56 protein-coding genes (2 of these 56 only partly in view) are annotated in these 55,536 nt (G+C 58.2%); 30 read left to right on the plus strand and 26 right to left on the minus strand.

The genetic code is table 11. The features are described 5' to 3' along the window. Together ASQ50_RS09330 and ASQ50_RS09335 are read left to right on the plus strand one after the other, a co-directional pair. Window positions 1-589, plus strand: the 3' portion of a protein-coding gene (locus ASQ50_RS09330; protein ID WP_058092988.1) for a PilT/PilU family type 4a pilus ATPase. The gene continues 515 nt to the left of window position 1, outside the view; the window shows 589 of its 1,104 coding nt (coding positions 516-1,104); its start codon lies beyond the left edge, outside the window; its stop codon occupies window positions 587-589. A gap of 98 nt (window positions 590-687) precedes the next feature. Continuing rightward, entirely contained in the window at window positions 688-1,140 is a 453-nt protein-coding gene (locus tag ASQ50_RS09335) for a hypothetical protein (RefSeq protein WP_156509994.1), read from the plus strand. Between the two features lie 45 nt (window positions 1,141-1,185). Here the strand turns inward: ASQ50_RS09335 and ASQ50_RS09340 are convergent, their stop codons facing one another. After that, window positions 1,186-1,731 carry a rhodanese-like domain-containing protein gene (locus ASQ50_RS09340; protein WP_058092989.1) on the minus strand — a complete coding sequence of 182 codons (546 nt, stop codon included), beginning with the start codon at window positions 1,729-1,731 and terminating at the stop codon, window positions 1,186-1,188. Between the two features lie 247 nt (window positions 1,732-1,978). Here ASQ50_RS09340 and ASQ50_RS09345 point away from each other — a divergent pair, with 247 nt between their 5' ends. The 6 genes from ASQ50_RS09345 to ASQ50_RS09370 all read left to right on the plus strand — a co-directional run bounded on the left by ASQ50_RS09345 (window position 1,979) and on the right by ASQ50_RS09370 (window position 8,388). After that, complete coding sequence (locus tag ASQ50_RS09345; protein ID WP_058092990.1) at window positions 1,979-3,028, plus strand: cytochrome-c peroxidase; 1,050 nt, start codon at window positions 1,979-1,981, stop codon at window positions 3,026-3,028. A 154-nt stretch (window positions 3,029-3,182) separates the two neighbouring features. Further along, the gene (nfsA, locus tag ASQ50_RS09350) at window positions 3,183-3,920 is read left to right on the plus strand and encodes an oxygen-insensitive NADPH nitroreductase (RefSeq protein ID WP_058092991.1); all 738 of its coding nucleotides are present in this window, start codon (window positions 3,183-3,185) and stop codon (window positions 3,918-3,920) included. Between the two features lie 106 nt (window positions 3,921-4,026). Then, window positions 4,027-5,544: a malate dehydrogenase (quinone) gene (mqo, locus tag ASQ50_RS09355; RefSeq protein ID WP_058092992.1), complete on the plus strand. Its 1,518-nt coding sequence runs from the start codon at window positions 4,027-4,029 to the stop codon at window positions 5,542-5,544. Next, the gene (locus ASQ50_RS09360) at window positions 5,541-6,701 is read left to right on the plus strand and encodes a Re/Si-specific NAD(P)(+) transhydrogenase subunit alpha (RefSeq protein ID WP_058092993.1); all 1,161 of its coding nucleotides are present in this window, start codon (window positions 5,541-5,543) and stop codon (window positions 6,699-6,701) included. Before mqo ends, ASQ50_RS09360 begins: the two co-directional genes overlap by 4 nt. Continuing rightward, window positions 6,701-6,988 (plus strand): NAD(P) transhydrogenase subunit alpha, encoded by a 288-nt coding sequence (locus ASQ50_RS09365; protein ID WP_058092994.1) that lies wholly within the window; start codon window positions 6,701-6,703, stop codon window positions 6,986-6,988. Before ASQ50_RS09360 ends, ASQ50_RS09365 begins: the two co-directional genes overlap by 1 nt. Before the next feature lie 2 nt (window positions 6,989-6,990). Next, entirely contained in the window at window positions 6,991-8,388 is a 1,398-nt protein-coding gene (locus ASQ50_RS09370; protein WP_058092995.1) for an NAD(P)(+) transhydrogenase (Re/Si-specific) subunit beta, read from the plus strand. Here the strand turns inward: ASQ50_RS09370 and ASQ50_RS09375 are convergent, their stop codons facing one another. The 4 genes from ASQ50_RS09375 to ASQ50_RS09390 are packed head-to-tail and all read right to left on the minus strand — an operon-like array spanning window position 8,389 to window position 13,077. Continuing rightward, window positions 8,389-9,060, minus strand: a complete 672-nt coding sequence (locus tag ASQ50_RS09375; RefSeq protein WP_058092996.1) for a LutC/YkgG family protein — start codon at window positions 9,058-9,060, stop codon at window positions 8,389-8,391. Continuing rightward, entirely contained in the window at window positions 9,060-10,502 is a 1,443-nt protein-coding gene (locus ASQ50_RS09380; RefSeq protein WP_058092997.1) for a LutB/LldF family L-lactate oxidation iron-sulfur protein, read from the minus strand. The genes ASQ50_RS09375 and ASQ50_RS09380 overlap by 1 nt, the downstream gene beginning before the upstream one ends. Then, window positions 10,499-11,326: a (Fe-S)-binding protein gene (locus ASQ50_RS09385; protein WP_058092998.1), complete on the minus strand. Its 828-nt coding sequence runs from the start codon at window positions 11,324-11,326 to the stop codon at window positions 10,499-10,501. The genes ASQ50_RS09380 and ASQ50_RS09385 overlap by 4 nt, the downstream gene beginning before the upstream one ends. Before the next feature lie 56 nt (window positions 11,327-11,382). Further along, window positions 11,383-13,077: an L-lactate permease gene (locus ASQ50_RS09390; protein WP_058092999.1), complete on the minus strand. Its 1,695-nt coding sequence runs from the start codon at window positions 13,075-13,077 to the stop codon at window positions 11,383-11,385. A 218-nt stretch (window positions 13,078-13,295) separates the two neighbouring features. Here ASQ50_RS09390 and ASQ50_RS09395 point away from each other — a divergent pair, with 218 nt between their 5' ends. After that, the gene (locus ASQ50_RS09395) at window positions 13,296-14,081 is read left to right on the plus strand and encodes a GntR family transcriptional regulator (RefSeq protein ID WP_058093000.1); all 786 of its coding nucleotides are present in this window, start codon (window positions 13,296-13,298) and stop codon (window positions 14,079-14,081) included. Window positions 14,082-14,197: 116 nt separating this feature from the next. Here the strand turns inward: ASQ50_RS09395 and ASQ50_RS09400 are convergent, their stop codons facing one another. After that, window positions 14,198-14,956 (minus strand): putative 4-mercaptohistidine N1-methyltransferase, encoded by a 759-nt coding sequence (locus tag ASQ50_RS09400; RefSeq protein ID WP_058093001.1) that lies wholly within the window; start codon window positions 14,954-14,956, stop codon window positions 14,198-14,200. Between the two features lie 28 nt (window positions 14,957-14,984). Beyond that, window positions 14,985-16,130, minus strand: a complete 1,146-nt coding sequence (locus ASQ50_RS09405; RefSeq protein WP_058093002.1) for a mechanosensitive ion channel family protein — start codon at window positions 16,128-16,130, stop codon at window positions 14,985-14,987. Window positions 16,131-16,346: 216 nt separating this feature from the next. On the opposite strand from ASQ50_RS09405, the gene ASQ50_RS09410 reads away from it, so the two are divergent. Then, on the plus strand, window positions 16,347-17,366 hold the full coding sequence (locus ASQ50_RS09410; protein ID WP_058093003.1) for an LLM class flavin-dependent oxidoreductase: 1,020 nt from the start codon (window positions 16,347-16,349) through the stop codon (window positions 17,364-17,366). Here the strand turns inward: ASQ50_RS09410 and ASQ50_RS09415 are convergent. Further along, window positions 17,333-17,872: a glutathione peroxidase gene (locus ASQ50_RS09415; RefSeq protein ID WP_058093048.1), complete on the minus strand. Its 540-nt coding sequence runs from the start codon at window positions 17,870-17,872 to the stop codon at window positions 17,333-17,335. The genes ASQ50_RS09410 and ASQ50_RS09415 overlap by 34 nt on opposite strands. Window positions 17,873-17,984: 112 nt before the next feature. Between ASQ50_RS09415 and ASQ50_RS09420 the strand changes: the two genes are divergently transcribed. The 7 genes from ASQ50_RS09420 (at window position 17,985) to ASQ50_RS09450 (ending at window position 24,333) form a co-directional block, all read left to right on the plus strand. Next, entirely contained in the window at window positions 17,985-18,524 is a 540-nt protein-coding gene (locus ASQ50_RS09420; protein ID WP_058093004.1) for a YqiA/YcfP family alpha/beta fold hydrolase, read from the plus strand. A 127-nt stretch (window positions 18,525-18,651) separates the two neighbouring features. Further along, a complete protein-coding gene (locus tag ASQ50_RS09425) occupies window positions 18,652-18,975 on the plus strand; it encodes a high-potential iron-sulfur protein (protein ID WP_058093005.1) in 324 nt (107 codons plus the stop codon). 247 nt (window positions 18,976-19,222) lie between these two features. Continuing rightward, window positions 19,223-20,251: a TRAP transporter substrate-binding protein DctP gene (gene dctP / locus ASQ50_RS09430; RefSeq protein WP_058093006.1), complete on the plus strand. Its 1,029-nt coding sequence runs from the start codon at window positions 19,223-19,225 to the stop codon at window positions 20,249-20,251. Window positions 20,252-20,366: 115 nt separating this feature from the next. Next, entirely contained in the window at window positions 20,367-20,963 is a 597-nt protein-coding gene (locus tag ASQ50_RS09435) for a TRAP transporter small permease (protein ID WP_058093007.1), read from the plus strand. Window positions 20,964-21,000: 37 nt separating this feature from the next. After that, on the plus strand, window positions 21,001-22,287 hold the full coding sequence (locus tag ASQ50_RS09440) for a TRAP transporter large permease (protein ID WP_058093008.1): 1,287 nt from the start codon (window positions 21,001-21,003) through the stop codon (window positions 22,285-22,287). A 33-nt stretch (window positions 22,288-22,320) separates the two neighbouring features. Then, complete coding sequence (locus tag ASQ50_RS09445; protein WP_058093009.1) at window positions 22,321-22,764, plus strand: universal stress protein; 444 nt, start codon at window positions 22,321-22,323, stop codon at window positions 22,762-22,764. Window positions 22,765-22,920: 156 nt separating this feature from the next. Then, complete coding sequence (locus ASQ50_RS09450) at window positions 22,921-24,333, plus strand: alanine/glycine:cation symporter family protein (RefSeq protein ID WP_058093010.1); 1,413 nt, start codon at window positions 22,921-22,923, stop codon at window positions 24,331-24,333. Window positions 24,334-24,335: 2 nt separating this feature from the next. On the opposite strand, the gene ASQ50_RS09455 is transcribed toward ASQ50_RS09450, so the two are convergent. From ASQ50_RS09455 to ASQ50_RS09485, 7 genes are all read right to left on the minus strand, one after another. Next, the gene (locus tag ASQ50_RS09455) at window positions 24,336-26,492 is read right to left on the minus strand and encodes a GGDEF domain-containing protein (RefSeq protein WP_082888467.1); all 2,157 of its coding nucleotides are present in this window, start codon (window positions 26,490-26,492) and stop codon (window positions 24,336-24,338) included. 197 nt (window positions 26,493-26,689) lie between these two features. Further along, window positions 26,690-27,727, minus strand: coding sequence for an extracellular solute-binding protein (locus ASQ50_RS09460; RefSeq protein WP_058093012.1), 1,038 nt, complete (start codon window positions 27,725-27,727; stop codon window positions 26,690-26,692). Continuing rightward, window positions 27,724-28,494, minus strand: coding sequence for a spermidine/putrescine ABC transporter permease PotC (gene potC / locus ASQ50_RS09465; protein ID WP_058093013.1), 771 nt, complete (start codon window positions 28,492-28,494; stop codon window positions 27,724-27,726). Before potC ends, ASQ50_RS09460 begins: the two co-directional genes overlap by 4 nt. Further along, the gene (gene potB, locus ASQ50_RS09470) at window positions 28,491-29,348 is read right to left on the minus strand and encodes a spermidine/putrescine ABC transporter permease PotB (RefSeq protein WP_058093014.1); all 858 of its coding nucleotides are present in this window, start codon (window positions 29,346-29,348) and stop codon (window positions 28,491-28,493) included. Before potB ends, potC begins: the two co-directional genes overlap by 4 nt. After that, window positions 29,341-30,462, minus strand: a complete 1,122-nt coding sequence (potA, locus tag ASQ50_RS09475; protein WP_058093015.1) for a spermidine/putrescine ABC transporter ATP-binding protein PotA — start codon at window positions 30,460-30,462, stop codon at window positions 29,341-29,343. Before potA ends, potB begins: the two co-directional genes overlap by 8 nt. A 130-nt stretch (window positions 30,463-30,592) precedes the next feature. After that, window positions 30,593-31,657, minus strand: coding sequence for a TRAP transporter substrate-binding protein (locus ASQ50_RS09480; RefSeq protein ID WP_058093049.1), 1,065 nt, complete (start codon window positions 31,655-31,657; stop codon window positions 30,593-30,595). A 116-nt stretch (window positions 31,658-31,773) separates the two neighbouring features. Beyond that, entirely contained in the window at window positions 31,774-33,450 is a 1,677-nt protein-coding gene (locus ASQ50_RS09485) for a methyl-accepting chemotaxis protein (RefSeq protein WP_058093016.1), read from the minus strand. A 233-nt stretch (window positions 33,451-33,683) separates the two neighbouring features. Between ASQ50_RS09485 and ASQ50_RS09490 the strand changes: the two genes are divergently transcribed. Continuing rightward, the gene (locus tag ASQ50_RS09490) at window positions 33,684-35,033 is read left to right on the plus strand and encodes a CHAD domain-containing protein (protein ID WP_058093017.1); all 1,350 of its coding nucleotides are present in this window, start codon (window positions 33,684-33,686) and stop codon (window positions 35,031-35,033) included. Between the two features lie 16 nt (window positions 35,034-35,049). On the opposite strand, the gene ASQ50_RS09495 is transcribed toward ASQ50_RS09490, so the two are convergent. Continuing rightward, on the minus strand, window positions 35,050-35,823 hold the full coding sequence (locus ASQ50_RS09495; protein ID WP_058093018.1) for a cation diffusion facilitator family transporter: 774 nt from the start codon (window positions 35,821-35,823) through the stop codon (window positions 35,050-35,052). Window positions 35,824-35,916: 93 nt separating this feature from the next. Between ASQ50_RS09495 and ASQ50_RS09500 the strand changes: the two genes are divergently transcribed. Then, window positions 35,917-36,798, plus strand: coding sequence for a LysR family transcriptional regulator (locus tag ASQ50_RS09500; RefSeq protein WP_058093019.1), 882 nt, complete (start codon window positions 35,917-35,919; stop codon window positions 36,796-36,798). On the opposite strand, the gene ASQ50_RS09505 is transcribed toward ASQ50_RS09500, so the two are convergent. Beyond that, window positions 36,777-37,010 (minus strand): DUF3565 domain-containing protein, encoded by a 234-nt coding sequence (locus ASQ50_RS09505; protein ID WP_058093020.1) that lies wholly within the window; start codon window positions 37,008-37,010, stop codon window positions 36,777-36,779. The two genes, ASQ50_RS09500 and ASQ50_RS09505, sit on opposite strands and share 22 nt — an antisense overlap. Next, window positions 37,007-37,903 (minus strand): EamA family transporter RarD, encoded by an 897-nt coding sequence (gene rarD, locus ASQ50_RS09510; protein ID WP_058093021.1) that lies wholly within the window; start codon window positions 37,901-37,903, stop codon window positions 37,007-37,009. Before rarD ends, ASQ50_RS09505 begins: the two co-directional genes overlap by 4 nt. Window positions 37,904-38,006: 103 nt before the next feature. Between rarD and ASQ50_RS09515 the strand changes: the two genes are divergently transcribed. After that, window positions 38,007-38,387 (plus strand): rhodanese-like domain-containing protein, encoded by a 381-nt coding sequence (locus ASQ50_RS09515; RefSeq protein WP_058093022.1) that lies wholly within the window; start codon window positions 38,007-38,009, stop codon window positions 38,385-38,387. Here ASQ50_RS09515 and ASQ50_RS09520 read toward each other — a convergent pair whose 3' ends face one another. Both ASQ50_RS09520 and ASQ50_RS09525 read right to left on the minus strand, forming a co-directional pair. Next, the gene (locus ASQ50_RS09520; RefSeq protein WP_227513291.1) at window positions 38,388-38,852 is read right to left on the minus strand and encodes a YchJ family protein; all 465 of its coding nucleotides are present in this window, start codon (window positions 38,850-38,852) and stop codon (window positions 38,388-38,390) included. Window positions 38,853-38,921: 69 nt separating this feature from the next. Then, window positions 38,922-39,596, minus strand: a complete 675-nt coding sequence (locus tag ASQ50_RS09525) for a hypothetical protein (protein ID WP_058093024.1) — start codon at window positions 39,594-39,596, stop codon at window positions 38,922-38,924. Between the two features lie 165 nt (window positions 39,597-39,761). Between ASQ50_RS09525 and ASQ50_RS09530 the strand changes: the two genes are divergently transcribed. Continuing rightward, a complete protein-coding gene (locus tag ASQ50_RS09530) occupies window positions 39,762-40,721 on the plus strand; it encodes a GGDEF domain-containing protein (RefSeq protein ID WP_058093025.1) in 960 nt (319 codons plus the stop codon). Here the strand turns inward: ASQ50_RS09530 and ASQ50_RS09535 are convergent. Beyond that, on the minus strand, window positions 40,716-41,552 hold the full coding sequence (locus tag ASQ50_RS09535; protein WP_227513292.1) for a substrate-binding periplasmic protein: 837 nt from the start codon (window positions 41,550-41,552) through the stop codon (window positions 40,716-40,718). The two genes, ASQ50_RS09530 and ASQ50_RS09535, sit on opposite strands and share 6 nt — an antisense overlap. 235 nt (window positions 41,553-41,787) lie before the next feature. Between ASQ50_RS09535 and ASQ50_RS20480 the strand changes: the two genes are divergently transcribed. The 5 genes from ASQ50_RS20480 to ASQ50_RS09560 all read left to right on the plus strand — a co-directional run bounded on the left by ASQ50_RS20480 (window position 41,788) and on the right by ASQ50_RS09560 (window position 46,637). Then, window positions 41,788-42,426 (plus strand): DUF1826 domain-containing protein, encoded by a 639-nt coding sequence (locus tag ASQ50_RS20480; RefSeq protein ID WP_076657198.1) that lies wholly within the window; start codon window positions 41,788-41,790, stop codon window positions 42,424-42,426. Window positions 42,427-42,471: 45 nt separating this feature from the next. After that, a complete protein-coding gene (locus tag ASQ50_RS09545) occupies window positions 42,472-43,770 on the plus strand; it encodes a hypothetical protein (protein WP_227513293.1) in 1,299 nt (432 codons plus the stop codon). Window positions 43,771-43,854: 84 nt separating this feature from the next. Beyond that, window positions 43,855-44,970, plus strand: a complete 1,116-nt coding sequence (locus ASQ50_RS09550) for a hypothetical protein (RefSeq protein WP_082888468.1) — start codon at window positions 43,855-43,857, stop codon at window positions 44,968-44,970. After that, window positions 44,960-45,886: a metal ABC transporter solute-binding protein, Zn/Mn family gene (locus ASQ50_RS09555; protein ID WP_058093053.1), complete on the plus strand. Its 927-nt coding sequence runs from the start codon at window positions 44,960-44,962 to the stop codon at window positions 45,884-45,886. The genes ASQ50_RS09550 and ASQ50_RS09555 overlap by 11 nt, the downstream gene beginning before the upstream one ends. Beyond that, window positions 45,876-46,637, plus strand: coding sequence for a hypothetical protein (locus tag ASQ50_RS09560; protein WP_058093027.1), 762 nt, complete (start codon window positions 45,876-45,878; stop codon window positions 46,635-46,637). Before ASQ50_RS09555 ends, ASQ50_RS09560 begins: the two co-directional genes overlap by 11 nt. A gap of 27 nt (window positions 46,638-46,664) precedes the next feature. Here ASQ50_RS09560 and ASQ50_RS09565 read toward each other — a convergent pair whose 3' ends face one another. The 4 genes from ASQ50_RS09565 to ASQ50_RS09580 form a co-directional block, all read right to left on the minus strand. Beyond that, on the minus strand, window positions 46,665-47,540 hold the full coding sequence (locus ASQ50_RS09565; protein WP_068351459.1) for a substrate-binding periplasmic protein: 876 nt from the start codon (window positions 47,538-47,540) through the stop codon (window positions 46,665-46,667). Between the two features lie 71 nt (window positions 47,541-47,611). Then, window positions 47,612-48,043 carry a hotdog fold thioesterase gene (locus ASQ50_RS09570; RefSeq protein WP_058093028.1) on the minus strand — a complete coding sequence of 144 codons (432 nt, stop codon included), beginning with the start codon at window positions 48,041-48,043 and terminating at the stop codon, window positions 47,612-47,614. A 295-nt stretch (window positions 48,044-48,338) separates the two neighbouring features. Continuing rightward, complete coding sequence (locus ASQ50_RS09575; RefSeq protein WP_058093029.1) at window positions 48,339-49,721, minus strand: ribonuclease J; 1,383 nt, start codon at window positions 49,719-49,721, stop codon at window positions 48,339-48,341. After that, window positions 49,718-50,485 (minus strand): substrate-binding periplasmic protein, encoded by a 768-nt coding sequence (locus ASQ50_RS09580; RefSeq protein WP_058093030.1) that lies wholly within the window; start codon window positions 50,483-50,485, stop codon window positions 49,718-49,720. The genes ASQ50_RS09575 and ASQ50_RS09580 overlap by 4 nt, the downstream gene beginning before the upstream one ends. Before the next feature lie 174 nt (window positions 50,486-50,659). On the opposite strand from ASQ50_RS09580, the gene ASQ50_RS09585 reads away from it, so the two are divergent. Continuing rightward, window positions 50,660-51,343, plus strand: coding sequence for a type 1 glutamine amidotransferase domain-containing protein (locus ASQ50_RS09585; RefSeq protein WP_058093031.1), 684 nt, complete (start codon window positions 50,660-50,662; stop codon window positions 51,341-51,343). Window positions 51,344-51,423: 80 nt separating this feature from the next. Here the strand turns inward: ASQ50_RS09585 and ASQ50_RS09590 are convergent, their stop codons facing one another. After that, a complete protein-coding gene (locus ASQ50_RS09590; RefSeq protein ID WP_058093032.1) occupies window positions 51,424-52,536 on the minus strand; it encodes an S-(hydroxymethyl)glutathione dehydrogenase/class III alcohol dehydrogenase in 1,113 nt (370 codons plus the stop codon). A gap of 151 nt (window positions 52,537-52,687) precedes the next feature. On the opposite strand from ASQ50_RS09590, the gene ASQ50_RS09595 reads away from it, so the two are divergent. The 3 genes in view from ASQ50_RS09595 to ASQ50_RS09605 are tightly spaced (each overlapping or abutting the next) and all read left to right on the plus strand, a layout consistent with a single transcriptional unit that may run on beyond the window. Then, window positions 52,688-54,013 carry a DASH family cryptochrome gene (locus ASQ50_RS09595; RefSeq protein ID WP_058093033.1) on the plus strand — a complete coding sequence of 442 codons (1,326 nt, stop codon included), beginning with the start codon at window positions 52,688-52,690 and terminating at the stop codon, window positions 54,011-54,013. Then, the gene (locus tag ASQ50_RS09600; RefSeq protein ID WP_058093034.1) at window positions 54,010-54,498 is read left to right on the plus strand and encodes a DUF6231 family protein; all 489 of its coding nucleotides are present in this window, start codon (window positions 54,010-54,012) and stop codon (window positions 54,496-54,498) included. The genes ASQ50_RS09595 and ASQ50_RS09600 overlap by 4 nt, the downstream gene beginning before the upstream one ends. Then, window positions 54,492-55,536 carry the 5' portion of a phytoene desaturase family protein gene (locus ASQ50_RS09605; protein ID WP_227513294.1) on the plus strand. Its footprint extends 599 nt past the window's final position, so the window shows 1,045 of its 1,644 coding nt (coding positions 1-1,045); its start codon is at window positions 54,492-54,494; its stop codon lies off the right edge, out of view. The genes ASQ50_RS09600 and ASQ50_RS09605 overlap by 7 nt, the downstream gene beginning before the upstream one ends.

Consider the following 55,536-nt stretch of genomic DNA (forward strand, 5'->3'; position numbering starts at 1 on the left):
GGTCAATCAGCGGGAGGTGGGGGTGGACACCCGCTCCTACAACGAAGCCCTGCGCCGGGCCATGCGGGAAGCGCCCGATGTGATCATGATCGGTGAGATCCGCGACCGGGACACCATGAAGCATGCGCTCACCTATGCGGAAACCGGCCACCTGTGCATCTCCACCCTGCACGCCAGCAACGTGGACCACACCATGCGGCGGATTGTGAATTTCTTCCCCGAACACGCCCACAAGGAGCTGTTCATGGATATGAGCATGCACCTGAAAGCGGTGGTGGCCCAGCGTCTGCTGAGGGGCAAAGACGGCAAACGGGTGGTGGCCGTGGAAGTGATGCTTGCCAGCCCCTACATTCGGGATTTGATCTCCAAGGGTGAGATAGATGGGATTGCCGACATCATGACCCGGGGCGGCGAACAGGGCATGAAGACCTTCGACCAAGCCATTCTCGAACTTTACGATCAGGGCAAGATTACCCGGGAAGAAGCCCTCAGCAATGCCAACTCCAGGCACAATCTTGAGGTGAAGATCCGCCTCGCCAGCGGTGGCTTGCAATCGCCCAGCGACCTGCTGAGCATTGACGAAAGCTGAACCCTGGTTGAGTCGGCAGGACAGTGACAATGTCACTGACCCCATTCCCACGGAGCTCTATATTGAGCGGTGACAACCTCAGTCAAGGAGCTCAACCAATGACCAATATTCTCAAGCTTTTCACCCTGGCCGTTCTGGTTACACTGGCACCGATGCACGCGATGGCCACTAGCCACGGCAACAAAAGCAGCGCCGTAGAAGAAGTTCTGGTGATTCTGTCCAGCGACGCCCGCCAAACCCAGGGCATGGCCATGGTGCTGGCCAATACCATGGCGGAAAAAGGCGCCAAGGTGAACTTGCTGCTGTGTGATGAGGCCGGAGACCTGGCCCTGAAATCCTATGAGGGTGAAGCTCTGGCGCCGCGCGGCGTAACGCCCGGCCAAATGCTGCGTGGATTGCTGAAAGCGGGTGGTACCGCCAGTGTTTGCGCTCTCTACTTGCCGAACAGCGACAACAGCAAAGACGACCTGATTGACGGTGTTGGTGTCGCCATGCCGCCGCAGATGGCCGACCAGATGCTGGATCGCAAAATGCGTGTCTTCACGTTCTGAAATGACAAGGACTTCGGGTGCCTTCCTCGGCAGGCACCCGAATAATCAAGGACGATAGATTTTTTCGGGGTTTGCCTTGGTGGTCCAGGGCATACCGGAGTTCTGCCAACCGTTCTGCAGCCGCATGCCCTTCTGGGGGCCTTCTTTCAGAGAGTCACCCTGGAAGCCGTGGTCCACGTACTTCACGTTGCTGAATCCACGCTCCATCAGATACTCGGCACTGGGCTTTCCTCGCGCAGAGCCAGAACGACACATGGTGATGATTAACGCATTCCGGTCCAGCCCCTTTTCAGCCAGCGCGGCATCCACCTCGGCAACAAAATTTTCGTTGATATCCATGGCGAAGACGGCCTTGTCTTCATTGAACCGGGTGCGGTCCACCAACTGAAACGGAATGTTCAGGTCCACCGCATCGGTAAAGCCGATGAACATGATTTCCACCGGGTCTCGCACGTCAATGAACAACACCTGATCGCCCTGCTCCTGGACCATTTCGTGGGTTTCCTGTGGCGTGACTGACAGCGCTTCCTCTGCCTGGGAAGTGGTCACCAGGCCAAAACCGAACAGCAACATCACGAGTAACGATTTCATGGCAATCTCCTGTTTTAGGTCTAGGATTTCTCTTCGAGCATAACGATATAACCGACCATTTGACACCCGCCAAACCGCTTCGTTCAGCGGCGAAATGTCGCAGCTAACCCTGAATATCCCGACAAAAAGTGAAAATTGACAGACATCAATTATGACGCCAACTCTGACCAGTTTTCCGTGATGTTCCCGGTGCGTTTGTTAACTTTGGTTCAGAGAGACCAGACCTATCTCATAAGGAGAGTGAACCATGATGAAACGTCCGTTAACCAAAGCCCTGATTCTGAGTCTGGGCGTAATGGCGGGTTCTGCCGCCGCAGATGACCTGCTGGACCGGGCCAGAAGCACCTTCGAGCCGATTCCCAAATACCCACCTGTGATCGACGGCAACGAGCTGACCCAATCCAAGGTGGAACTGGGCAAGATGCTGTTCTTCGAACCGCGCCTGTCTTCCAGCCATCTGATCAGCTGTAACACTTGCCACAACGTCGGTTTAGGCGGAGATGATTACCTGCCGGTGTCCATTGGTCACGGCTGGCAGAAAGGCCCCCGTAACTCCCCGACGGTATTCAACGCGGTGTTCAACGCAGCACAGTTCTGGGATGGCCGGGCAGCAGACCTTGCCGAGCAGGCCAAGGGCCCGGTTCAGGCTGGCGTGGAAATGAGCAGTACGCCGGAGCGCGTGGTTTCCACACTCAAGAGCATGCCGGAGTATGTTGAGCGCTTCGGCGATGCCTTTCCGGGGCAGGATGGTCCGGTGACATTCGACAACATGGCCGTAGCCATCGAAGCTTTCGAGGCAACGTTGATCACTCCAGACTCTGAATTCGACAAGTACCTGCGTGGCAACACGGCCGCTCTGAATGACAAAGAAAAGGAAGGCCTGGCCCTGTTCATGGACAGAGGCTGCGCCGCTTGTCACAGCGGCGTGAACCTCGGTGGCCAGGAATACTACCCGTTCGGTTTGGTCGAGCGTCCGGGCGGTGCCATTCTGCCTGAGGGCGACCGCGGCCGCTTTGAGGTCACCCAGACAGCCTCCGATGAATATGTATTCCGTGCCTCTCCGCTGCGGAACATTGAGCTGACAGCCCCCTACTTCCACTCTGGCGCCGTCTGGAGCCTTGAGGAAGCGGTTGCGGTTATGGGTACTGCGCAGCTGGGTACAGAGCTGAACGACAGCGAAGTCCAGTCCATTGTTGCCTTCCTCAAGACCCTGACTGGCAACATTCCGGAAATCCGCTACCCGATTATGCCGCCGAGCACAGCCACCACACCTCGCCCCACCGACATGGTGCCTTGATCACCTGACCGGCAGGTGTCTCTAGCAGCGCGCCTCAGGGCGCGCTGTTTCGTTGAGCACCAGGACCATACGAACAAATCCCCACCTTTGTCCTGTTGTGCCAATCCTGATAAGCAAGCTATCGTCTGTTTTTACCTGCAGCAGACGAGGCCCTATGAATCCGACCATCGAACTCCTGAAATCCCATCGCTCCATCCGGAAATTCAAGGATCAGAAGATTCCGCGGGAACTGTTTGAAGACCTGATCCGTGCCGGCCAATGCGCAGCTACCTCCAACCACGTCCAGGCCTACACCATTATTCATGTGGTCAATCCGGAAAGCCGTCGGAAACTGGCAGAACTGGCCGGGGGCCAGACCTATGTGGAAAGCTGCTCGGATTTCCTGGTGTTCTGCGCCGATATGAAGCGGGCGACCGAATCGGCAGCGAAAGCCGGTGCGGAGGTGATTCGAGGCATGACTGAGCAACTTCTGGTGGCCAGCATTGATACCGCCCTGATTGCGCAGAATGTGGTGGTGGCGGCTGAATCGGAAGGACTGGGCATCTGCTACATTGGCGGTATTCGCAACAACCCGCAGGAAGTGAGCAATCTGCTCAAATTACCGGAACATGTGTACCCGGTGTTTGGCCTGTGCCTTGGCTATCCGGACCAGCAACCGGAAGTGAAGCCGCGCCTGCCCCTGGCAGCCATTCTCAAGGAAGACAGCTACGACGACTCAACTGACGAGCGGCTGGTCGCCAGCTTCGACGATACAATGGCCCGCTATTACCGCGAGCGCACCGGCGGCAACAAAGACACCAGCTGGTCCGAACAGCTCAAGCCGCTGTTTACCAGCAAGCTCCGGCCGCACATGAAGGAGTTCCTGAATAAAAGAGGCTTCGGCCTGAAATAGGTCGGTTTTTTCGATCCTTTAATACCAAGAAACACGATTTTTACGAACCGGACGTTCGACTAAAGTATGCACCCTTTTATTCGTTTGCTACCGAAAGGGTCATACTATGGCGAGCTTCGATACAGATGTACTTCTGATTGGCGGCGGCGTAATGAGCATTACGCTGGCGTCTCTTATTTCACAGCTGGACAGCTCGCGCTCGATGACACTGGTCGAGCAGGGCCGGCAATTGGCCGGCGAAAGCTCCGACGCCTGGAACAATGCCGGAACCGGTCACGCCGGCTACTGCGAGCTCAACTATACCCCGGCACAGGGTGATGGTAGCGTCGCCATTGACCGGGCTCTGGCCATCAATGAACGGTTTGAAATATCCCTTCAATTCTGGAGTTCACTCGTCGAAAAAGGCCTGCTGCCGGGGCCTGACGACTTTATCCGCAGCGTTCCTCACCTCAGCTGGGTGCAAGGCCAGGACGACTGCCGGTTCCTGCGCGCCAGGCACCGCGCATTGCAGGCTCACCCACTTTTCCAGGGTATGGAATTCACCGATCAGGATTCGACACTCTCAGACTGGCTGCCTCTGATCCACGGAGCGCAGCAAACATTCCCACCCTCGGCAGCCACCCGCGTACCGCATGGCAGTGATGTCAATTTCGGCTCGCTGACCCGCCTGCTGGGGCGTTCACTCACCCAGTCCGGGGCCTGCGATATCCGCCTTCAGCGCCGGGTGACGGGACTTCAACGTCACAACCGCGGATGGCGGGTGACGCTTGCCAATCATGAGAGTGGCGAACAACAGGTTCTCACGGCCCGCTTTGTCTTTATCGGCGCCGGTGGCGCCGCGCTGCCCCTGTTGCAAAAAGCGGGGGTTCAGGAAGCCCGCGGGTATGGCGGCTTCCCCGTTTCCGGACTATGGCTGGCTTGCAATGACCAGAGCCTGGCGCTCCAGCACAACGCCAAAGTCTACAGTCAGGCCCCGGTGGGTGCTCCGCCCATGTCTGTTCCGCACCTCGATACCCGTTTTATCAACGGTAAGGCTGCTCTGCTGTTCGGTCCCTTCGCCGGTTTCACAACACGCTTTCTCAAAGAAGGTGGCGTGATGGATCTGGTTCGGTCAGTAAGACACCACAACCTGAAGCCGCTGCTTGATGTGGCTATCCACAACTGGCCACTGACCCGCTATCTGATCAAGGAGTCGCTCAGCCCGAAATCATCGCGCCTTGAGCAACTGCAGCGTTTTATCCCGGACATTGATCCCGACGCCTGGGAGCTGGTGAAAGCCGGGCAACGGGTGCAGATCATTAAACCCGATAGCCAAGGCCGCGGTTCACTGGAGTTCGGCACGGAAGTCCTGAGCACCAGCGATGGCAGTCTGGCAGCGCTGCTGGGCGCCTCCCCCGGCGCGTCCACCTGCGTCGCCGCCATGCTCGATGTGATAGAGCGCTGCCTGCCCGAACTGGTTCAGGGCGCCTCCCTACAAACCCTTCAGGCACTGATCCCCAGCTACGGCCAGTCGCTGCAGCAGGATCACCAGCTTCTGGCAGACATCCGCAAGCACACCCTCAGTACCCTGGCATTGGGTAATGGCATGGAAAACACTCAAACTGAACGGAGCCTTTACGCATGATGATTGGCATACCCCGAGAGCGAGTCCCGAATGAGAACAGGGTCGCTATCATACCCACCGGTGTTTCGACGCTGCTCGAAGCTGGCTACGAAGTCATCGTCGAGAGCGGCGCTGGATTGGCCGCACACTTTACCGATGACGATTATCGCCATGCCGGCGCAATCATCGCTGACGATGCCAGTGCCCTGTATCGGCAAGCATCCGTCATTCTGAAAGTGCTGGCCCCCACCCTCGAGGAAGCCGATCTTATTCAGGAAGAGAGTACGATCATCAGCTTGCTGAACCCATGGTTCAACAAGCCACTTCTGGAGCGGTTTGCGTCCAGAAAAGTACAGGCATTTGCGCTAGACCTCGTGCCCAGAACAACCCGGGCGCAGCCGATGGATGTGCTGAGTGCCATGGCCGGCATCAGTGGCTATCGAGCCGTGCTCAGCGGCGCCATGGCACTGCCACGATACTTCCCGATGCTGATGACCGCCGCCGGCACCATTCACCCGGCCCGGGTGCTTGTCATCGGTGCCGGCGTCGCCGGATTGATGGCCATCGCTACCGCGCGGCGCCTGGGCGCCGTCGTCGAGGCTTACGATCTGCGACCAGAAGTAAAAGAGCAGGTTCAGAGCCTGGGAGCCGATTTTATCGAAATTCAGGTGCCATCATCGGAGACCTCCGGCGACAGCGGCTATGCAAAAGCCCAGAGCGAAGCCTTCTATACAGCACAGCGCCAGCAACTGGCAGATTGTGTTGCACGGGCGGATATGGTGGTCACGACCGCGGCGGTTCCAGGCAAACAGGCACCGAAACTGATTAACAGCGACATGATTCATCGCATGAAGAGTGGCTCGGTGATTGTCGACCTGGTGGCCGATAAAGGTGGCAACGTAGAGGGCACCGTGCTGAATAAAAAAATCGTGGTGGATGGGGTAACACTTGTCGGGCACGCCAACCACCCTTCCCGGGTGCCGGTTCATGCCTCTCAACTGCTGACCAGGAACATAACCGCCTTCCTTCTCAACATGACCAAAGCCGGGCAGCTTGTCCCCAACTTTGACGACGACATTGTGTCCGCAACCCTGGTCACCCAGGGCGGACAGGTGCTTCACGGCGCTGAGCCTTCCGCCCCAAAAAACGAACCCACCGAAAGCAAGGAAACCGCCTGATGGAACTGTTTGTTCTCAGCTTCACCATTTTCATTCTGGCACTGTTTGTTGGCATTGAACTGATCAACAAGGTGCCACCAACACTCCACACGCCATTGATGAGTGGCACCAACGCCATTTCCGGGATCGTCATCGTGGGCGCCATCATCAGCGCTGGCAGCTCGGACCTCTCTCCCAATGTTGCCGGCGTACTCGGCTTTATCGCCGTGACTCTGGCAAGCATCAACATTGTAGCCGGCTTTATGGTTACAGATCGCATGCTGAATATGTTTAAGCGAAAGGGATAATCATGTTTGCACTAATCAACCTGTCTTACCTGGCTGCGGCGGTTTGCTTCATTCTTGGCATTAAAGGCATGACCCGCCCGAAAACCGCGGTTCGCGGCAACCAGATCGCCGCCATCGGTATGCTGATCGCCGTTGTTTCCGCCCTCCTGCACCAGGGAATCATCAACTACACCGCTATCCTCGCCGGTATGATTCTAGGCGGCAGTATCGGTATCTGGCTGGCCCGGCGCACCGCCACCACCGAAATGCCTGAACTGGTGGCCAGCCTGAACGGTATTGGCGGGGGCGCGTCGGTCGCGGTGGCCGCCAGCACCTGGATTCAAACGGTTGCCTCGTCCGGTGCGGGCAGCAATGGCTGGACGGCAGCGATTCTTGTCTCAATCATTATTGGTTCCGTGACATTGACCGGCTCAGTGGTGGCCGTGTTGAAACTGAAAGGCAACATTGGGGACAGCCGCAATAACCGCCTGTGGCACAGCGTCACACTGATCACACTGGTCGCAGCTCTGATTGGTGCCGTTCTGTTCACGACCGAAGCCAGCACCAGCCCGCTTGCACTGGCTGCACTTATCGGCCTTTGCCTGCTGCTCGGGGTTGGGCTGGTCCAGCCGATTGGCGGTGCCGATATGCCGGTGGTGGTGGCACTTTTGAACGCCTACTCGGGGCTCGCCGGCGCCGCAACCGGTTTTGTGCTGGGTAACCAGGGGCTGATCATCACCGGTTCTCTGGTGGGTGCATCGGGGCTGATCCTGACGGCCATCATGTGCAAAGCCATGAACCGTTCCCTGCCCAACGTACTATTCGGTGGCGTCTTCGGCGCCACTGGCAACAGCGCCAACAAGCAGGACGAAGGCGAGTTCTACGATGGCAAGGTGAAATACGCCACGCCTGACGATCTGGCCCTGCTGCTGGACGGCGCCCGCAATGTGGTCATGGTGCCGGGTTATGGCCTGGCGGTGGCGCAGGCCCAGCACGCGGTCAAGGAACTGGCCAACCAACTTGAGGGCCGTGGTGCGAAAGTCAGCTACGCCATTCACCCGGTTGCCGGGCGCATGCCGGGGCACATGAATGTGCTGCTGGCGGAAGCTGAGATTCCCTATGATCAGCTGAAGGATATGGAGGCGATCAATCCGGAACTGCCTCAGGCCGATGTGGCCATCGTGCTGGGGGCCAATGACGTGGTGAACCCGGCCGCCGCCGAAGATCCGAACTCGCCCATCTTCGGCATGCCGATCCTGGATGTTCACAAGGCAAAAACCGTGGTGGTGGTCAAGCGAAGCCTGTCCGCTGGCTTCGCGGGCATTCCCAACGGCCTGTTCATTCGGGACAACAGCCTGATGGTGAAAGGTGATGCCAAGGAAGTACTTCAGTCAACCACCACCGCAATCAAAGATCTCTGATCAGGCGTCCTCAAGGATGAGGACAACCAGTTCCTTCGGGCCATGGGCCCCGTACGCCAGCACCTGCTCAATATCTGCGGTTTTGGACGGGCCGGAGACCAGCAACAGGTTCGTCGGTAAACCGGCGGACCAGCTGTGCCTCTGCATCATGCCGTACAAGTTGTCTTCCACCTCACTGGCCTTAAGCAAGGCTATGTGCAGCGGCGGCAGCAGGCTCATCAAGCGAGGTTCGTGGCGATCCGGCCAGAGCACCAGAGAACCGGTGGCTGCAATGCCCCCCACAGTGCCGGTTATGCTGGCATCCACCTTCCAGAACAGCTCATCTTTCCATTCCTCGATGGGCCGGTCATAGACCATCAACTGAACTTTCGCACTGCTTCTCTGCCAGTGCACCGCCAGCTGTCTGCCATGGGCGGTGCCTGGGGCGTATAGCAGATTGCCCAAACCTCGGCTCTCCAGCAATTCCTGCACTTTGGCAGGCCACTGGGCACTGGTGACCTGATGAACCTCGGTGTGTACCGCTTCCATCAAAGAGCGCAGGCGGGTAATCCGGTCTTCCGGGGCATACTGCCAGGGGTTGGTAACCAGACCCTCGTCGAAATCATCAGGCCGGGGCGTGGTGCCGGCCAGGCCGGCACGAAGTTTGTTCAGAATATTGCTGCGGGCGCTCATCACCGATCCCCCTGATTCAGATGGGCTTTGGCCAGATCGTGCAACGACCGGCGGGCCGGCACCGGTGCTGAGTGGTTCTCGGTCCACGGGCCGACGTTTTTCGGTGCCAGCTTGCGCAAGCGGGTCGCGCCCCACAGGAACAACCGGTAGAACATCGGCGAAGTGTTCAGTCTGGCCCAGAAGCGCCAAATCACACGCTCTTTGCGGGAGTATTTGGCACCGCCGTCTTTCACTTTCGGCTGCTCCGCCGGGCTTTTCACGTTCTCCTGCCGCAATCGCTGTAGCATCTCCGGAATCGGAATCTTCACCGGGCACACTTCGCCACAGGCACCACACAATGACGACGCGCTGGGATGATCCGGCACCTTGTGCAGGCCCACCATGTGCGGCGTAATGATCTTGCCGATCGGCCCCGGATACACCTCGCCATAGGTATGGCCGCCCACCCGGGTATACACCGGGCAATGGTTCATGCAGGCGCCGCAGCGGATACAGTTCAGGGTCTGGCGCAGCTGGGCATCGGCAAAGGCGCCGCTGCGGCCGTTGTCGAGCAGCACCAGGTGGACTTCTTCCGGGCCATCCAGCTCATCCGCCTTGCGGGGGCCGGAGATCATGTTCACGTAGGTGGTGATCGGCTGGCCCAACGCGGAACGGGTCAGCAGCGACAACAGGGGCACCACGTCCCGCAGGTTTTCCACCACCTTTTCAATGCCGGTGACGGCAATGTGCACCGGCGGCGCGGTGGTACTCATGCGGCCATTGCCTTCATTTTCCACCAGCAGCAGAGTGCCGGTTTCGGCGATGGCGAAGTTAACACCAGACACCCCAACGTCCGCTTCCAGAAATTTCTGGCGCAGGGTGCGCCGGCCGATCTGGATCAGCTCGTTCACATCCTCGGTTTCATCCACCCCCAGTTTGTCATGGAACAGTCTGGAGACCTGGAAACGGTTCTTGTGAATGGCCGGCATGATGATGTGAGAGGGCTTTTCGCCATCCAGCTGGACGATGTATTCGCCCATATCGGACTCCAGGCACTCGATGTTGCGCTCGGCCAGGTAGTCGTTCATCTCCATTTCTTCGCTGACCATGGATTTGCCTTTCACCACCTGAGAGCCTTTCTTGGCCTCGATGATGGAGTGGACAATCCGGTTGGCTTCTTCGGTGGTTTCCGCCCAGTGGACCTTCACGCCATTGTCGGTCAGTTTGGCTTCCAGCTGCTCCAGCAAGTCGGGCAATCGGGACAGGGCCCGGGCTTTGATGTGGTTGCCCAGCTCCCGCAAGCCTTCGCGCTCGTCTTCATCCGGGAAAGCATCGGCACGCTTTTTCATCAGCGAATCCATGGCCACCCGGAAGTTGGTGCGCAGCTGGTCGTCCGCCAGGGCACCCACGGCGCGGCCACGGAAGCTGTCGGTCAGCTCTTTGATCGGTATGCGCTGGCTCATGGCGTCACCTCGCCGCTGACCCGCTCCCACAGGAAGCTGGCCAGATGCCGGCCCCGGAAGGCCTGTTGCTGCTTTTCCAGCGAACCGTTGATGTTGAGCAAGCAGCCACCATCGGCGGTGACCATTTCCGTCGCGCCGGATTCCCGCAGCGAACGGGTTTTATCCAGCACCATGGCGCCGGAGACTTCCGGCATGCGCACGGAGAAAGTCCCGCCGAAACCGCAACATTCGCTTTCATGGTCGTGGTCCAGGCGCTCTACGTTGGCCAGTTTACCCAGCAGTTCCCGGGCATGTAGATGGGTGTTCATTTCCCGGCGGGCGGAGCAGGAGGTGTGCAGGGCAATTTTCGTGGGCTGGCCCAGGTCCTGCCAGTCCACCCTGCACACGTGCAGCAGAAATTCCGTCAGCTCGAACGTTCGCTCGGCCAGGTCTTCCACCCGTTTCAGAGTATCTGGCTCGTCAGCAAATACTTCCTGATAATGCTGCCGGAACATACCGGCACAGGAGCCCGAAGGCACCACTACCGGATGGCCGTTGTCCAAAAGATCAAGCTGTGCCCGCGCCACCTCCCGGGCCTCATTCACGTAACCCGAAGTCCAGGCGGGCTGGCCGCAGCAGGATTGCGCCTGAGGAAAGTGCACGCGAATGCCTTCCCGTTCTAGTAGGCGGATGGCATCCAGCCCGGCTTCGGGGAAGAACAAGTCCACAACGCAGGTACCAAACAGCGTAACTTCCGTTGGCTTGGCCGGGTAGCTCCGGGGCTTGGGGCGCTCCGGGGCCACACGGGTAGCGTTCGGGGCAGCATCGTAGAACAGCTCACTCATCAGTCATTGCCTCCGGGCGATACGGCCACCGCCCGCCCGTCATCGTTGTATCAGCGTTACCGCCCCATTAACGGGTCCATTACACCCAGACCATAGGCCGCCAGCAATGCAATCAAACCGGTCGCCAAGAGGTAGTATAGGGTCGGCCACACAGTCTTGCGCAGGGTCTGGCCTTCACGGCCCAACAGCCCCACCGTGGCTGAGGCGGCCACCACGTTATGAATGGCCACCATATTACCGGCGGCCGCACCCACGGCCTGCACCGCCACCATCAGGGCGGTGGACAGGCCGAGGCTTTCAGCGACACCAAACTGGAACTGACTGAACATCATGTTGGATACGGTGTTGGAACCCGCCAGGAAAGCACCCAGCGCACCCACAGTCGGTGCCAGCAGCGGATAGATACCGCCAACGGCATCGGCGGCCCAGGTGGCCATGGCCAAAGGCATACTGGGCAAATCGGACATGTTAACGCCCGAATTGATCAGGATCCGCACCATCGGCACCGTAAACAGAAGAACAAAGCCTGCGCTCAGCAGCACCCCGCTGGATTCCTTGACGGCATTCCCGAGGGCACGAGCGCTCATGCGATGAATGAAGAAGGTTGCCAGAACAACCATCACTAGAATACCGCCCGGCAGATACAACGGCTGCACGCCGGCACTGATGCCTGATTCGCCGAGAATATTCGAGAAAGACATCCCCACTCCGGTGAACAGCTGTTTTACCGGCTCAACCGTCCGGCTGATCACCAGAATAATACCCACCAGCACATAGGGCACCCAGGCGCGGAAACCGCTCATGGGCTTGGCCGCGATGTCTTCGAGCTTCATCTCGATACTGCCCAGCCACTCGGAGGGCCAGTCCTTGCGATCGGCAAAATCCCAGGCTTGTTTGGGCATCAGAAAGCCCTTCTTCGCCGCCATGGTCACGATCGCCAGGCCAATCAGGCCACCCAGCAAGGACGGAAATTCCGGCCCCAGAATCACACCGGTCAGCGCGTAGGGAACCACAAAGGCAACACCGGCAAACAGGGCAAACGGCAGCACCTCCAACCCTTCTTTCCAGCTTTTGTTCCTGCCGAAGAAACGAGTCATCATGGTCACCATCAGCAATGGCATAACCACACCGACAATGGCGTGGGTAATGGCGACTTCCGAGGTAATCAACTGCAGGTAGGCCTCCCAGTTGGAGCCCACGGCCTCCAGTCGTTCGGTAATCGTGGCACGGTCGAGACCCGTGGTTACCCCAACCACCACGGGGGTGCCCACGGCACCAAAGGACACCGGCGTGCTCTGCACCATCATGCCCAGCATCACCGCTGCCATGGCCGGGAAGCCCACAGCCACCAGCAAGGGCGCGGCAATAGCCGCCGGTGTGCCGAAGCCGGAGGCGCCTTCGATGAAGCTACCGAACAGCCAGACAATGATAATCGCCTGAATACGGCGGTCCGGAGTGATGTTGGTAAAGCCTGCCCGAATGGTGGTGATGGCCCCCGAATGTTTCAGCGTGTTCAGCAGCAAAATAGCGCCGAAGATAATCCACAGCAGGCCAATGGTGATCACGAGCCCCTGCAGGGTGGAGGCCAGAATGCGGTTCAGGGTCATATCCCAGGCGCTGTAACCGATCAGCGCAGTGACCAGGAACACCACGGGCATGGCGCGGCGTGCAGGCCAACGCAGGCCAATCAGAAGGATTCCGGCCAGCAGAATCGGGGCAAATGCCAACAGGGCGAGCAATCCGGATGACATGGTTTTCTCCAGAGTATTGTTGTTGGATACTATTTTTGGATAATTGGTAATACCAATTTACAAGTCTGTCCAAGTACGTTATTTCAACACCCTTTGGGCTGTCAAAAGCATGGTGCTCGACATTCGTCTAATTGCCTATGGGTTTTACTGGGAAAACAAGAACAAAGAAGGCTAATATTTATTGGTAAGACCAATTTATTTATCAACCGGAGCCGTACATGGCCATCAATCAGGTGGCGCCCAGGCGCCTCGCCGACACCATCGTTGAGCAATTGGAATCCATGATTCTGGAAGGCACATTGCAACCGGGCCAGCGGTTACCTCCGGAGCGGGTGCTGGCAGAGCAATTCGGTGTGTCCCGGCCTTCGTTGAGAGAAGCAATCCAGAAACTGGCCGCCAAAGGCCTGCTCCACAGCCGCCAGGGAGGGGGCAACTTTGTTACCGAAACGCTGGGTGCGAGTTTCAGTGACCCACTGATCAAGTTGCTGGAGACGCACCCGGAAGCCCATCGCGACCTGCTGGAATTTCGCCGCACGCTGGAAGCAGACTGCGCCTTTTACGCAGCGCAAAGAGCCACCGAAGTTGACCGCCAGTACCTGACTCAAGCCTGGACCGCCCTGGATGCCTGTTACCGCGACAGCTCCGGCAACAACCTGGAAGCCGAAGGCGCCGCGGACGCCCGCTTCCACATGGCCATCGCCGAGGCCAGCCATAATGTGGTGCTGATGCACACCATGCGTAACCTGTTCAACATGCTCAAGAACAACATCGTGACCAACATCGGCGGCATGTATGCCAGAGCCGCCAAAACCCGGCAGGGCCTGGTAGACCAGCATTCCCGGCTGTTTCAGGCAATCATGGAAGGAAGGGCCGAGGATGCCCGGGCGATTGCCGGCCACCACATCGAGTTTGTCCAGCAGACCATCTCGGAACACTCGGAAAACGAACGGCGCAAGCAGCGGGCCTTGCGCCGGGAACGGCACAACGCTGACGAGCAGGCATAAAAAAGCCGGGGGAGTTCCCCGGCCAAAGTATTCACACGATGCACCAACACAATGCGTGTCGTCCTGATGAGTCTTTAAATTAACACCCGAACATGACCGTTCAGTGACAGCGCTCGTCAGGCCGGCAACTTTTCCCAGATGGTCAGTTCGGAAAAGCTGTGCTGGAACTTGTTACGGGTTTCCCGGATCACGAACGGCAGGCTTCTGGGCTCGCCCAGCAGCCTGAAATGCGGCGCCAGCATGTCTTTCAGGCCATCGAGCGTGGTGAAAGGCTCACCATCTTTCAGGTAACCACCCACCCACTCGGATTGCGGCGTGTAGTCTTCCAGCCAGGTATACGGGGAGGCGATCACCAGCAAACCCAGATCATTGATCCGCTCGTGGATGGTTTCAAGAAACAGGGACGGCTTGTATAACCGGTCGATCAGGTTACCCGCCAGCACCAGATCATAATCCCGGTAGTCCTGCCCCAGATCACAGGCATCGCCCTGGTGGAAGGCGACGCGATGAGCGGCTTCTGCCAGGCCCAGTGATGCTAGCGAGCGTTCCTGATAACTCACCAGCTCACCCTCCTCCGGCCTGGCGTAGCGGGCCATACCGTTGGCCACAACATCCCGGCAGGTGTTTACAAAGGTCTGGGAAAAATCCACACCATCAACATGGTCAAAATGGCGGGCCAGTTCCAGCGTGGTTCGCCCCACCGCACAGCCGATATCCAGGGCCCGGCAGGTTTCACGGCCATTCAGTGCCTCCAGGGCGGCCTCCGCCAGCTCTTTCGGAAAATTCGCCTCGCCATGCCAGGACTCACCAAAGTGAAACTCCAGATACTGGGCCAGGGTTGTGTTGTCTTCGTAATAGCCGGCGGGCTTATTCATAACTGCCTCCTCGTCAAAGCCTGCAATGTCATTTCTCCGCCAGCCGCGGATAAAGCGGTTCCACCAGGGGTTTCAGCCCCTTGGCATCATCGATAAACAGCTGTAGATGCGGGAATGGTATCTCGATACCGGCCGCATCCAACGCCTCTTTGATCTGCTCCAGCACATCCGCCATGATTCTCGGCTGTATGTCGAGGTTGTCCGGCGTGATCCATATCTTCACTTCAAGATCCACCGATGAATCCCCCAGGCGCTTCATGACCACCCGCGGCTCCATGGCGCCGCCCTGCAATACCTCAGGGTGGGCATTCAGGACCGGCATAATCACCGATCGTGCGGCACGGGCGGATTCCTTGTAGGCTATCCCGACCGGGATGTTCAACCGGGTTGCGCCCTCGGCACTGTAATTGACAATATCCGATGACGCCACGCTGTCATTCGGAATCATAGTGAATATGTTGTCCCGGGTGCGGAGCCAGGTGGTGCGCAAGGCAATTTTCACAACTTTGCCATCCTGGCCATTAATACTTACCCAGTCCCCTATCCGGAACGGGCGCTCTATCAACAGCGTAATGCCAGCAATAAAATTCGAGAGGGTGGATTGCGCTGCAAAGCCGACCGCGATACCGACAATCCCCAGGCCAGCGACAATTGACAGCACGTCAAATCCGAACTGAGCCAGAATCGCCACCACCGCGAAGGTCACCATCAGCACGGCAAACAGGTTCTCAATCAACTGTCGAATGGAAGGGTCCATGCCATATCGGCTGATTGCCTCTTTCATCAGGCGCGCCAGTACCAGCCACCCAACAAAGAAACCCAATGCCATGAATCCGGCCCTCGCCATCGCTTTGAGAAAATCCGGGCCAGCCCCGAATTGGGCCAGAATCACCAACAACGCCCCAAGGGCAAACAGATACTTCAGGCCTGTCCGAACCTGTGAGAAGAACACAGACTGAGATCGCCGCGTGCCAGCGGCGATTTTCAACATACCAATGATCAACAGGTAAACACCGATAAACAGGCCAAGGTAGATCACCGACACCAGCATCTGGCTCAGCACGTAGACCGCCGTTTCGCTCCAATCCACCTGCCCACCCGCCATCGCCTCCAGGGTATCGCTCAGGTTTTGCTTGAGCTGTTCTGCTACCGCGCCGGCAAAATGTTCGATCATGCTTGTTTCCTATTGTCATGGGTCGGTATCGGATGCCAGGTACCCGGCACCGATCTTGTCATTGTCAAAAGCATAGCCGCTAATCCCCTGGTAGAACGTCGCCAAAGATCCTCAGGTCGCCTCCGTGTTTGATCTTCATTTTTGACTATCCTTGAAATAACTGACTGGCCACGCCATTGTTGCGTGCTCGTTTGTTTTCAGTGATATCGGAGAACCATGACCACTCTGCCCGACTTTTCCCTGCTCGAACTGGCCTCCGTCCGCGAAGGTGACTCGGTGAGCACCACACTGGCAAACAGCGTTGCCTATGCCCAACATGCCGAAACGCTCGGCTTCAAGAGGTTCTGGCTGGCCGAGCACCACAACATGGAGGGCATCTCCAGTTCCACCACATCGGTACTGGTGGGCCATATTGCCGGCAAGACCCACAGCATCAGGGTTGGCTCCGGCGGCGTCATGCTGCCCAATCACCCGCCGCTGGTGGTGGCTGAACAGTTTGGCACCCTGGAATGCCTTTATCCGGGGCGCATTGACCTTGGCCTGGGCCGGGCACCGGGTACCGACCCCATCACGGCCAGGGCGCTGCGCCGTGATGGCCTGGGGGCGGATCAGTTCCCCGAAGATGTGGCCCGCCTGCAAAGCCTGCTCGGCCCTCTGCAACCGGGCCAGCCGGTAAAAGCCATTCCCGGCGCGGGCACCAAGGTGCCCATCTGGCTTCTGGGCTCAAGCCTGTTCAGCGCCCAGCTGGCAGCGTCCCGGGGCCTGCCCTATGCCTTCGCCGGGCACTTCGCCCCCAGGCTGTACCGGGAAGCCCTGAGGGTTTACCGGGACAATTTCAAACCTTCAGCGCAACTGGACCGACCCTACGCCATGCTCGCCATTCCGGCCATTCCCGCCGACGCCCTGGAGCAGGCGAAATTTCTGGCCACCACCAGTTACCAGCGCATTCTATCGCTCTTCCGTGGCCAGCCCCTGTGGATGAAACCGCCGGTTGAATCCATGGATGGCCTGTGGAACGCCGGTGAAAAGCTCAGCGTACTGGATTTCCTGGCGTTGCAAGTGATGGGCAATGCCGTTGATATCCGCCAACAGCTCGATAACCTGCTGGCGGATATCGACGTAGACGAGCTGATGTTCACTGTCGACATCTATGACCCGGCGCAGCGCCGCCATGCCCTCGATATCCTGGCGCAAACCCGGGGTCAGAGCACCTCTTCGATAGCCGCCATCAACTGAGGATCGTCCGGGCGAACCCGGCTGGGGAAGCTGGCGGTAACCTTGCCGTTCCGATCCAATACGTATTTGGTGAAGTTCCAGCGCGGCGGCTGGCTCTGACGGTTAATCTCGCGGAACACCGGGTTTGCCTGGGAACCGGTCACCGCCCCGGGCGCGATCATGGTGAAGGTGACGCCAAAGTTGACGAAACAGACCTCAGCGGCTTCTTCTTCGGTGCTCGCCTCCTGGCGGAAATCGTCGCTGGCGAAGCCCACCACAACGAGGCCTTGGTCGCGGTATTTCTGGTGCAGCGCTTCGAGCCCCTCAAACTGGCCGGTATAACCACAACGGCTTGCCGTATTCACCACCAGCATCGGCTGGCCAGCGGCGAGTTCACACAGGTTGACGGAATCCCTGGAGTGCAGCTTGCGCTGGTCATGGTCGAGAAAGGCGGGGCACTCGGCGGCCCATGCTGGCAAAGCGGCAACCATAAGGACGATCAGCGACCACCGCTGCCATAGTGTCATATGCATTGTTAGACTCCTGTTCTGCTGATCTAAAGCATACGACAGAGAAGGGCAATCCGCTCATAACCTGGCGGCAAGCCAAAACCCACGACTGACTTCCGGAGAGATTCTCGTGTCTGAACCTGAAATTTTCGTTTTTCTCTCCCATGGGCTCGAAAGCGGCCCCGGGAGTACCAAGATCCAGGCCCTTAAAACGGTGGCGGAGTCGTTTGCCGGCGTCCACGCCGAAGCCATTGATCATCGTAGCACCAAAGACCCGGCCCAGCGCTTTGGCCAAATGCGCGATGCCATGGCGGCAGCGGGTGCCGACCCGGCCCGGACCATCCTTGCCGGTTCCAGCATGGGCGGCTGGGTATGCGCGCAGACCAGTGCAGACACACCGGTACTGGGCTGCTTCCTGTTGGCGCCAGCCCTGGCCCTACCCGATTATCCCCAGAGCAGCCCCCACATTCAGGCCCGGCATACCCAGATCATCCACGGTTGGCAGGACGACGTGGTACCGCCGATGCCGGTTGTCGAACTGGCGCAAGCGCAGAACCTGCCCATCCTGCTGTTACCCGACAACCACCGGCTGGAGAACAGCGTTACCCGGGTTGCCGATGAGTTCCGGGCCTTTCTCATGACCGCCGGATTAAACCCTCGACATCATTGACCGATGTCATCCAAACGCCGTGCATGACCGAATCATTTTGTTAGGGTGGTCCTGCTGCCCTCGCCGTTGCCTGAACTCCGGTTCCGGCAGGGCAACATACAAATGATGAGAGAGAAAGGAGTTACCAATGAGCGATTTCAATAAAAGTCGACGGGTATTCCTGCGCACTGCCGCGTTAGGTGTCGCTGCCGTTCCACTGGCACGGGTCGCCACCCACGTTCCGGCAGCCCGCGCTGACAAGCCGAAAGCCCAGGACGGCCATGCCCTGGATTACGTCAACGACGGTAGCACCAGTGATCACGAGAAATATCAGGAAGGAAACAAGTGTTCCAACTGTGCGTTTTGGGCCGGGGAAGTTTCCGGTGGCTGGGGCGGTTGCCGTCACCCGCAGTTCAGCGATGTCCTGGTCAATGCTGACGGCTGGTGTAACACCTGGGTACCGGGCGGCTGATGCCACTTCACAGGCGGCCGTCGCTGGCCGCCTGCTGATCAAATTTCGCTCACAGAATAATCCCGAATTCCCTCCGCGCTGCTGCCTCTGCGCCGAATAAATCGAAATTTCATGAACTTGCGATACTCAAAAATCTGTCGCCGGAATTATCTGATTTTGGTCATTTCCTTGCGAAAACCCTCATGTTTTGCCAGTCTTTAATAATGTAACAAAGGATTTCAGCAAAAAAACAAACGGAGACAGCGCGATGAGCAACACAAGTAAATTCAGGAAACTGGCCGGTTTTTCGGCGTTCGCCTTTGCAGCGATCACTGCGGCAAACTCGGTAAACGCCGCCAACTGGCGCTATGCCCATGAAGAATACGAGGGTGATGTTCAGGACGTTTACGCCTACAAATTCAAGGAATACGTAGAGGAGAATTCCGACCATACGGTGCAGGTGTTCCGCTTTGGTGAGCTGGGCGAATCTGACGACATCATGGAGCAAACCCAGGCCGGTATTCTTAACTTTGTAAACCAGTCCCCGGGCTTCACCGGCTCCCTCATTCCCGAAGCACAGATCTTCTTCATTCCCTACCTGATGCCTACCGATATGGACACGGTCATCAAGTTTTTCCGGGAATCCAAAGCCATCAACGAAGACTTCCCGGAGCTTTATGCCGAGCAGGGCCTGGAACTGCTGAAGATGTACCCCGAGGGTGAAATGGTGGTCACGGTGGACGAACCGGTAACGTCCCCGGCAGGCTTCAACAATAAAAAGATTCGGGTAATGACCAACCCGCTGTTGTCTGAAACCTATTCCGCTTTCGGTGCCACACCTACGCCGCTGCCCTGGGGCGAAGTGTACGGTGCCCTGCAGACCAACATGATCCAGGGTCAGGAAAACCCGATTTTCTGGATCGAATCCGGTGGTCTGTACGAGGTCTCCCCGAATCTGGTATTCACCGGCCACGGTTGGTTCACCACCGCCATGATGGCAAACCAGAACTTCTTCAATGGTCTTTCTGATGCAGACAAAAAGCTGGTTCGCGACGCCGCGGACTACGCCTTTGAAGAGATCATCGTTCACATCGATGGCCTGGCCGACGAGGCTCTGGAGAAAATCCAGGCCGCCAGTGATCGGGTCACCGTCACCCGCCTGAACGAAGAACAGATCGAAGCCTTCCGTGCCCGCGCCCCGCAGGTGGAAGAGCGCTTCATCAACATGACCGGCGAGCGTGGCAAGCAGCTGCTTGAACAGTTCAAGGCCGATCTAGAAGCCGTTCAGGGACAGTAAAGCGGCAGGATTCAAAGGGTGGCGCTTCGCCACCCTTTGATGTCCGGCCCTGGTTTAACCCCCGCCCCGCCGGGGTCCTTACCGGCCGGGAGCGAATGATTCTGGAGTGGAATCCATGTCTGAACATCCCGAGGAGGTTGTTGAAGACGATACCGGCAGCTATGAGTCAGGTTTACCGGGCTTTCTGGGCACCATCGATGAATGGATCGCCAAGGTTGAAGCCGTTATGCTTGCCGCCGGTGTCATTCTTATGGCTATCAACACCTGCGCCAATGTGATTGGACGCTTTGCTTTCGGACAGGGGCTGTTCTTCTCTGGTGAGATCAACCGCATCCTGATCATACTGATCACTTTCGCCGGTATTGGCTACGCTGCCCGCCATGGCCGCCACATCCGCATGTCTGCAGTCTACGACGCCCTGCCCGCCAAAGCGCGTAAAGTGCTGATGATCTTCATTGCCCTGTTCACCTCGGTGGTGATGTTTTTCCTGTGTTATCACGCCTACGGCTACATCGAGACTCTGTATAGCCGCGGCCGCATTTTGCCTGCCTTAGGTATACCTATCTGGATCATCTACATCTGGGCGCCCATCGGTTTCGCCATTACTGGTATCCAGTATTTCCTGACCGCCATCAAAAACCTCACCAGCAAGGACGTCTACCTCTCAACCGGTGTGGTGGATGGCTATGCTGACACCGAGTCCGAGGTCTGAGACAGCCGTAACCCGATAAGGAACAGGAAGATTACTTATGGCAACTATTCTCATGTTGATCATGATCGGGCTACTGCTGCTGGGCTTCCCGATGATGATCCCACTGACCACCGCGGCGGTGGTCGGCTTTGTAATGATGTTCGACGGCTTCGGCCAGATGCAAACGTTCATCCAGCAAATGATGGGTGGTATCCGGCCGGCGTCGTTGATTGCAGTACCCATGTTTATTCTGGCCGCCGATATCATGACCCGGGGCCAGTCGGCTGACCGGCTGATCAACATGGTCATGGCGTTCATTGGCCACATCAAGGGCGGCCTGGCCATCAGTACCGCCACCTCCTGCACGCTGTTTGGGGCGGTTTCCGGTTCAACCCAGGCCACGGTGGTGGCCGTTGGGTCGCCACTTCGCCCGAAAATGCTCAAAGCGGGCTATTCTGACCCGTTCACGCTCGCACTGATCATCAACGCCAGTGACATCGCGTTCCTGATTCCCCCCAGTATCGGCATGATTATCTACGGGGTTATCTCCGAAACCTCCATTGCCGAACTGTTCATTGCCGGTATCGGGCCAGGTATTCTGATCCTGTTCATGTTCTCGCTTTACTGCCTGTTCTACGCGTACAAGCACAACGTACCAACCGAAGAGAAGGCCAGCTGGAAGCAAAGGGCACTGTCAGTGCGGGATGCCTCCTGGCCGCTGATGTTCCCCGTGATCATTGTTGGCGGTATCTACGGCGGCATTTTCAGCCCCACCGAAGCCGCAGCCGTGTGCGTACTCTACGCCTTCCTGCTGGAGTTCGTGATCTTCCGCTCCCTGAAGCTCAAAGACGTTTACAAGATCGCCAAGTCCACCGGCCTGATCACAGCCGTGGTGTTTATTCTGGTTGCCGTTGGCAATGGTTTCTCCTGGATTATCTCCTTCGCCCAGATTCCCCAGGCCATTCTGGAAACCGTCGGTGTGAACGAAGCCGGCCCGGTGGGCGTGCTGATTGCCATCTGTATTGCTTTCTTTATTGCCTGTATGTTCGTTGACCCGATCGTGGTCATTCTGGTGCTGACCCCCATTTTTGCCCCAGCCATCCAGGCAACCGGCCTGGACCCGGTGCTGGTGGGTGTACTGATCACCCTGCAGGTGGCCATAGGCTCCGCAACACCGCCGTTCGGCTGTGACATATTTACCGCCATCGCCATCTTCAAACGCCCCTACATGGAAGTGATCCGGGGTACGCCACCGTTTATCTTCATGCTGGTGACCGCCGCCGGGCTGATCATTGCCTTCCCGGATATCGCCCTGTTCCTGAGGGACCTGGCTTACCGAGACTGAGCCGGGTTGCCCGGCCAGTAACAGGAGAGACCTATGTTCAAACGGATCCTGGTAGCTGTGGATGGCTCCAAAACCTCGCTGAAAGCACTGGATAAGGCGATTGACCTGCAAAAGCTGATTCCGGATGCCGAGATTTTCATCCTGTGCGTCTACAAACACCACAGCCTGTTCGAGGCGTCATTGTCGATCGGACGCCCCGACGACATGGACATTCCAGACAAGGTGCTGTCGGATTACGCCAAAGGAGTGGTGAACCACGCAAAAGAGATGGCCAAAGAGCACGGCGCCACCAAAGTGCGCGGCTTTGTGAAAGCCGGCCGGCCATCCAAGGTGATTGTAAAATTCGCCCAGGACAAAGAGGCGGATCTGATCGTCGTTGGTACCAAAGGCACCAACAGTGATAAAGACGGCATGTTCCTGGGCAGTGTTTCCCACCGGGTGGCGTCCCATGCCAAATGCCCGGTATTGGTGGTCTGAACAGACATTGATGCTGCAATCTCAGGCCGGTATTGCAAAATACCGGCCTTCTGGCAATCACGGATTTCCGCAGTCTGATCAGATTTTCACCGTGCTAGACTCCCCCGCCTTGCGTTTCTTTCAATTCACAAAACTCAAATCACAAGGCGTCTACCCATGACTGCAATTGTCGATTTTCTCAACTCGATTCTCTGGGGTTATGTCCTCGTCTACGGCCTGCTGGCCGTCGGTGTCTTCTTCACCATCCGCCTGGGTTTTCTGCAATTCGTCAATTTCGGCGAAATGGTCCGGGCCATCCGCGGTTCCCGTGAAAGCGACGTTCACGGGATCTCACCTTTCCAGGCACTGTGTACCAGCCTTGCTTCCCGGGTCGGCACCGGCAACCTGGCCGGGGTGGCCGTAGCCTTGTACCTCGGCGGTGCCGGCGCCATTTTCTGGATGTGGATGGTAGCACTGGTGGGCATGGCCACGGGCTATGCCGAAAGCACCCTGGCACAGCTCTACAAGGTGCGTGACGGCAAGGGCCAGTATCGGGGCGGTCCGGCGGTTTACATTGCCAAGGGCCTGAAAGCCCCATGGGCAGCGGCCATCTTCGCAGTTTGCCTGATCATCTCGTTTGGCCTGGTGTTCAACGCTGTACAGGCCAACTCCATCGCCGACGCCATGGAGGGTGCCTTTGGTGCGCCCAAACTAGGTGTTGGCGTGGTCATTGCGGCGCTCGCCGGCATCGTGATATTTGGCGGTCTGCGCAAGATCGTTCGTTTTGCCGAGTTTGTTGTGCCGTTTATGGCGGGCGCCTATGTGCTCCTGGCACTTGGCGTGATGGCCATGAACATCACCGAGGTACCGGGCATTCTGACGATGATCGTCAAAAGCGCCTTCGGCCTGGAAGAAGCCGCCGGTGGCGCCGCCGGCTCGGTGACCGCCGCGATGCTCAACGGCATCAAGCGGGGCCTGTTCTCCAACGAAGCCGGCATGGGTTCTGCCCCCAATATCGCGGCCACCGCCACACCGGCACCGCACCACCCGTCGTCACAGGGCCTTGTTCAGGCGTTTGGTGTGTTTGTCGACACCATCATTATCTGTACCGCCACAGCCGTGATGATTCTGCTGGCCGGCGTGCTGGAACCCGGTTCTGGCATCACCGGTACGCAACTGACCCAGCAGGCCATGGAAGTCCACCTGGGTGAATTTGGTGGCTACTTTATTGCCGTCGCCATCCTGTTTTTTGCCTTCACGTCCATCGTGGCCAACTACACCTATGCCGAGAACGCCCTGATTTACCTGAAAGGCGGCAGCACCCTTGGGCTCACCCTGCTTCGCCTGGCAGCCCTGGCCATGGTTATCTGGGGTGGCTATGAAGCCGTGGTTACGGTATTCAACGCCGCGGATGCCTCGATGGGACTGATGGCGGCCATCAACCTGGTGGCAATTGTGCTGCTATCCGGCACGGTAGCCAAGTTGACCAAGGACTACCTGGCCCAACGGAAAGAGGGACTGGTACCCCACTTCAAGTCAAAGGATTACCCGGAGCTGCACGAGAAAATCGACAGCAACATCTGGCATTAAGCTCAAACACTGGCCGTAACCACCCGGTTACGGCCAGCGGCCTTGGCCTGATACAACGCCCGGTCGGCTGCCCGGAACAGCTCGTCGAACTCCGGGCTGCTTTCCGGCCAGCATGCAATACCTGCCGATATCGTCAGATTGCCCAACTGCTTTCCAAGGTATTCAACCTGAGATTCGGCAATGGTTGCCCGAAGATTTTCCGCCCTCTGGCGGGCTTCCTCCCGTGACGCCCCAGGCATCAGAACCGTAAACTCCTCTCCCCCATAACGGCATACCGTATCGCTCCCGCGAAAGCAGTTCTCAAGGACTCTCCCAACCATTCGCAAAACCTCATCGCCGGCATCGTGGCCATGACTGTCGTTGAAGCGCTTGAAGTGGTCGATATCGAAAATCAACAGGCTCAGTGGGCGCTCTGAGCGGATGGCGACTTCCCGCTCATGTCGGAATAACTCATCAAAGTAGCGCCGATTTTTAAGACCCGTCAGGCTGTCCTCATAGGAAAACCGTTGCAATTCGGATCGCAGGGCCAACCCTGACAGGGTAATCCCGATCTTCTCGACAGACTGATACACCCAGGCAACCACCCGGGCGGTGCCGTAATCCTTCACGACGTCTGGCAGATTCGGTCGCTCCAAAAGCAACACGCCCTCAGGAACATTCCCGAACTGGGCTGGTTCAACCCGGAGCAGGAAACAGAGTTGTGCAGGTACGTCCTGGCTCCGCACGGGCAAAACGGTCTCCGTCAGGCCGGAAAGATCCTGCGTCAGGCTGGGTGGAAAGGTATTGGCAGCGGATCTGCCCCAGAGGCAGGCCCGATCATAGCCGCCACCCGGGTTGCGCCGGTAGAAACAGCCAGCAATCGGCAAGTACAGTTGCGGCAGCGCCTGAAGCAAAGGCTGGAAAGCCTCTTCCACACCCGCACAGTCCTGCAGGGCAGCAATGGTGTCCGCCAATTTCTGACTTTTCTTGCTCTCCAGCGCTAACAGCCGTGACCGCTCTACCTCTCGCTCAGCAAGCGCTTCAGCTCGAGCAGTGCGCTCAGCCACCTTCTGCTCCAGTTGAACGGTCAACTGATGCAAGGCCTGTTGGGTTTTGCCGTAATGCCACACCGAAATACTGATAAGCGCCAGCGAGAACGCCAGCGCCCCCCAGCTGACCGGCACCCGCCCCCAGGGGAGAAAACCATGGGCAACCGCCATATCCAGAATCAGCAGAACGAGAAACACGCCACAGGTAAACAGGAACACCTGCTGCTCCCGATACAAGCTGCGGAAATTCCTGATAACGACCGCTACCATTAATGCCAGGGAGACCAGCAATACACCGTCAAACACCGGGAATGTGGAGGACAGATTCAATAACCCGAGCAGCGCCAACATAAGGGCCAAGGCCGCAAACACCAGGTGCAGCCACATCAGCCAGCGAACCAGGCGAGGGCGCCGGTCGTCGAGCCACTGGCTTAGCAAGAGCGCCAATGCAACGGGAATCAAATAATACGAGCCCGCTGCCAGATAGTCCCACAACAGTGGCTGATAAAGGATCAGCAAACTTGCCTGGCTTTCCGCCAGCAGCATCACGCCGGTCAGGAAGGCAAACAGCGCAATGCTGGCAAAACTTCTCTGGCGTCGCTGAATCAGGGCAAACACCAGAGCAAGAAGTGCGATCAGTCCGGATAACGCCGCAATGACCAAGCTCTCAGCCGAATTGCTGACGATGTGCAGCACCAGGTCCGGGTGGTCGAGAATGGCCACCTCACCCCATAACCCGATATCCGTGTAATTGGAGAACACACGGAAGTACATGGTTTCGCCTTCGTAGCCATCGGGCAACGGAATCTCGTGCCAGGGCCAGCCCTCGAATTTGCCACGTCCATGCTCGTCGAAGGTGCCGTACTGATACAGCAACTCGCCCCGGAACCACACCTGCAGGATGATATCGACGCTGTAGATGTAAAGTGCCGGCGCGTACCACTCCCCTTCCGGTAATGTCACCCGGAACCAGGCATGTTCTTGCCCTTTTCGGCCGGGAGGGTTGGAAGGGAAAGCAATGTCATGCCAGTGTTTGTCGCTGTCCGGTTCGTCCAGCCAAAGCGGTGTGCCGTCAGCCAGGAAAGGGGAGTCGCCCCAGCGATATTGCCACCCTTCATCCACTGGCTGCATGGCAGACAACGCCGGTTGGGACAGGCAGAGCGCCAAAACGAGTGTGGCAAGGCAGAATAAAGTGCGACAGGAAGAGGGGCGCAAAGCGAAACCTGCTAGTGGGCGCTATGCTTTCAGTATAAACCGTAGACAGCAGTTACAGAACTGGTCTGGCGGGAAGAATTCAGGGCGGCACTGGGCCGCCCTGGCAGGAGGCCTCAACGGCCGGATTTCAGCATTTCCCAGAACTTTGCGTAGATCTGCAAAGCATCATCACCGATATCCGCCTGGAATTCAGCATTCTCCATATCCGCATCGGTCGGGTAGCTAGCTCGGTCGTTAGCAACGGACTCATCCAGCAACTCAAGCGCGGCCTGATTAGGCGTCGCGTAACCAATGTCTTCGCTGATCAGGGCTGCGATTTCCGGCTGCAACACAAAGCTGATGAACTGGTGGGCCGCTTCCGGGTTACGGGCATTCTTCGGGATCACGAAGCTGTCGAGCCAGGCAATGATGCCTTCCTCCGGGTACACGTATTCCAGGCTCGGCATGGTTTCCTTACCCATCACCGCCTCGCCGTTCCAGATCATGCCCACGTCGGCTTCGCCTTCCAGGTAGGGCATGCGGGGCGCATCAGAGTTGAAGGTGCGCACAGACGGCATCAATTCCGCCAGTTTTTCGTAGGCTTCTTCGATTTCCTGCGGGTCAGTGCTGTTACCGGAATAACCCAGTACCCGCAGGCCTACGTGGAACACTTCGCGCATGTCGTTGGTGAGCATGACTTTACCCTGGAAGCGCTCGTCCCAAAGATCTGCCCAGGCCGTCACCTCGCCCTCCACGTCATCAGTGTCCACGGCAATGCCGGTGGTGCCCCACAGATAGGGAATGCTGTACTGGTTGTCCGGATCAATATCCAGGTTCACCAGATCGTCGTCCAGGTTACCAAAGCCTTCAATCTTGCTGCGATCAATGGGCATCAGGAGGTCTTCCTGGCGCATTTTGCTGACGTAATAGGTGGAAGGCACAGCCAGGTCATAGGCAGCGCTCTCGTCCAGCAACTTCAGCCGGGCATACATGGCTTCGTTGCTGTCGTAGGTGGTGTAAACCACCTGAATACCGGTTTCCTCGGTGAACCTGTCCAGGACTTCCTGGGGCATGTACTCGGACCAGTTGTACAGGTTCAGCACCTGCGGGTCTTCAGAGCTACACCCGGTCAGGCCTATGGCCAGCATACCGGCCAGTGCCAGTTTCTTCATCGTCTACTCCTTAGCAATATCCATTGAGACAAGATCAACATGAACAGTGAGAACACCAGCAACAGCGTACCCAATGCATTCACTTCCGGCTTCAGCCCTACCCGCACCATGGAGTAGATGCGCAGGGGCAGAATTTCATAACTCGGGCCGCTGACAAAGGTACTGACGACCACATCGTCCAGTGACAGTGTAAACCCCAACAGCCAGCCTGCCACCAAAGCCGGCATGATCACCGGGATCAGCACCGTGCGGGTCATAGTGAAATCGCTGGCACCCAGATCCCGCGCGGCTTCCGGCAGGCGTTCGTCAAAGCCGCTCAGGCGTGCCATGACCGTAATCACCACAAACGGCAGACAGAAGGTGACATGGGCCAGCAGCAACGACACATAGCCCAGTTTCAGGCCCACTAACAGGAACAGCGCCAGCAGTGAAATCGCCAGCACGATCTCCGGCGACATCATCACGATAAACAGCATGCCATTGAGCAGCTTCTTGCCCCGGAACCGGTACCGATGAAGGGCCAGGGCGGTGAGGGCACCAATCATGGTCGACACAGTGGCGGCAGACAACGCCAGCCACAGGGAGTTCCACATGGCCTGCACCATGGCCCGGTTATTGAACAGCGCCTCATACCAGCGCAGGCTAAGACCACCCCATTCGTAACCGCTACGGGAATCGTTGAAGGAAAACACCACCAACACGATGATGGGTACGTACAGCAGAACATACACCAGGGTCAGGTAGGTGCGGGGCAACCAGCGGCTCATACACCGTCCTCCCCGATCCGCCGCTTACTCAGGCGGTGAGCAAACATCAGAAACGCCATGGCCAGGGTCAACACGATGCTGGCGGCGGCGCCGAAGGGCCAGTTACGAGCATCCAGGAACTGGTTCTTGATGACGTTACCCACCAGCAAGTTGCGGGAGCCGCCGAGAATATCCGGCACAAAGAACAGCCCCATGGCCGGCAACAGCACCAGCATAACGCCCGCCAGCACACCGGGCAGGGTAAGCGGCACAATCACATGAACAAAGGTCGCCAAGCGGCCGGCGCCAAGATCGTGAGACGCCCGAAGCAAATCGTCCCTCAGGTCATCAAAAACCGCATACAGCGGCAGGATCATGAACGGCAGCAGCAAATACACCAAGCCGACAATCACGGCTCCCTCGGTGTAAAGCATCCGCAGGGGCTCTTCGATTATGCCCAGGGACATCAGCGCGTTATTCAGCAGGCCATTGGTGGCCAGCAGCAGCTTCAGGGCATAGGTGCGCACCAGTGAATTGGTCCAGAAGGGTACGATCAGCAGGAATATCAGCAACATTTGCCGCTGCTTGCCAACCTTGGTCAGCGCCCAGGCGAAAGGATAGCCGATCAGCAGGCAGATCAGGGTGGTCATGGCCGCCATGTACAGGGAGTGCAGGAACACGTCCAGGTACAGGGGGTTCATCAACTGCCGGTAGGCGTCCAGGTTCAGAGGCAGGGACAGAAAGCTGCCTGGGTCCCGGGTCATCACGCTGGCGCCCACCACCAGCAGATTCGGGGTCAGTACCAGGAACAGCAGCCAGCCCCAGACCAGCACCAGTACCGCCGTGCGAAACGGCTGCTGCGTGACGCTACTCATCCAGGTTGGCTTCCGCTTCAGCTTCCGGGCTCTCCATGGGAAGCAGCCATTCCCAGCCATCTACCCAGCTCACCTTCACCGGCTCACCCAATCGGTAGTCAAAGGTGGGATCGTCTTCGTCGAAGAATTCCGACGCCAGTACCTCGGTGCCGTCCTCAAGGTGAATAACCGAATCCAGGGTGCTGCCCTTGTAGTTCCGCTCCACCACCTTGCCGGCCACACCGTCATCGTCATCCGGCGCCAGAACCCGGATGTCCTCCGGGCGCAACAGAACGTGCAGGGGCTGGCCGGCGGCCACCGGGAAGTCGGGTTTGCGAAAGGTGCGTTTCAGGCCAAACACATCCACGGTAATGGTGTCATCGCCGTTGGCTTTGTCGATGCGGCCCGGGAAGAAATTGGTCTCGCCCACGAACCGGGCGGTGAACAGGTTGGCCGGCCGCTCGTAGACTTCCCTGGGAGTGCCCAGTTGCTGGATCAGGCCATCCTTGAGCACCACGACCCGGTCTGACATGGACAAGGCTTCTTCCTGGTCGTGGGTCACGAATACGAAGGTAATCCCGAGTTCCCGCTGCAGGCGCTTAAGCTCCACCTGCATGGTACGCCGCAGTTTGTAGTCCAGGGCTGACAGGGGCTCGTCCAGCAGCAGCATCTTCGGCCGTTTGACCACCGCTCGGGCAATAGCCACCCGCTGCTGTTGGCCTCCGGAAAGCTGGTGTGGTTTGCGCCGGGCAAACTCCTCCAACTGGACCATGGCCAGGGCTTCGTCAACCCGCTGACGGATCTCTTCCTTCGGGCGCTTTTCCATTTTCAGGCCATAAGCCACGTTGTCGAACACCGACATATGGGGGAACAGGGCGTAGTTCTGGAACACGGTGTTGAGCGGGCGTTTCTCCGGCGGGGTGTGGGTCAGGTCCTGGCCACCCAGCAGAATGGTACCGTCATCCGGATGCTCAAAACCGGCCATCAACCGCAACAGGGTGGTTTTGCCACAACCGGACGGCCCCAACAGGGTAATGAACTCGCCATCAAGGATCTCCAGATCCAGCGAATCCAGTACCGTTTTGCCGTCAAATTGCTTGGAGAGGTTGCTCAGAGATAGCAGTGTCTGTTTCATCGGCCCTGCCCACAGAATGAGCGGCTTATTTTTCCAGAAACAGGGGCAAACAGAAAGGGGCGTCGGGATAATCCGCAATCCCGACTCCCCTTGATCTCAGCTCACATCGGCACGCTTGCCGAAATGCGGCTCACTGATCTGCAACGCTATCCAGATAGGCCTTGTCCGAAATATTGGTCCAGGGCCGCACCTGGCTGAGGTAGTCGCGCTGGGAGGTGATGATTTCACGGGCCAGTTCATCTTTCTCCGCGAACTCATCCAGCAGACGATTGGTGGTGTCACGCAGGGCGTTGATGACTTCCGGCGGGAACACTTTGTGGGTGACGTCCGGATAATCCTCGGTCATGCGGCTCCACGCGACACCACTCTCGTGGGTGCTCTGGATGTACATGTCATAGGCTGCGGTGCGCATGGATACCCGCAGGATTTCCTGAAGATCGGCCGGCAGCGAATCCCAGGTTTTCTTGTTGATCAGGAACTGCACCTCGGCATTGGGCTCCTGCCACCCGGAATAGTAGTACTTGGCGATCTGGTGAAAGCCCATCTGGAAGTCCAGCGCCGGGCCAACCCATTCCACAGCATCAATGGTGCCCCGCTCCAGGGCGGTGTATAGCTCGCCTGGCGGCAGGTTGGTAACCGCTACACCCAGCTCGGCCATCACTTCTCCGGCAAAGCCCGGGGTGCGCATCTTCAGGCCTTTGAGGTCGTCCAGGGAGTTGATTTCCTTGCGAAACCAACCACCCATCTGGTTGCTGGTATTACCGCCCGGAAACGACAGCAGGCCATAGGGCTCGTAAACCTTCTGCATCAGCGCCATGCCATCATCGTGGTAGAACCAGGCATACATTTCCGGCGTGATCATGCCAAACGGTATGGTGGTGAAGTACATGGCGTTGGGGATGGTGCCCTTGTAGTAGTACGAGGCAGTGTGGCCCATGTCATACTGGCCGTTGCGCACCAGGTCAAAAATACCGAAGGGCGCCTTGTGCTTGTTCGAGGAATCAATTCGGAACTTCAGGCGGCCGTTGGACATCCGCTCTGCCATCGCGGCCATATTGCGGGGAGTCTCACCGAGGATTTTGGAGTTCGGGCCCCAGGTTTCAGCCAGGCGGATGGTGTAGGTTTTCTCGGCCACCGCAAACGGGCTGGTCAGCAGGGCAACCATCGTAAGGGCCGCCACGAAGATTCTGTGCATAGACATGGTGTTGGCTTCCATTGTTATTGCTTTGAGGGTAAAACGAACAAATAACGGAAAGCCATGATAACCGTGGAGGCCAGCCACGCCAATGCGGCAGGCCGGCCTCGCCGGTATCAGGCCTTGAACTGGCTCACCAGCTCGCGCAGGTTTTCACCCAGCCGCGCCAGCTCGTGACTGGCTTCATTGGTCTGGGTAACACCGGTGTCACTGCGCTGGGCCGCATCCACAATACGCACCACGTTCTGGTTGATTTCTTCCGCCACCTGGCTCTGCTGCTCCGCGGCCGTGGCAATCTGGGTTACCTGATCATGGATCTGGGTCACCGACGTCACAATGGTGTTCAGCGCACCAGTGGCGTGATTGATGCGCTCGACAGTGGCTTCGGAACTCTTGCGGGAATGATTCATCCGTTCAACAGACGCCTTGGATTCGGCCACAAAGCCATCAATCATTTCCCGAATCTGATCGGCGGATTCCGCAGAGCGTTTGGCCAGCTGCCGAACCTCGTCCGCCACCACCGAGAAGCCACGGCCGTGCTCACCCGCCCGTGCCGCTTCGATGGCCGCGTTCAGCGCCAGCAGGTTAGTCTGCTCGGTGACGGCATGGATCACATCCAGAACCTGCTGGATATCATTGGACTTCTCCGCCAGGGCGTTGATGCTGGCCGCCGTGCTCTCCATTTCTTCTGACAGCTGGTTGACGGCTCCTTGCGCGCTGGTGATGGTTTCACCACCCTCACGGGCCATGCGGTCGGCGTCTGAAGCGGCGCTTTCCACTTCATTGGCATTGCCGGAAATCTGCTGGATGGTGGCTGCCATCTCGTTGATCGCCGACGCAATCTGGTCTGTTTCCGAGCCCTGTTCCTGAACCGACTGCCGGGTTTCGTTGGCCACACGGCTCAGCTCTTCGGCGGCCGAGGCGACCTGATCGGTGGTGGAGCCCACTTCACGAATAGTATCCTGAATCTTGACCACAAAATGATTGAACCGGCGGCCAAGTTCCGCCAACTCGTCTTTGCCATCCTCCGGCAAACGCTGGCGCAGATCGCCATCGCCATCGGCAATTTCCTGCATGATGTTACTGACTTTGTTCAGTGGCGCTGTCACGGTGCGGCCAATCACCAGGCCGATGATCAGGGACACAGCAACCACAATGAAGGTCACCAACAGGATAAAGCCCATGGCCGCCGCCATGGCCGAATCGATTTCCTTTCGTGCCTCAACCAATACCCGCTCAATATCGGTGACGTAGATACCGGCACCCATCATCCAGTCCCAGCCCGGGATGATGCTTGAATAAGACACTTTCGGCTCTACCTCGCCCGAGGCGGGGTTTGGCCAGTCGTACTCATAGAAGCCGTCGGTTCCCGCCGCGGAGAACAGATCCCGAACCAGTTTCTGTGTCGTGGGGTTGGTCGTCGGGCCCTCGCGGGAAGGGTCCGGAGCGTAGGCGAGATTATCCAGATTACGGGCGTAGGCAAAAACGTAGTTATCCTTCCCGAATGTGATGGAGCGCAGCCGTTTGCGGGCTTCCTCGCGGGCTTCTCTATCAGACAACCCAGAGTTGTTCTTGGCATCCATGACCACTGCCCGGGCCGTTTCCACGAGGTTCTTCAGGCCTTCCTTACGGGCATCCAGAAGCTCTTCCCCCAGGCGTTCCAACTGGGCTTCTCCTTTTGCCTGGATCTGGCTGCCGGTGATCCAGGCAATGGTGCCCGCCGTAATCAGAACCGGCACAAGTACGCCAATCAACAGGCGGGCTCGGATGGTCAGGTTGCTCATAAAGGTCATGGTTCTGCTCCGGATTGTCTGCTCAGGCCTCGGGATTATCCACAGTGCCACGCACAATGCTGTTCCAGTTTGTTAACGCCTGTATACCAATACTTAGGTACAAACATGTCGACTTTATTGCCAGGCCATTTGTATCAAGCCTTTCAGGTAGTTCGGGTATCGGCCGTCATGTAAACGACTTGAGCTTGTGTCAGACTAAAGTTTCATGTCAGCCGTGCCGGGGAGAGCTCACCGTGAAACACCTTTTTCTCATCCGCCATGCCAAGTCCAGCTGGGATAGCGACAACCTCAGCGACAAGGACCGCCCGCTCAATCCCAGAGGCGAGGAACAACTGGCGCCACTGGGGCGGGCACTGCGGCGTTATGGGGCCATGACTGGAGAAATTCACGTAAGTCCTGCCCTGCGCGCCCAGCAAACACTGAAGGGCATCTTTCCCGACTCACCTTCTGACGTGCAGGTTTACACTGACCCGGAACTCTACACTTTTGACTACCGCCGTCTATTACAGTGGCTGCAGACCTGCGGCGATCAGGTGCAGACACTGGCCATTGTCGGGCATAACCCGGCGCTTCTGGAACTGGCAGCCAGCCTGGTGCCACAGGCGCCATTCGAACTTCCCACGGCCAGTTTTATTCACATCCGGCTACCGATCAAACACTGGCGCAAGCTCGGCAAACGGGAGGGGCGGCTTGAAACCTTCCTGACCCCGGTGGATTTCAGTTTCGAGGCGTTCAATCGCAAGAATCAGAAACGGCACAAGAACGCCGGCAAAGCGACGGTCAAAGACACTCCGTCAGTGCTTTTGGGGCAGGCCGAGAGTCTTGCCCAGTTACACCGGGGGGTGATGCTCGGCCTGGACGATGAGTTTCTCCACCAGTATCGCATTGCCCTTCGTCGCAGCCGCGCCGTGGCCGAATCCCTGGCCGAGGTAACCGGAAACAAATCACTGAAGAGCCACATTTCCCATCTGAAACGACACGCCCAGGCCACCAGCAACCTGCGGGACCTGCACGTATTCAGCCAGGATCTGCCGCAGCTATGCAGTGACCAGCCAGAACTCCTGAAGGCACTGGAGCAATGGGTCTGCGCGCGGGTGGACAAGGAACAGAAAAAACTGGCGAAACGGCTTGCAAGCAAACGTTACCGGCAGAGCCTGCACAGCTGGGAAGACGAGCTTCAGTCACGGCAATTCCGCAAACTGATCGACAAACTCAGTACCAGGGACATTCAAAAAAGCGTTGACCACCGGCTACGAATGTTCAACCGGAAAACCGCAGAACTGCTGCACGACTCGCCAGATGAGGACATCCACAATCTGCGCAAACTCCTGAAGCGCATCCGCTACCTGATGGAACTGGACATCGACAGCTGGAAATCCGCCCTTAAGACCCTGCGACAGCGCCAGGATCTCTATGGCCGGTTCCAGGATCTGCATGTCCAGATTGAGCTGGTCAAACGGTTTGCTTCAAACTACCCGGAGGATCCAAACGGCGCACTTCAGGCACTGCTGGACCACCTGATCATCAAAAAGGACGACACCCGCAGACTGATTCTGTCCATCGGCGGGCTGAAAGCTGGCTGATGCCAGAACATCAGATTCAGATTCTGACCATACGAGCTTCCAGGAGCAGGTTGGGGCCCAGCTTCGCCACTCTCACCTGGCCCGGATTCAAGCCAAGGTCTTCCAGGGTTTCCTGGATATCGTCCATGGCCTCTTCCGAGGGTGCCGCCAGCAGCAACTCACGCACTGACTCCAGAATCATCTTCACCGGCACGGTCATGAAATACACCGAGATCACCAGCATCATCACAGGGTCTGCGTATACTGCCAGCTCTGACCACTGACTTTTCTCCAGCATCCAGGCGGCGGCAAAACCGATCATCACAGCAGCACTCAGGGCACTGTCCATCAGCCACTGCCTCTGCTCGGCCCTGACCAGGCCAGAGTCGTTCTGGAAGCTGGACCAGCGCAGATACACCCACACGGCCAGGCAACCCACCACGTTCACCGCACCAAACACCATGGCCATGTCGGCGGCCACCGCACGGCCACCCTGCAGCAGCGAAACCACCGCCGAGGCCAGCGAAAGCACACACACCAGGGCAATAACCAGGCCTTTCACCGCAATCACCAGCGGCTCCACCGCACCCAAACCAAACGGATAATCTTCTGTTGCCGGCCGACGCACCAGGCGAGCGGCATAGAGAGAAAGCAGGGACAGCGCCAGACTGATCAGTGAATAGGCGCCATCGAAAAGAATGACCAGGGAATCAACCCAAAGCCCCCAGCCGATACCGACGACAGCAAACAAGCCCGCACCGGCCGCAGATAATGTCAGCGCCATATTTTCCCGCGCCAGAGAAGTAAACATTTTGACCTCCTGAGAATTGCCGGCCATATTATCGGCATCATCACGAAGGCGTGAGTCGCTGAGCGACGGAAAATCCGGCGCAATGAGATAAGCATGAAAACTTCCCAGATTAAAACCTTTCTATCCGTGGTCCGGAACGGCAGCGTTGCCGCGGCCGCCCGCGAGCTGAACCGCAGCCGGACGACGGTCAGCACCGTGCTGGCCTCGCTGGAGGACGAGCTGGGGGTTGAGTTGTTTGAACGCAGCGGCAACCAGCTGCATTTGACCTCTATCGGCCAGTCCATTCTCACCGACTGTCGGCGCTTTGATCAGGTCGCCGGCCAGATACAGGCCCGCTGCCAGCACCACCTGAGCGGCGCCGAATCGGTCTTGCGCATCGCCCGGGACGATGCCATTCCCGAGGACGTGTGGCGAGACATCCTGCGCCGCCTGAAACAGCGGTTTCCGCAAACCAGCCTGTCGATTTATCTTGCCCCTCCGCGAGAGCTGCCCTCTCTGGTCCGCAACCAGTCGGTGGATGTCGCCTACGGCCTGATGCCGGAATTGATGAATGAGGGCTACCAATGGTTCCGCGAGCTGGCGGACGTGCGCATGCTGACCGTCGCTGCGCCCGAGCATCCACTTAGCCAACTGAAACGGGTAACCCAGGACGATCTGATCAGCCACACCGAAATCACCATCGCCTACATGCAGGATTCAGTGCTGGTGGCAGACTCGCCGGAAACCGCCAACTACCTGGCGTTTACCCAGTACGAGCTGATCCGGGATGCGGTGATGGACGGCGCCGGCTGGGCGGACCTGCCGTTACCGTTAATTGCTGAGGCACTGCGGAGAGAACAACTGAAAACCATCCACCACCGCAGCGCGCGCTGGTGGAAGGTCTTCAGCGCCCTGGAATCAGAACAAGCCCAGGGCGGCGCCGTGGTAGGCTGGCTGGCCGACGAACTGGAAGCCTATCTGGAGACGATGGCCTGAGGGCCTGGCTGCTCATCGGCCGGAGCACCCTCGTCGCACTTCTTGCAGTCCAGCTCAACTCCCAGCATGGCCTGCCGCCCTTCCGGGGTAACAACCCATGGGCGGTTCACCCAGGGCGGATCATGGCGCACATGCTGGTTATGCCCGCAGGCCAGCTGCGCCACCCAATGGTTTTCGTCGTCTTGGTGATAGCCGGTGATGCGCTGTTTCACGATCTCCCCCTTTGATCCCAGGCCGACCAGGAATAGATCCCCAGCGCCACCCAGATCATGCCAAAGCTCACCAGTTTTGCGGTGCTCAGGGGCTCGTGAAACAAAAACAGCGCAATCAGGAACTGGATGGTGGGGTTGATGTACATCAGAAAGCCCACGGTGGAGAGTTTCAGCCTTCGCGCCGCGCCAGCGAAGGCCAGCAGGGGAATGGCAGTAACCGCACCGCTGGAGAGCAGCAGCAAGGTACTGTAACTGGTGCCGCCAAAGTGAGACAAACCCGCCAATGACAGCCAGGCCAGCGTCACCAGCCCCAGCGGCAGCAACAGCAGAGTTTCCACAAACAGGCCAGACAGCCCATCCAGCTCGACCTTCTTTCGCATCAACCCGTAGGTGCCAAAGCTGAACGCCAGCACCAGGGTAATCCAGGGCAGCTCACCCAGCAGAACAAACTGGTACAGAATCGCCACTGCCGCAAGGGTCACCGCAACCACTTGCAAGCGTGAAATCCGCTCCCCCAGAATCAGCAGCCCCATGGCCACATTCACCAGCGGGGTAAGGAAGTACCCCAGGCTGGCCTGCAGCACGTGCCGGGTTTCCACGGCATAAATGTAGACGCCCCAGTTAAGGGCAATAAACACCGCGCAACCGAGCACAAACCCGAGCCGTTTCGGCTGTTTCAATGCTGCCGTAACCGCAGACCAACGTTTTAGCAGGGAAATAACAATCGCAAGAAACAGGCACGACCAGATCACCCGGTGAATCAACACTTCCCAGGCGGGAATACCCTTGAACAACGCGAAGTACAGGGGAAAGCTGCCCCACATCGTGTATGCAGCAAGGCCGAACACAACACCTTTGGTGTTTTCCCGGTTAACCGGAGATGTCGATTGCATAGGTTCCTCATCACTGATCGACACAATCTATCACAGCATGGGTGACGGGAACCCGTGAATTGTCTTAACCTGACACCATTGTCTGATTTGCCGAGGAGTGAACATGAAAACTGCACACGATTTGGTTGCCGCTGCAAAGCAAGAAATCCAGGAAGTGCCACTGGCCGATGCCGACACAGCGATTCAAAAAGCCGATCTACTTCTGGATGTCCGTGATGGCGAGGAGTACCGGGCCGGCCACCTACCCGGTGCGGTCAATGTTTCCCGGGGTTTGCTGGAGTTCAAGTTCAGCAACGATCCTGCCTTCGACGACCGGCAGATGAAGATTGTGCTCTACTGCAAGAACTCCGGCCGCGCGGCGCTCAGCGCCAGGTCCCTGAAGGAAATGGGCTACCTTAACGTGCTGTCTATCGAAGGCGGCTTTGATGCCTGGGCAGAAGCAGGCAAACCCGTGGTGAAACCGGAACTGCCCGACTTCGAGTGATCACCGCTTCAGGCAACAGGCTTTATACTTTCTCCCGCTGCCGCACGGGCAAGGTTCGTTGCGGCCGGGCTTGAGGGCACCCTCGCCCGTTTCGCCAGCCACGTAGAACCAGCGGCCATCCACCCGTGCAAAGTCAGAAACTTCCTCCAGATAGCCCCAACCGGTTCCAGCCCGGTAGACCGCAAGGAAATGAACGCGCCCACGGGAGCCCTGCTCACTGGCATCCAGAATCCGTAACGATGCCCAGTCCGGAGAGTGTTCCAGCTCAAGCTCCCCGGGCCGGGTGTCCGGATGCCAGGTGGCCAGCAGGTAGTCCGGATTGCGCAGCACGAACGCAGCATAGCGAGAGCGCATCAGCGCCTCGGGGGTGGGCGCCAGCTGCCCGGAATGCCAGGGTTGGCAGCAGTCACGGTAGGCCTTGCCGCTGCAGCAGGGGCAAAGACCTGGCGATGTCGTCGTGGTCATGGTGGCGGGCTCAGAAGATCCATTTTGCCGGCAGTCTAGCAAGCTGGCCCCAGCCTGTCCCGCCGGCCGTCAATCCGCCCACAGCCTGGCGCGAAACCCGCTGCGCCGCCAAAGCAACGCCAGCCAGAGCGCGTGCAGGTTGATCAGCAGCGCCAGCACCCACTCAAAGGCATCGTCTTTCTGGCTGTACCAGTCCGGCACCACTGCGGTCAGAATCACCGAGAGAATGCCCACCGCCAGCGTCAGCTGGCAAAGGCGCAACAAGCGCAGGCCAGAGGTATACCACCTGGGATGATTCATCAGGCAGGCACTGATCAGCAACTGGCACAGATAGGTGAATGAGAAGTACAGAACAACGCCAATACGGCGAGTCAGGTTAAAGCCGTCCCCCGCATGGCCCAGCGCCAGGGTATAAAAGGCAAGGGCAGCACAGGCAACCAACCCGAGCCATGGAATCCAGGCAACGCGCCGAGCCTGAACACCAAGCTGGCGCAACCAGAGACCGTTCAGCCACCAGAACAGAATCCCCAGCAGCGCTGCCGGCAGCATGGTCCCCTTAAAAATGAAATAAGCGGTACCGTGGCGCCCTGTGCGGCTGATACTGGTGCAGCTGTCCCAATACGGCACACACCACGACACATACCCTTCTATTACCGACACGGCAAAGGTCAGGTGGATCGTCAGCAAGGGAATCAGTGCCGCTGCAAACGCCAACCACCATAGTGGCAAAGATCGATGCCCCATACCGTTGCTCCTGAAACGTTTTTTCTCTGACGAACACCATCCGAAGTCGGATGGCAAACGTAGGCACAAACCCAAGAATAAGACAGATTCCAGGTGCAGGCGACGGCCAAAAACGCCATACTCGGCAACACATTGGCGAAAAATCAAGCGAAGACAAAAGTACCAATGAGATCCGGGATACCAACCATCAACCTACCCGCCCAGCCGGAAAAACCGGTTCCGGACACCAGTACCTCCGCCGAGGGCCTGCAGGCCGTGCTCGACAATCTCGATGCCCTGGTTTATGTGTCTGACTTCGAGACCCACGAATTACTTTACATGAACGCCTACGGCCGCCGCATCTGGGGCAGCATAGACGGCCGCAAATGCTGGCAGGCGCTGCAAGACAGCGACGGCCCTTGCTCTTTCTGCACGAATGACCTACTTGTCGCCGATGACGGCACCGCCAACGCACCTCATGTCTGGGAGTTCCAGAATCAGCTCGACCAACGCTGGTACCAATGCCGGGACCAGGCTATTCAGTGGACAGATGGTCGGCTGGCGAGGCTGGAGATTGCAACTGACATAACTGAACGAAAGAACATGGAGCTGGCGTTACACGAAGCCCACGAGCGGGCTCGGGCCGCCGCGTTCGAGGATGAACTGACCAGGCTCAGGAATCGCCGGGCGTTCTTTGAGTTTGGCAATCAACTACTCAGCCGCGCCCTGCGACAACAGTCCCCGATGGCACTGATCATGATGGACCTCGACCATTTCAAGCAAGTCAACGACACCCACGGTCACGAGGCGGGCGATGAGGTGCTTCGCAAGGTATCTTCAACGCTTGGTGAGAACATCCGCGACTATGACATCCTTGCCAGGATGGGCGGCGAAGAATTCGCACTCCTGCTCCCGGAAACCACGGAGCAGGAAGCTCTGGATACCGCTCACCGACTTCTGAGTGCGCTGACCAGCCTCACAGTGGATTATCGGAACCATGCAATCCAGATCAGCGCGAGTTTTGGGATTACCCGTCTGGGGCGGCAAGACCAGCGCCTGGAAGACCTGCTACACAGAGCAGACCGGGCACTCTATCGCTCGAAAGAGCTTGGACGTTGTCAGGTCAACCTCGATGCACCGTTATAAATCCTGATTGCCAACGTACCGGGCCGTATATTCCTCGATAAGCGCGGGCAATCTTCTGTTCACCGTCAGGTGCGAAAGCCGTTCCATAAAGGCTTCCCTGAAGGATTCTGAATTGCACGGTGAGCCTTTCGGAAACGCAAAGAACAGCCCCTCCCTCGAAATCGGTGGGTCCAGTGCAATAAAATCGCCGGCAAGCCCGAGCCTCTGGAGTTTCACCTGCCCCTGAAGTTGTTCGTACAACACATAGTCAACTCGGCCCGCCCTGGCCATCAGGAATGACTGTTCAATCGTGCGCACCCCTTCGATCATCAGGTTTGCTTTTGCGTACTGATCGAAACGCTGACCAAAACTGTTGTTGATCAGGGTGCTGCCCCGCTTCATCAGCAAGTCCGGCCAATGGCGATACTCAAAAGGCCGGTCCTTTGGCACCCAGACGTTGGTGGGCAAGTGAGTCATCGGCGGCAACACATAATCCATATAACCAATGCGCTCCGATGTCATGAAAGCGCCGGCCACGAGATCAAGATCACCCAGCTTTGCAAGATGCTGCACCCTGGCCCAGGAACCCTTGTCCCGAACCTCAACTTTAACTCCGAGCGGCTCTGTCAGCTCCCGCAAAAATGCTGGTATAGCGCCAACCAGCTCCCCGGGCGACCGGTCTGAACGCCAAAGCAGAGGTGGGTACTGAGGGTTACCACTGGCCAAGAGTGTGGTGCATACGAACCTTTCAGACTCTCCGGCCGCGACCCCGTGATGGCTTACCAACACCATCATCAAGCAGGCAAGCACGAGCCTTGTCATGGCCCCACCAATCGTCACTTTGATTGACACACAGTCTCCTGATGCGAGAAAGCAGCCGCTGCAAACTGGTTGATAAAATGAACTAAATTGAGTGTATCACCGATCCTGCCGACCGGCAGGCTGAAAACTTGATATCTCTCAAACCCCGGTCAACTTCCTCAAACCCGTTTCGCCAATTCATGTCAGCCCTTCACAATTCATATGTTATAACATAACATTGTCAGCCCGGATTCGGCTTCTCTCGCCAGACCAAGAGGTTCCAGCGATGACACAACACCCTCATAACCTCGAACACTCCTTAAGTGTCCACGGGAAAAATGTACAGTGCCTTGCGGAAATACTCCGTGACAACGTTAACCTGGCCGTCTGGCAGAGACCCCGGAACAACCACTGGGCCGCATTCGTAAATGAATTCTGTAGCCGCGCGGGGAACCTTGAACGTTTCGTCAGCCTCGAACGTGGGCAAAGTGCGGCCACTGCATTGCCCGGGTGGGCTCTTGATATCGAAGGTTCCAACCACTGGATTGCCGATGTCGACGAGCTGGCAGAGATGTATCAGTGCCTGTTTGAGCCTGAAGCGATAGGTCTTCGCATACATGTTCTGGCTGACACTATGTGCCCCAGATTTCATGTGGATCGGGTACCGGTGCGGCTGCTTTGCACTTACCGCGGGCCAGGAACCGAGTGGCTACCCGAACCCCTTGTTACCCGTCCTGCTGGTGAAGGCCCTCTGCCAGAGCAAACTGTTCCTTCTGATCAGATTCAAACGATACCCACAGCCGCCGTCGCCCTTCTGAAGGGCGAGGCGTGGGAAGGCAATGAGGGCCGGGGATTGGTGCATCGTTCACCGCAGCCGGATGGAAGCCCAAGACTGATTGTTGGCCTCGATTGGCTTTCATCGTGAACCAAAAATGAAACGTTATAACATGAACAAAGGAGTGAGAATCCCATGAAACTAGCACCCCCCACGCAAAAGCCGGTCTCAGCAAGGCTGATCATCCCATCCTTTGTGGCAGCCACAGCACTCATGCTTTCTGGATGCGGTGGCAGCAGCTCCGGTGACAGTCACGACCACACAGAGATCGATACCGCCGGGCGCCTGGCCATATATGACAGCACCGGCTCGCAGATCAAGGTGATGAACCTGGATGACGGAAGCGTACTTGAGCAATTTCCCCTGGACGGCGAAGCACCCCGCCTGTATCGATCACCCAACGCACGGTATGGGGTAGTCTTGCAGCGCGGAAATGACCTGGTGTCCTTTATTGACAGCGGACTCTATACCGAAGACCACGGCGACCACATGCACGATTACGCGGAAACGCCATCCATGCTGAGCCTAACGCTGAACGATCACCGGCCCACCCACTATTCCCTCGGCGAGGAGTATGGCGTGGTGTTCTACGACGGTTCAGCCAGCGCGGCCAACGCCAAGGTGACAGTCTTCTCCGACCACTCCCTGGAAAGTAACCGTGAGGTCGCATCTCTCGGCCGCGACAACAACATGCATGGCGTTGCCAAGATGGTAGGGGATCGCCTGTTCGTCACCCGTCGTGATTCATCGATTACCGATACGACCCTGCCGGCGGACGTTGAGCGGTACCAGCTGGACGGTGGCAGTTTCACCCACGAACACCTCTACGCTGAACAATGCCCACGCCTGCATGGCGCGGCAGCCAATCACCACGCCCTGGCCTTCGGCTGCTCCGATGGTGTGCTGGTGATCGATCTGGAAGACGATACCTTCCCCGCGGAAAAACTGGATAACCCACCAACCCTGATCGACGGCAGTCGCATTGGCACCCTGGTTGCTCATCATGACGTCGACGCCCTGGTCGGTGTTGCCGGAAACCAGCTTTTCGTCATCAACCCGGAAGATGCCGAGCCCTATCTGGAGCTGACTCTGGGCGAAGGCGTCACTCGCGTTGCCCAGGGCTTTGATGGTCACGGCGAAACCTTCTACGTGTTCGGTAATGACGGCAAGCTTCGGTTGTTCGACCCGGCCGACGGCTGGCTGCTGGCTGCCACCCTGGACGTTATGGAACCCCTGGCAGAGGGCGACCAAGTTGCGTTCACCGAGTCGGCCAGCGAAGACCGTCTGTTTGCACTGACACCGGACGGTCAGTCCATCATCGAAATCGACACCCATGAGCGGGAGGTTCTAAGGACCATCGCCCTGGACTTCCAGGCCGCCAGCATGGTCTGGCTTGGCCTGATGGATGATCACGACCACGATCACGCTCACTAACCAACACCGATGACACAGCGCCGGCTGCTTAACGCATCGCCGGCGCCGACTCCATTTCCTATGCAAGCAGTACGAGGATTCAACATGCGTTTTACCCGCCTTCAAGCCGGCCTGTTCTCCACCATGCTGATGCCATTTGCGTCGGCCCATGCTAATGAAATGAACCCAGACATCAGCGTGGTTCTGGATGGTTATTACAAACAGAACGCCACCGCGCTGTCCCACCGGGACGAGGGTTTTGGCCTTGGACACACCGAGCTGTCATTGTCTGCCCCAATCGATGACCTGTTCGCAGGCCGCCTGACCGCAGTCCTGGAGGAGCATCATGGCGAGACCGAAGTGGCACTGGAAGAAGCCTACCTGCAGACCACCGGCATGCCCTGGAACCTGAGTGTTCGGGGCGGCCGATTCCTGTCCCAGGTCGGCTATCTGAACAGTCGTCATATGCATGAAGACAACTTTGTCGAACGCCCCGCCGCCTACCGGGCTCTTCTGGGCAGCCACTACTTCGACGACGGCCTGCGGGTCAACCTGTTGATGCCGACACCGTTTTTCTGGCAGATCGGGGCGGAAGCTTTCAACGGTAATCGCCTGACGGAAGGTGACGAAGACATTGGTGTGTACACCGTCAACACCCGTTTCGGTGGCGACATCGGCGTATCACAAAGCTGGCAGGCCGGGCTGTCCTATCTGAACAACCGCCAGGTTCATGGTGACCATGACGGCGATCACGATCATGACCATGACCACGGTGATCACGACCACAGCCATGCCGCCGCCTACACCGGCGAGAACCTCTACATCGCCGACCTGGTCTGGAAATGGTCGCCTGATGGCAACACCCGCCAGCAACAGCTGACGCTCAGCGGCGAATACCTGTACGCGGACGAACTGAACGAACATGCCCGCTCCTCAGATTACCACCAGGGCTGGTATACCTCCGCTGTCTACCGCTTTACCCCACAGTGGTCTGTCGGAGCCCGCTATGGCCGGGTGGATCTCAAGGAAGCCCATGGTGACCACTTCCACGATCAGCAACTGAAAGAAACCGATGTGATGCTGGCCTGGTCCCGATCCCACTTCTCGACTCTGCGTCTGCAATACACGCACCAGAGTGCTCACGGTTTCGATGACGCCGACAACACCGTCACCCTGCAGTACGTGATGACCTTCGGAGCTCATGGTGCCCATGATTTCTAAGCCCAACCGCCTGGCATGGGTGTTTGGCTGGCTGCTGGCGTTTGCCAGCGTGCCGGCCAGCGCCAGTCTGAATGTGTTCGCCTGCGAACCAGAGTGGGCCAGCCTGGTCTCGGCGTTGCTGCCGGATGCAACCATCACCACCGCGACCACCGCCTGGCAAGACCCGCACTACATTGAGGCCAGACCCAGCCTGATTGCCGCCATGCGTAAAGCCGACCTGGCCGTGTGCACGGGTGCGTCGCTGGAAGCCGGCTGGCTGCCTTCGCTGATCTCAAGGGCGGCCAATCGCAAGATCCAGCCCGGTAGCGATGGGCTGTTCTTTGCCGCCGACCATGCGCCGCTGCATCAGAGTCATGAGCACGTTGACCGCAGCATGGGGGATGTCCACCCAGAGGGCGACCCGCATCTGCATCTGTCTCCGGACGCCATTCCCCTGGTTGCCAGTGCCCTCGCCGAACGACTGACTGCCCTGGCCCCCGATCAGCAAGCACAGATTCAAGTGAGGTACATTCGGTGGCGGGGAGAGTGGAACCAGCACCGCCAGTCCTGGCGCCATGCCGCCCGGCAACTGGCCGGGACCGGTGTGGTTACCCAGCACTCCACCTTCGATTACCTGCTGCGTTGGCTGGGCATCGAGGTCATTGCCGACCTGGAGCCGAAACCCGGGTTACCACCCGGCAGCGCGCACCTGCGGAACGTGCTGGCTACCCCGGACCTGGCTCGCGCCAGCGTGATTATGGTGGCCTCCTATCAGGATGATCGTCCGGCCCGGTGGTTATCGTCACAATCCGGCGTACCGGCGATAGTGCTGCCTGGCACCGTCACCGGCCAACCGGGTGAAGAGACTCTGGAGCAGGTTATCAACCTGATCGTCGACACACTGTTGAATCATCAAGAGCCAACGAATGTGGAATGAGTGGGGCTGGATGTGGCCGGCATTCACTGCCAGCACGCTGACTGCAATCGCCCTGGTGCCTCTGGGCAACCGGGTACTTGAGCGGGGTATGGTATTTGCGGATCTGGCGATCGCCCAGTGGGCGGCTCTGGGCATTTTACTGGTCGGTACCGTGTTACCCGCCGGTGGCGCTGCCCTGAGCCTCTCCGGGAGCCTGGCCCTTGCCCTGCTGGCCGTTGCCTTGGTCAGCCTGGTTTTACGGTATCTGACCCGTCACCGTGAAGCCATGATTGGCCTGCTCTACGCACTGGGCGCCTGCCTGGCCACCTTGCTGGTAAGCCAGGACCCCCACGGCGCACAGCGGCTTGCCCATACCCTTAACGGCGATCTGCTCTGGACCACACCCACGGTGCTGGGCCCGATGGTTCTGCTGGCACTGGCCGTGCTTGCCTGGCAGTGCGTCCTGCCACAGAGTTACAGGGGCTGGCTGTTCCTGCCAATGTTCGCTATCGCCATCACCCTGACGGTCGACCTGGCCGGCATCTACGTGGTGTTCACCTCATTGATTGCCGCCCCACTGCTACTGATACACCTGCGTGGCACCAGCATTGTCTTCGCCATACTGACGTGCCTGGCGGGCCACAGTCTGGGGCTTCTGATCTCGGCCTGGCAGGATCTGCCAACCGGGCCAACCTTGGTTATCGCTGCCATGGCCACCTGTGCCAGTGTGGCGGTGCTGGCGCGCCCGCCCACTGCGCGGCATTCGTTATGATGGTCAGCGGGTGGTAAATAGCGCACATCAACGCCTTGCTCCAATCCCGAAAGTGCCGGGAAAAGGCAAGAACTCGTCAGCGCTCTGATCGTAGGGCGGAGCTTGCAAAATCTCTTGAAAGCGCCCAGCAGAAACCATGGCTGCCAGTCGCTTCGACACTGCAACTCGAAGATAGCTTGTGTTGCATGGTGACTTTTTGGAAAACGCAAGAAACAGCCCTTGTCTTGTCAGAGGCCTGTCCAGCATAGAGAAGAGACCGAGCATGCCAAATTTTCGAAGCTTTTCCTTTCCACGCAACTCCTCGTAAAGCACATAATCAACGCGTTCCGCCCGCATCATCATGAAGGCTTGTTCAATCGAACGCACCCGTTCCAGTTTCAGATATTGCCTTGCGTAAAGGTCGAAATCAGGACCAAAGCTTTTGCCGATCGTGGTGGAGCCGCGCAGGCCCCTCAGATCACTCCAGTCGCGGTAATCGAAATTGCGCCCCCGACCAATCCAGATGCCTGTTGTCAGATAGGTCATAGGCGGTTCAAGGTAGTCAAAATGAAGGAGGCGTTCGGGCGTTTTATAGATACCGGCGATCAAATCGATATCGCCGTCTATCCCGAACTTCTGCACCCGAGCCCAACTACCCATCTCACGGATATCAAGCGTGATTCCCAAGGGCTCAAAGGTTTCACGCAGAAAGGGGACTGCGGCACCAATCAACTTACCGGGACGCTCCTGTGAGCGGCTAAGAAGTGGGGCCGATTCGGGGTTGCCACTGACAATTAACAGGTCGCACTGGTGCCGCCCCCTGGCTTTCACGGTTGCGGATGTCATGCCCAAAGATGCAAGCATCAGCAAAAGCATCAACCACAGCACCGGGTTGCTTAAATGATCCTTGCCCACGGTAGCCATCGCATGCCCTGCCCCACGGCTTTGTACCTTTTAAATCTAGCACAGTTTCTACTGGGGGACCCAACATGGGCTCATTGACCAGTGCGACGGGTAACCGCCATGGTTAGCCTGGAAATACAAGTCAGCTTGCCTTGCTCGTTCTCCAGGCGGATTTCCCAAACCTGGGTAGTGCTGCCGATGTGCTGGGCGCGGGCCGTTCCGTATACCCAGCCGCCGGTCACCGGGCGAATGTGGTTGGCGTTGATATCGAGCCCCACCGCCACGGTGTTCTTGTCTTTCAGGCAGCAATTGGCCGCCATGCTGCCCAAGGTTTCCGCCAGCAACACCGAAGAGCCGCCGTGCAAAATGCCAAACGGCTGCACCGTGCGCTGGTCCACCGGCATGCGGCCTTTCACGTAATCGTCACCAATTTCGAGGTATTCAATACCCATGTGGCTGACGGCGGTATTTTTACTTGCCTCCGCCATGTGTTCCAGGTTCGGAGTAACGGTCCAGATCACCATATTTGGAAAATCTCCAGATTGAACTTTGGTCTGTTATAACTGTCAGCAATGAGTCTATACAGGTAGCATGCTCATAACCAAGCCTTTATAGAGCATTTTGGTAGCTTGGCCAATCAGACCAAAAGAGAACGACTTGAGATGAGAAAAGGTGTGATGACCGCCGCCAACACCAACAGCCAGTGGAACAACTCGACGGGCAGATCCCATAATCGAATAGGGATCATATTCATTCTTTGGCGTCACTCACCGATTGACGACATGGACCATCGTAAGCTTGCTAAGCTCCTTGTGGCCCTCAGTAGACCCTGACCAGTTCCTGCTTCTGCCACCCCAACCGTCCGGTTTCGACAACCTGACGCCGAATGCCCGGTACTGGCCGCACCATGAACAGGTCGCCATTACGGCCAACCATGGCCCTGGGCACACCTGCACCTTTCGCAAGATCGGCATGCACGTCCATGTGTTCAGCCTCACCGTGAACTGGAATGGCAATGCGGGGCTGAACCCAGCGATACATCGCCTTGAGTTCATCCTGCGCCGGATGGCCTGAGGCATGAATGGGCACGCCCGCGTCTTCGGCGGTAATCACAATCACCCCCAGCTTGCGCAGCTGGCTGATCAGCGCCTCGATGGCCTCTTCATTACCCGGTATGGCTCGGGCACTGAAAATCACCGTATCACCGGCTTCCAGCTCGAAATCCGGATGGCTGCCCTGGGCCAGGCGCCGCAACGCAGTTCTGGGTTCACCCTGGCTGCCGGTGGCCACACCCAGCACCTCGTGGCGCGGCAGGTAACCGAGGTGTGAGGGGCTGATCAGTTTGTCTGTGCCCGGCCAAAGCCCCGTAGCCTTGGCCGCACCACTCATGTTTACCAACGAACGGCCCAACAATCCCATATAGCGGCCTGTTTCCCGGGCAATGCTGGCCAGCGTATGCAGGCGGGCTATGTTGCTGCCAAAGCAGGTGACAATCACCCGCCCCTCGGCCACCGCAATCAGGTCCCGCAGGCCTTCGTGCAGCGCCGCCTCGGACACCGAGTGGCCCGGCACCGTAGCGTTGGTGGAGTCACAGACCATGGCAGCCACGCCTTCATCAGCCAGATCGGTAAACGTGGAGGTGGTGTAACCGTGGCCAACCAGCGGATTATCATCCAGTTTCCAGTCACCGCTGTGGAAAATGTTGCCGATCTGGGTGCGGATCATCAGCGCATTGGGGTCGGGAATCGAGTGAGTCAGCGCCAGCCACTCCACGTTGAACGGGCCAATCTGCCGGCGCTCCCCGGTGCCCACTTCGATGATTGGCACTCGATGCAACAGATCAAACTCAGCCAGCTTTCGGCGCAGGATCTCAGCGGTAAACCGGCTGGTGTAGACAGGGCACTGCAGCAGTGGCCAGAGGTAGGGCACGGCACCAATGTGATCCTCGTGAGCATGGGTTATGATCAGCCCCGGCAGCTTATCCCGCCGGTCGGCGATAAACGCCGGGTCTGCCATCTGTACCGGTGGTTCTCCCCGGTGATGCACCGTGCCATCGGCCGCGATACGGCCCGGCTTGGGGAAGGTCACCCCGCAGTCCACCATCAACCACTGGCCATCGTGGCCGTAGAGGTTGAGATTCATGCCGATTTCACCCGTACCGCCAAGGGGTAAAAACCATAGATCGTTGTGGTCAGGGGTCATTGAGCGGGCTGTTCCAGGTACTTCAACACAAGATTTTCCTTGATACCTTCACGTTCGATCAGCTTCAGGGCTGCGCGAATGTCGTCGACGTATTTGAGGGCCGGCGATTTATCCGACACCGCTATCCAGGAACGCTCGCCCGGCACAAAAAACGGGGACACCTGCGCCGGGATTTGCATTTGACTGACGGTGTAAAGGCCCACAAGTTCCGGGGCGATCACCACATCCACACGGCCTTTTTCCATCATCCGCATCAGGTTCTCATAATGCGGTGCAGATTCTTTAATCAGATCCCCGTCGCGATCAAACCGGCTGAAGTACGTGGCGCCGTCCAGGACTCCAACTGTTCTTCCATAAAGATCGCTATAGCGGGTGATCCGGTGTTCGTCATCCAGATAGAAGAAAAGACGGCGTTCCGGTGGGAAAGCGGGGGCAACGAAGGTCATGTAGTCCTCGCGGCCATCGGTTCTCAGCGGCCCCAGCATCACATCCACTTCCCCTTTTTGCAGCATCAGTAAAACACGCCGGAACGGCGCTTCCCGGTACCGCACCTGCCAACCAAGCCGATCGGCAATTTCCTCGAAAATTTCCAGATAGAGGCCACTTTTGTGGCTGGCATCCAGTATTCGGTAGGGCGGAGAGTGGTTAACTCCGACGGTAACCGTCAACGGCTCAACGGTTTCCGTGCCCTGCTGCGCAAGTACTGGCATGGCGAAGAGCAGCAGCAAGGATACCAGCCGGAGCCTTAGGTTTCTCACGTCCATTTCGGCCTCAATCCATGGTCAAATGAGTGTAGAACGATGACAGTATAGTAGGCCGCAGCATCCATAACCTACCTGTAACCGTAATCCCTGTTGAAAACTCGCCATCCCGTCACAAGGTCTCGGGGTAGGGCACATGAAACTCGTTTCTGAACTCCGACACAAGGATCGACCACTATGAAGATACTGATGGTACTGACTTCCCATGACCAAATGGGCGACACCGGACACAAGACCGGCTTCTGGCTTGAAGAGTTCACGTCACCGTTCTACGTCTTCAAGGACGCCGGTGCCGACATTACCCTGGCGTCCCCGAAAGGCGGTCAGCCACCGGTAGACCCCAACAGTGAAGCCGAAGACGCCCTCACCGACTCCACCCGCCGTTTCATGGACGATACCCACGCCCGTGAGATGCTCGCCAGCACGAAAAAGCTGGCCGATGTCGACATGAATCAGTTCGATGCTATTTTCTATCCGGGCGGCCACGGCCCGCTGTGGGATCTAGCGGAGGATGAAAAGTCCATCGCCCTGATCAAGACGGCCTACGAGCAGGACAAGGTGATCGGCGCGGTCTGCCACGCTCCGGCGGTGTTCAAGAATGTGTTCGTAAAACCGGACCAGAACATCGTTGGCGGCCGGGAAGTTACCGGTTTCAGTAACACCGAAGAAGACGCCGTTCAGCTCACCAACATCGTGCCTTTTCTGCTGGAAGACATGCTCAAGCAGAACAACGCCCGCTACACCCGCGGCAATGACTGGGCGCCGCACATTGTGGTGGACGGCAAGCTGATCACCGGGCAGAACCCGGCGTCCTCGGAAGGTGCGGCCAAAGCCGTTGTGCAGGCTTTGCAGGATAACTGATCCATACGAGCCATGATCCGAAAAAGCAAAGGGGAGGCCGCGGCCTCCCCTTTGTCGTTCTGGCGGTTGTACTCACCGGGTTAGAAGTGGATCACCGTGCGAATGCTCTTGCCCTCGTGCATCAGGTCAAACGCCTTGTTGATGTCTTCCAGCGGCATTTCATGGGTGATAAACACATCCAGCGGAATCTCACCCTTCTCGGCTTTCTCCACATAGGAGGGCAACTCGGTACGGCCCTTCACGCCACCAAACGCGGAGCCACGCCACACCCGGCCGGTCACCAGCTGGAACGGGCGGGTGCTGATTTCTTCACCGGCACCGGCCACGCCGATAATCACCGACTCACCCCAGCCCTTGTGGCAGCATTCCAGGGCTGCCCGCATCACCTTGACGTTGCCGATGCATTCGAAGGAATAATCCACACCGCCGTCGGTCATCTCGACAATGACTTCCTGGATCGGCTTGTCGTGGTCGTTGGGGTTAACCACATCGGTGGCGCCCAGCTGTTTGGCAATATCGAACTTGCCGGGATTGATGTCGATGGCGATGATCCGGCTGGCCTTGGCCATGGTCGCGCCGATGATCGCCGCCAGGCCAATACCGCCCAGGCCGAAGATGGCCACAGTGGCACCCTCTTCCACTTTGGCGGTGTTCATCACCGCACCGATACCGGTGGTGACACCACAACCCAGCAGGCACACCTTTTCGAGCGGTGCTTCTTTCGGAATCTTGGCCAGGGAAATCTCCGGCAGCACGGTGTATTCGGAGAAAGTAGAGCAGCCCATGTAGTGGTAAAGAGGCTGGCCGTTGTACGAGAAACGGGAAGTGCCATCCGGCATCACGCCTTTGCCCTGGGTTGCGCGCACGGCGCCGCACAGGTTGGTCTTGCCGGAGGTACAGAACTTACACTCGCCACATTCAGCGGTGTACAGGGGGATAACATGGTCACCCACTTTCAGGTCTTTGACGCCCGGGCCAACCGCCTCCACAATGCCACCGCCCTCGTGGCCGAGGATGGTCGGAAACAGGCCCTCGGGATCGGCGCCGGACAGGGTATAGGCATCGGTATGGCACACGCCGGTGGCCACGATCTTCACCAGTACCTCGCCTTCTTTCGGCGGCGCCACATCCACTTCCACAATTTCCAGTGGCTTGTTAGCCTCAAACGCTACAGCCGCGCGGGATTTAATCACTTTCAATCTCCTGGTATCCGGTTGAGTCTGATTGCCTGCGAGCATTAATCCTGGACTTTAGCACGTCAGTGCAGTGCAAGCCCGGGCCTTTGCCAATCCTCCGGGCTAATACTGACGTATGAACAGGGGAATCTCCTGAGGGTGTAATACTTTGAAAACGCTTTACTGGTTTACCCGCGACCTGCGGATGCACGACAACGCAGCGCTGCTGGCAGCGGCCCGCTCTGACATCTTGCTGTGCGTGTACGTGGTGGATCCCCGCTGGTTTGCCAACGGGCCATTCCAGTGCCGGGCGATGGGTGAGCATCGATGGCGCTTTCTGTGGCAAAGCCTGACCGACCTGGAGCGCAGCCTGCGGGCCCTGGGGCAGCGGCTGCACATTGCCTTCGGAGAACCGGAGCAGGCACTCCCTGGGCTGGTTCACCAGCATTCCGTTGATCGCGTTATTCGCTCACGCCAGCCCGGCACCATCGAAGCGCAACAGTGGCAGACGCTTCGGCAGAAGCTGCCAAACACCCTGTTTCAGGAGTTCGAAACCCTGAGCCTGTATACAGAAGGCTCGCTGCCTATGCCTGTCAGCGAGTTGCCCGGAACCTTTTCCCAGTTCCGCAAGCGGATCGAGAAGCAGGGCGACCGGGGCCCCGATCTTCTGCGTATTCGCACGCTGACCGCCCTGCCACCGCCACCCGGGTTCCCGGAAGATAACCGGGGTGAATGCCCGCCCATCCCGGAGCCCTCTTCGGCGCTGGCGTTTACGGGCGGAGAGACTGCCGGGCTCGCGCGCCTGCAGGAATACTGTTTTGGCAACCACGGCATTGCCACCTACAAGGAAACCCGCAACGCCCTGGATGACTGGGACTCGTCCTCCAAGTTGTCCCTCTGGCTGGCCAATGGCAGCCTGTCGGCGCGGGAGGTGGCTGCCACCATCGAAGACTATGAGCGCCAGCACACCCGCAACGATTCCACCTACTGGCTCTGGTTCGAGCTGCTCTGGCGCGAATACTTCTACTGGTACGCGCTCAAACACGGCAGCCACCTGTTCCGCCGGGACGGTGTGCAACGCAAGCATCGACAGGTGACCTTCTATGGCCATCGTTTTAAGGCCTGGTGTGAAGGAAACACCCAGTATCCCATCGTCAACGCCGCCATGAACCAACTGCGCGAAACCGGCTACATGAGCAACCGGGCAAGGCAATTGGTCGCCAGTTGCTTCGTGCACGAACTGGAACTGGACTGGCGCTACGGCGCAGCCTGGTTCGAGCAGCAGTTGGTGGACTACGATGTCGCCAGCAACTACGGCAACTGGCAGTACCTGGCCGGCGTGGGCGCAGACCCGCGAGGCTTGCGGCAATTCAATCTGGACAAGCAGGCGCAACAGTACGATCCTGATGGGGCCTTCGTTGAACGATGGCAGGGCAGGTCTTCACAACCGGTGGGCCTGCATACCGTGGACGCAGCAGACTGGCCCATTTTATGAGTGCTCCGTTGGATAACCCGGCCAAGGTACTGGCACGCATCATCGATACCAGCCAACCGTCAACGCTTCTGTGTTGCGGAGAAACCGCCAACGCTGTCGCGGCTGTCTGGCAAAAGCAGGCTGACTGTCAGTTACTAACTCTCGACACCTCAGACCCAAACGCCCACCTGCCACCGGCCCAGACACCGGATCTGGCCCTGATCACCGACACCCTTGAGTACCTTCCCTACGAAGAAGGCGCCCTGTTACTGGGCCAGCTGAGGAACTACGGCGCCCACCAGATTGCCGTCGTCATGCCCCAGTCCTCCGATTGGGGCTTTACCGATTTCATCGCTTTGGGTTTCCAGCGCCACGCAGAACTGGAAACCGAGAACGGCGCACTCACGCTTTACACCTACAACCTGGATACTTACAACCATAAACGGGCCTGGAACAATCCCGATAACTGGGCCAATCCGCACATGTGGGGAAAATCGTGGTGGTAAAGCAAACAACCTCAAGAGCACTGACACCCAGCACCATCCGTATCGGCACCCGCTATCGGGCCAGCCGTCTGAAAGGCCCTTATGACGCCGTGGTGATCGGTTCCGGCATTGGCGGCCTGACCACCGCTGCCTGCCTGTCCAAGGCCGGTTACAAGGTACTGGTCCTGGAACAGCATTACACCGCAGGCGGCTACACCCACAGCTATGCCCGCAATGGCTATGAATGGGATGTAGGTGTGCACTACATCGGTGATATGGGCGTGCGCCATACCCTCGGCCGTCGGCTGTTCGATTACATCACCGACGGCAAGCTCGAATGGGCGCCCATGGACGAGAATTACGACCGGTTCTTCCTGGGGGACAAGGTCGTCAATCTCAGGGCTGGCAAGGAAGGTTTGCGGCATTCCCTGTTGGCCTCGTTCCCGAATGAAGGTGACGCCATCGGCCGCTATCTGGCCCTGCTTGGGAAAGTCGCCGACGGCATGCAGTGGTACACCCTGTCCAAACTGTCTCCGGCCCTGGCCGGCCCGCTGGTTTCCCGGGGCCTGAAAACGCTACTCCCGGACTGTTTTAACAAGACGACCTACGAGGTGCTAAGCGACCTGACCGACAACCAGGAACTGATTGGCGCCATCACCGGCCAGTGGGGCGATTGCGGCGTAACCCCCAAGCACTCCAGTTTCATGGTGCACGCGTTGATTGCCAAGCATTACCTGTATGGCGGTTTCTACCCGGTGGGCGGCGCCTCGGAAATTGCCAAAACCATTATCCCGGTGATTCAGGCCGGCGGTGGCGATGTCCTCACCTACGCCGATGTGAAGGAAATCCTTGTCGAGAAGGGCAAGGCCGTTGGCGTGCGTATGGCCGACGGCCATGACATCCGCGCCCCGCTGGTGATCAGCAATGCGGGAGCGATCAATACCTTCGAACGACTGCTGCCCGAGTCCGTCGCTGACAGCATTGGCTATCCCGGCAACCGGGAACACATCAAGCCCTCTATGCCGCATATTGGACTGTACATAGGCCTTAAAGGCACGC

Origin of the sequence: Marinobacter sp. LQ44 (genome assembly GCF_001447155.2) — a bacterium.
GTDB lineage: Bacteria > Pseudomonadota > Gammaproteobacteria > Pseudomonadales > Oleiphilaceae > Marinobacter.

Excerpts from the sequence above, each read along its gene's own strand:
- ASQ50_RS09515 (WP_058093022.1), top strand. The coding sequence starts at position 38,007 with ATGAAAACTGCACACGATTTGGTTGCCGCTGCAAAGCAAGAAATCCAG.
- ASQ50_RS09530 (WP_058093025.1), top strand. The coding sequence starts at position 39,762 with ATGAGATCCGGGATACCAACCATCAACCTACCCGCCCAGCCGGAAAAA.
- ASQ50_RS09340 (WP_058092989.1), bottom strand. The coding sequence starts at position 1,731 with ATGAAATCGTTACTCGTGATGTTGCTGTTCGGTTTTGGCCTGGTGACC.
- ASQ50_RS09550 (WP_082888468.1), top strand. The coding sequence starts at position 43,855 with ATGCGTTTTACCCGCCTTCAAGCCGGCCTGTTCTCCACCATGCTGATG.
- ASQ50_RS09485 (WP_058093016.1), bottom strand. The coding sequence starts at position 33,450 with ATGACCTTTATGAGCAACCTGACCATCCGAGCCCGCCTGTTGATTGGC.
- ASQ50_RS09415 (WP_058093048.1), bottom strand. The coding sequence starts at position 17,872 with ATGACACTATGGCAGCGGTGGTCGCTGATCGTCCTTATGGTTGCCGCT.
- potA (WP_058093015.1), bottom strand. The coding sequence starts at position 30,462 with ATGAAACAGACACTGCTATCTCTGAGCAACCTCTCCAAGCAATTTGAC.
- ASQ50_RS09370 (WP_058092995.1), top strand. The coding sequence starts at position 6,991 with ATGTTTGCACTAATCAACCTGTCTTACCTGGCTGCGGCGGTTTGCTTC.
- ASQ50_RS09525 (WP_058093024.1), bottom strand. The coding sequence starts at position 39,596 with ATGGGGCATCGATCTTTGCCACTATGGTGGTTGGCGTTTGCAGCGGCA.
- ASQ50_RS09555 (WP_058093053.1), top strand. The coding sequence starts at position 44,960 with ATGATTTCTAAGCCCAACCGCCTGGCATGGGTGTTTGGCTGGCTGCTG.
- ASQ50_RS09390 (WP_058092999.1), bottom strand. The coding sequence starts at position 13,077 with ATGTCATCCGGATTGCTCGCCCTGTTGGCATTTGCCCCGATTCTGCTG.
- ASQ50_RS09545 (WP_227513293.1), top strand. The coding sequence starts at position 42,472 with ATGAAACTAGCACCCCCCACGCAAAAGCCGGTCTCAGCAAGGCTGATC.
- ASQ50_RS09520 (WP_227513291.1), bottom strand. The coding sequence starts at position 38,852 with ATGACCACGACGACATCGCCAGGTCTTTGCCCCTGCTGCAGCGGCAAG.
- ASQ50_RS09460 (WP_058093012.1), bottom strand. The coding sequence starts at position 27,727 with ATGAAGAAACTGGCACTGGCCGGTATGCTGGCCATAGGCCTGACCGGG.
- ASQ50_RS09365 (WP_058092994.1), top strand. The coding sequence starts at position 6,701 with ATGGAACTGTTTGTTCTCAGCTTCACCATTTTCATTCTGGCACTGTTT.
- ASQ50_RS09580 (WP_058093030.1), bottom strand. The coding sequence starts at position 50,485 with ATGGACGTGAGAAACCTAAGGCTCCGGCTGGTATCCTTGCTGCTGCTC.
- ASQ50_RS09585 (WP_058093031.1), top strand. The coding sequence starts at position 50,660 with ATGAAGATACTGATGGTACTGACTTCCCATGACCAAATGGGCGACACC.
- ASQ50_RS09480 (WP_058093049.1), bottom strand. The coding sequence starts at position 31,657 with ATGCACAGAATCTTCGTGGCGGCCCTTACGATGGTTGCCCTGCTGACC.
- rarD (WP_058093021.1), bottom strand. The coding sequence starts at position 37,903 with ATGCAATCGACATCTCCGGTTAACCGGGAAAACACCAAAGGTGTTGTG.
- ASQ50_RS09560 (WP_058093027.1), top strand. The coding sequence starts at position 45,876 with ATGTGGAATGAGTGGGGCTGGATGTGGCCGGCATTCACTGCCAGCACG.
- ASQ50_RS09405 (WP_058093002.1), bottom strand. The coding sequence starts at position 16,130 with ATGATCGAACATTTTGCCGGCGCGGTAGCAGAACAGCTCAAGCAAAAC.
- ASQ50_RS09375 (WP_058092996.1), bottom strand. The coding sequence starts at position 9,060 with ATGAGCGCCCGCAGCAATATTCTGAACAAACTTCGTGCCGGCCTGGCC.
- mqo (WP_058092992.1), top strand. The coding sequence starts at position 4,027 with ATGGCGAGCTTCGATACAGATGTACTTCTGATTGGCGGCGGCGTAATG.
- ASQ50_RS09575 (WP_058093029.1), bottom strand. The coding sequence starts at position 49,721 with ATGACCCCTGACCACAACGATCTATGGTTTTTACCCCTTGGCGGTACG.
- ASQ50_RS09570 (WP_058093028.1), bottom strand. The coding sequence starts at position 48,043 with ATGGTGATCTGGACCGTTACTCCGAACCTGGAACACATGGCGGAGGCA.
- ASQ50_RS09360 (WP_058092993.1), top strand. The coding sequence starts at position 5,541 with ATGATGATTGGCATACCCCGAGAGCGAGTCCCGAATGAGAACAGGGTC.
- dctP (WP_058093006.1), top strand. The coding sequence starts at position 19,223 with ATGAGCAACACAAGTAAATTCAGGAAACTGGCCGGTTTTTCGGCGTTC.
- ASQ50_RS09425 (WP_058093005.1), top strand. The coding sequence starts at position 18,652 with ATGAGCGATTTCAATAAAAGTCGACGGGTATTCCTGCGCACTGCCGCG.
- ASQ50_RS09345 (WP_058092990.1), top strand. The coding sequence starts at position 1,979 with ATGATGAAACGTCCGTTAACCAAAGCCCTGATTCTGAGTCTGGGCGTA.
- ASQ50_RS09450 (WP_058093010.1), top strand. The coding sequence starts at position 22,921 with ATGACTGCAATTGTCGATTTTCTCAACTCGATTCTCTGGGGTTATGTC.
- ASQ50_RS09500 (WP_058093019.1), top strand. The coding sequence starts at position 35,917 with ATGAAAACTTCCCAGATTAAAACCTTTCTATCCGTGGTCCGGAACGGC.
- ASQ50_RS09380 (WP_058092997.1), bottom strand. The coding sequence starts at position 10,502 with ATGAGCCAGCGCATACCGATCAAAGAGCTGACCGACAGCTTCCGTGGC.
- ASQ50_RS09445 (WP_058093009.1), top strand. The coding sequence starts at position 22,321 with ATGTTCAAACGGATCCTGGTAGCTGTGGATGGCTCCAAAACCTCGCTG.
- ASQ50_RS09440 (WP_058093008.1), top strand. The coding sequence starts at position 21,001 with ATGGCAACTATTCTCATGTTGATCATGATCGGGCTACTGCTGCTGGGC.
- ASQ50_RS09385 (WP_058092998.1), bottom strand. The coding sequence starts at position 11,326 with ATGAGTGAGCTGTTCTACGATGCTGCCCCGAACGCTACCCGTGTGGCC.
- ASQ50_RS09335 (WP_156509994.1), top strand. The coding sequence starts at position 688 with ATGACCAATATTCTCAAGCTTTTCACCCTGGCCGTTCTGGTTACACTG.
- ASQ50_RS09400 (WP_058093001.1), bottom strand. The coding sequence starts at position 14,956 with ATGAATAAGCCCGCCGGCTATTACGAAGACAACACAACCCTGGCCCAG.
- ASQ50_RS20480 (WP_076657198.1), top strand. The coding sequence starts at position 41,788 with ATGACACAACACCCTCATAACCTCGAACACTCCTTAAGTGTCCACGGG.
- ASQ50_RS09600 (WP_058093034.1), top strand. The coding sequence starts at position 54,010 with ATGAGTGCTCCGTTGGATAACCCGGCCAAGGTACTGGCACGCATCATC.
- ASQ50_RS09455 (WP_082888467.1), bottom strand. The coding sequence starts at position 26,492 with ATGCAGCCAGTGGATGAAGGGTGGCAATATCGCTGGGGCGACTCCCCT.
- nfsA (WP_058092991.1), top strand. The coding sequence starts at position 3,183 with ATGAATCCGACCATCGAACTCCTGAAATCCCATCGCTCCATCCGGAAA.
- ASQ50_RS09395 (WP_058093000.1), top strand. The coding sequence starts at position 13,296 with ATGGCCATCAATCAGGTGGCGCCCAGGCGCCTCGCCGACACCATCGTT.
- ASQ50_RS09435 (WP_058093007.1), top strand. The coding sequence starts at position 20,367 with ATGTCTGAACATCCCGAGGAGGTTGTTGAAGACGATACCGGCAGCTAT.
- potB (WP_058093014.1), bottom strand. The coding sequence starts at position 29,348 with ATGAGTAGCGTCACGCAGCAGCCGTTTCGCACGGCGGTACTGGTGCTG.
- ASQ50_RS09410 (WP_058093003.1), top strand. The coding sequence starts at position 16,347 with ATGACCACTCTGCCCGACTTTTCCCTGCTCGAACTGGCCTCCGTCCGC.
- ASQ50_RS09565 (WP_068351459.1), bottom strand. The coding sequence starts at position 47,540 with ATGGCTACCGTGGGCAAGGATCATTTAAGCAACCCGGTGCTGTGGTTG.
- ASQ50_RS09495 (WP_058093018.1), bottom strand. The coding sequence starts at position 35,823 with ATGTTTACTTCTCTGGCGCGGGAAAATATGGCGCTGACATTATCTGCG.
- potC (WP_058093013.1), bottom strand. The coding sequence starts at position 28,494 with ATGAGCCGCTGGTTGCCCCGCACCTACCTGACCCTGGTGTATGTTCTG.